This is a genomic window from Brevibacterium sp. 50QC2O2, assembly GCF_024580675.1.
In the GTDB taxonomy this organism is placed as follows: Bacteria; Actinomycetota; Actinomycetes; order Actinomycetales; family Brevibacteriaceae; genus Brevibacterium; species Brevibacterium moorei.
Map to the genome: position 1 here is coordinate 56,167 of NZ_JANIJZ010000010.1, position 55,674 is coordinate 111,840.

The 55,674-nt window shown below is 68.4% G+C and carries 60 protein-coding genes (2 of these 60 cut by a window edge); 24 read left to right on the forward strand and 36 right to left on the reverse strand.

What is annotated here, in order from left to right; all coding sequences use genetic code 11:
- From NQ038_RS09525 to NQ038_RS09545, 5 genes are all read right to left on the reverse strand, one after another.
- Nucleotides 1–415 carry the start of an AlkA N-terminal domain-containing protein gene (locus tag NQ038_RS09525; RefSeq protein WP_257046676.1) on the reverse strand. 1,142 nt of this gene lie to the left of the window's left edge, so the window shows 415 of its 1,557 coding nt (coding positions 1–415); it begins with the start codon at nt 413–415; its stop codon lies beyond the left edge, outside the window.
- A gap of 85 nt (nt 416–500) precedes the next feature.
- The gene (locus NQ038_RS09530) at nt 501–1,961 is read right to left on the reverse strand and encodes an oligopeptide:H+ symporter (protein ID WP_257046677.1); all 1,461 of its coding nucleotides are present in this window, start codon (nt 1,959–1,961) and stop codon (nt 501–503) included.
- Between the two features lie 30 nt (nt 1,962–1,991).
- Nucleotides 1,992–5,312: an error-prone DNA polymerase gene (locus NQ038_RS09535; protein WP_257046678.1), complete on the reverse strand. Its 3,321-nt coding sequence runs from the start codon at nt 5,310–5,312 to the stop codon at nt 1,992–1,994.
- Nucleotides 5,309–6,928 (reverse strand): DNA polymerase Y family protein, encoded by a 1,620-nt coding sequence (locus NQ038_RS09540; RefSeq protein ID WP_257046679.1) that lies wholly within the window; start codon nt 6,926–6,928, stop codon nt 5,309–5,311. The genes NQ038_RS09535 and NQ038_RS09540 overlap by 4 nt, the downstream gene beginning before the upstream one ends.
- A complete protein-coding gene (locus NQ038_RS09545) occupies nt 6,918–7,637 on the reverse strand; it encodes a hypothetical protein (RefSeq protein ID WP_257046680.1) in 720 nt (239 codons plus the stop codon). The genes NQ038_RS09540 and NQ038_RS09545 overlap by 11 nt, the downstream gene beginning before the upstream one ends.
- A gap of 111 nt (nt 7,638–7,748) precedes the next feature.
- Between NQ038_RS09545 and NQ038_RS09550 the strand changes: the two genes are divergently transcribed.
- From NQ038_RS09550 to NQ038_RS09560, 3 genes are read left to right on the forward strand one after another with little or no spacing between them, the layout of a single operon-like run.
- Nucleotides 7,749–8,216 carry a tRNA (cytidine(34)-2'-O)-methyltransferase gene (locus NQ038_RS09550; protein WP_257046681.1) on the forward strand — a complete coding sequence of 156 codons (468 nt, stop codon included), beginning with the start codon at nt 7,749–7,751 and terminating at the stop codon, nt 8,214–8,216.
- 21 nt (nt 8,217–8,237) lie between these two features.
- The gene (locus NQ038_RS09555) at nt 8,238–9,089 is read left to right on the forward strand and encodes a hydroxymethylpyrimidine/phosphomethylpyrimidine kinase (protein ID WP_257046682.1); all 852 of its coding nucleotides are present in this window, start codon (nt 8,238–8,240) and stop codon (nt 9,087–9,089) included.
- Between the two features lie 22 nt (nt 9,090–9,111).
- A complete protein-coding gene (locus NQ038_RS09560; RefSeq protein ID WP_257046683.1) occupies nt 9,112–9,972 on the forward strand; it encodes a PhzF family phenazine biosynthesis protein in 861 nt (286 codons plus the stop codon).
- Nucleotides 9,973–9,998: 26 nt separating this feature from the next.
- Here the strand turns inward: NQ038_RS09560 and NQ038_RS09565 are convergent, their stop codons facing one another.
- Nucleotides 9,999–10,517, reverse strand: coding sequence for a GNAT family N-acetyltransferase (locus NQ038_RS09565; RefSeq protein ID WP_257046684.1), 519 nt, complete (start codon nt 10,515–10,517; stop codon nt 9,999–10,001).
- Nucleotides 10,518–10,698: 181 nt separating this feature from the next.
- Between NQ038_RS09565 and NQ038_RS09570 the strand changes: the two genes are divergently transcribed.
- From NQ038_RS09570 to NQ038_RS09585, 4 genes are all read left to right on the forward strand, one after another.
- On the forward strand, nt 10,699–11,340 hold the full coding sequence (locus NQ038_RS09570; protein ID WP_257046686.1) for a hypothetical protein: 642 nt from the start codon (nt 10,699–10,701) through the stop codon (nt 11,338–11,340).
- The gene (locus NQ038_RS09575) at nt 11,337–12,089 is read left to right on the forward strand and encodes an RES family NAD+ phosphorylase (protein ID WP_257046687.1); all 753 of its coding nucleotides are present in this window, start codon (nt 11,337–11,339) and stop codon (nt 12,087–12,089) included. Before NQ038_RS09570 ends, NQ038_RS09575 begins: the two co-directional genes overlap by 4 nt.
- Before the next feature lie 123 nt (nt 12,090–12,212).
- Nucleotides 12,213–12,428 (forward strand): helix-turn-helix transcriptional regulator, encoded by a 216-nt coding sequence (locus NQ038_RS09580; RefSeq protein WP_257046688.1) that lies wholly within the window; start codon nt 12,213–12,215, stop codon nt 12,426–12,428.
- Complete coding sequence (locus NQ038_RS09585) at nt 12,425–12,994, forward strand: hypothetical protein (protein WP_257046689.1); 570 nt, start codon at nt 12,425–12,427, stop codon at nt 12,992–12,994. The genes NQ038_RS09580 and NQ038_RS09585 overlap by 4 nt, the downstream gene beginning before the upstream one ends.
- Nucleotides 12,995–13,066: 72 nt before the next feature.
- On the opposite strand, the gene NQ038_RS09590 is transcribed toward NQ038_RS09585, so the two are convergent.
- Nucleotides 13,067–13,324, reverse strand: coding sequence for a type B 50S ribosomal protein L31 (locus NQ038_RS09590; RefSeq protein ID WP_257046690.1), 258 nt, complete (start codon nt 13,322–13,324; stop codon nt 13,067–13,069).
- A 178-nt stretch (nt 13,325–13,502) separates the two neighbouring features.
- On the opposite strand from NQ038_RS09590, the gene NQ038_RS09595 reads away from it, so the two are divergent.
- Entirely contained in the window at nt 13,503–14,060 is a 558-nt protein-coding gene (locus tag NQ038_RS09595; protein ID WP_257046691.1) for a YbaK/EbsC family protein, read from the forward strand.
- Nucleotides 14,061–14,081: 21 nt separating this feature from the next.
- Here the strand turns inward: NQ038_RS09595 and NQ038_RS09600 are convergent, their stop codons facing one another.
- The 14 genes from NQ038_RS09600 to NQ038_RS09665 form a co-directional block, all read right to left on the reverse strand.
- Nucleotides 14,082–14,510 carry a hypothetical protein gene (locus NQ038_RS09600; protein ID WP_257046692.1) on the reverse strand — a complete coding sequence of 143 codons (429 nt, stop codon included), beginning with the start codon at nt 14,508–14,510 and terminating at the stop codon, nt 14,082–14,084.
- 67 nt (nt 14,511–14,577) lie between these two features.
- On the reverse strand, nt 14,578–15,477 hold the full coding sequence (locus NQ038_RS09605) for a phosphotransferase family protein (RefSeq protein WP_257046693.1): 900 nt from the start codon (nt 15,475–15,477) through the stop codon (nt 14,578–14,580).
- On the reverse strand, nt 15,474–16,682 hold the full coding sequence (locus NQ038_RS09610; protein ID WP_257062499.1) for a phosphotransferase family protein: 1,209 nt from the start codon (nt 16,680–16,682) through the stop codon (nt 15,474–15,476). The genes NQ038_RS09605 and NQ038_RS09610 overlap by 4 nt, the downstream gene beginning before the upstream one ends.
- Nucleotides 16,679–18,499 carry an ABC transporter ATP-binding protein gene (locus NQ038_RS09615; protein WP_257062500.1) on the reverse strand — a complete coding sequence of 607 codons (1,821 nt, stop codon included), beginning with the start codon at nt 18,497–18,499 and terminating at the stop codon, nt 16,679–16,681. The genes NQ038_RS09610 and NQ038_RS09615 overlap by 4 nt, the downstream gene beginning before the upstream one ends.
- Nucleotides 18,496–19,662 (reverse strand): glycosyltransferase family 4 protein, encoded by a 1,167-nt coding sequence (locus NQ038_RS09620; RefSeq protein ID WP_257062501.1) that lies wholly within the window; start codon nt 19,660–19,662, stop codon nt 18,496–18,498. The genes NQ038_RS09615 and NQ038_RS09620 overlap by 4 nt, the downstream gene beginning before the upstream one ends.
- On the reverse strand, nt 19,659–20,921 hold the full coding sequence (locus NQ038_RS09625; protein WP_257062502.1) for a glycosyltransferase family 4 protein: 1,263 nt from the start codon (nt 20,919–20,921) through the stop codon (nt 19,659–19,661). Before NQ038_RS09625 ends, NQ038_RS09620 begins: the two co-directional genes overlap by 4 nt.
- On the reverse strand, nt 20,911–22,113 hold the full coding sequence (locus NQ038_RS09630) for a glycosyltransferase family protein (RefSeq protein ID WP_257062504.1): 1,203 nt from the start codon (nt 22,111–22,113) through the stop codon (nt 20,911–20,913). Before NQ038_RS09630 ends, NQ038_RS09625 begins: the two co-directional genes overlap by 11 nt.
- A 141-nt stretch (nt 22,114–22,254) precedes the next feature.
- Complete coding sequence (locus NQ038_RS09635; RefSeq protein ID WP_257046699.1) at nt 22,255–22,917, reverse strand: response regulator transcription factor; 663 nt, start codon at nt 22,915–22,917, stop codon at nt 22,255–22,257.
- Between the two features lie 17 nt (nt 22,918–22,934).
- A complete protein-coding gene (locus NQ038_RS09640) occupies nt 22,935–24,374 on the reverse strand; it encodes an ATP-binding protein (protein WP_257046700.1) in 1,440 nt (479 codons plus the stop codon).
- Nucleotides 24,374–24,781 carry a hypothetical protein gene (locus tag NQ038_RS09645; protein WP_257046701.1) on the reverse strand — a complete coding sequence of 136 codons (408 nt, stop codon included), beginning with the start codon at nt 24,779–24,781 and terminating at the stop codon, nt 24,374–24,376. The genes NQ038_RS09640 and NQ038_RS09645 overlap by 1 nt, the downstream gene beginning before the upstream one ends.
- An 85-nt stretch (nt 24,782–24,866) precedes the next feature.
- Nucleotides 24,867–25,625, reverse strand: coding sequence for a phosphatase (locus NQ038_RS09650; protein ID WP_257046702.1), 759 nt, complete (start codon nt 25,623–25,625; stop codon nt 24,867–24,869).
- Between the two features lie 3 nt (nt 25,626–25,628).
- A complete protein-coding gene (locus NQ038_RS09655) occupies nt 25,629–26,507 on the reverse strand; it encodes an RNA methyltransferase (protein ID WP_257046703.1) in 879 nt (292 codons plus the stop codon).
- Nucleotides 26,504–27,313, reverse strand: coding sequence for a sulfite exporter TauE/SafE family protein (locus tag NQ038_RS09660; protein WP_257046704.1), 810 nt, complete (start codon nt 27,311–27,313; stop codon nt 26,504–26,506). The genes NQ038_RS09655 and NQ038_RS09660 overlap by 4 nt, the downstream gene beginning before the upstream one ends.
- 3 nt (nt 27,314–27,316) lie before the next feature.
- Complete coding sequence (locus tag NQ038_RS09665) at nt 27,317–28,102, reverse strand: ABC transporter ATP-binding protein (RefSeq protein ID WP_257046705.1); 786 nt, start codon at nt 28,100–28,102, stop codon at nt 27,317–27,319.
- Between the two features lie 86 nt (nt 28,103–28,188).
- Here NQ038_RS09665 and NQ038_RS09670 point away from each other — a divergent pair, with 86 nt between their 5' ends.
- Together NQ038_RS09670 and serB are read left to right on the forward strand one after the other, a co-directional pair.
- On the forward strand, nt 28,189–28,947 hold the full coding sequence (locus tag NQ038_RS09670; RefSeq protein WP_257046706.1) for a hypothetical protein: 759 nt from the start codon (nt 28,189–28,191) through the stop codon (nt 28,945–28,947).
- 10 nt (nt 28,948–28,957) lie between these two features.
- Nucleotides 28,958–29,734 carry a phosphoserine phosphatase SerB gene (serB, locus tag NQ038_RS09675; protein ID WP_257046707.1) on the forward strand — a complete coding sequence of 259 codons (777 nt, stop codon included), beginning with the start codon at nt 28,958–28,960 and terminating at the stop codon, nt 29,732–29,734.
- Here the strand turns inward: serB and NQ038_RS09680 are convergent.
- Genes NQ038_RS09680 through fabG form a run of 3 tightly spaced genes read right to left on the reverse strand, consistent with a single transcriptional unit; the run spans nt 29,731 to nt 31,746 of the window.
- The gene (locus NQ038_RS09680; RefSeq protein ID WP_257062505.1) at nt 29,731–30,210 is read right to left on the reverse strand and encodes a histidine phosphatase family protein; all 480 of its coding nucleotides are present in this window, start codon (nt 30,208–30,210) and stop codon (nt 29,731–29,733) included. The genes serB and NQ038_RS09680 overlap by 4 nt on opposite strands.
- Nucleotides 30,211–30,236: 26 nt before the next feature.
- A complete protein-coding gene (fabI, locus tag NQ038_RS09685) occupies nt 30,237–30,995 on the reverse strand; it encodes an enoyl-ACP reductase FabI (RefSeq protein ID WP_257046709.1) in 759 nt (252 codons plus the stop codon).
- 40 nt (nt 30,996–31,035) lie between these two features.
- Entirely contained in the window at nt 31,036–31,746 is a 711-nt protein-coding gene (fabG, locus tag NQ038_RS09690) for a 3-oxoacyl-ACP reductase FabG (RefSeq protein WP_257046710.1), read from the reverse strand.
- Between the two features lie 146 nt (nt 31,747–31,892).
- Here fabG and NQ038_RS09695 point away from each other — a divergent pair, with 146 nt between their 5' ends.
- From NQ038_RS09695 to NQ038_RS09735, 9 genes are all read left to right on the forward strand, one after another.
- Complete coding sequence (locus NQ038_RS09695) at nt 31,893–32,285, forward strand: DUF3099 domain-containing protein (protein ID WP_257046711.1); 393 nt, start codon at nt 31,893–31,895, stop codon at nt 32,283–32,285.
- Nucleotides 32,282–32,506 (forward strand): hypothetical protein, encoded by a 225-nt coding sequence (locus NQ038_RS09700; RefSeq protein ID WP_257046712.1) that lies wholly within the window; start codon nt 32,282–32,284, stop codon nt 32,504–32,506. Before NQ038_RS09695 ends, NQ038_RS09700 begins: the two co-directional genes overlap by 4 nt.
- A gap of 1 nt (nt 32,507) precedes the next feature.
- Complete coding sequence (locus NQ038_RS09705; RefSeq protein ID WP_257046713.1) at nt 32,508–33,494, forward strand: SURF1 family protein; 987 nt, start codon at nt 32,508–32,510, stop codon at nt 33,492–33,494.
- A 270-nt stretch (nt 33,495–33,764) separates the two neighbouring features.
- A complete protein-coding gene (locus NQ038_RS09710; protein ID WP_257046714.1) occupies nt 33,765–34,898 on the forward strand; it encodes a sensor histidine kinase in 1,134 nt (377 codons plus the stop codon).
- Nucleotides 34,895–35,566 (forward strand): response regulator transcription factor, encoded by a 672-nt coding sequence (locus NQ038_RS09715; RefSeq protein WP_257046715.1) that lies wholly within the window; start codon nt 34,895–34,897, stop codon nt 35,564–35,566. Before NQ038_RS09710 ends, NQ038_RS09715 begins: the two co-directional genes overlap by 4 nt.
- 124 nt (nt 35,567–35,690) lie before the next feature.
- Complete coding sequence (locus NQ038_RS09720) at nt 35,691–36,599, forward strand: ABC transporter ATP-binding protein (RefSeq protein WP_257046716.1); 909 nt, start codon at nt 35,691–35,693, stop codon at nt 36,597–36,599.
- Nucleotides 36,596–37,345, forward strand: a complete 750-nt coding sequence (locus NQ038_RS09725; protein WP_257062506.1) for an ABC transporter permease — start codon at nt 36,596–36,598, stop codon at nt 37,343–37,345. The genes NQ038_RS09720 and NQ038_RS09725 overlap by 4 nt, the downstream gene beginning before the upstream one ends.
- A 1-nt stretch (nt 37,346) precedes the next feature.
- The gene (locus NQ038_RS09730; RefSeq protein WP_257046718.1) at nt 37,347–38,096 is read left to right on the forward strand and encodes an ABC transporter permease; all 750 of its coding nucleotides are present in this window, start codon (nt 37,347–37,349) and stop codon (nt 38,094–38,096) included.
- Between the two features lie 23 nt (nt 38,097–38,119).
- Nucleotides 38,120–38,530, forward strand: a complete 411-nt coding sequence (locus tag NQ038_RS09735) for a hypothetical protein (protein ID WP_257046719.1) — start codon at nt 38,120–38,122, stop codon at nt 38,528–38,530.
- An 81-nt stretch (nt 38,531–38,611) separates the two neighbouring features.
- On the opposite strand, the gene abc-f is transcribed toward NQ038_RS09735, so the two are convergent.
- The 10 genes from abc-f to NQ038_RS09785 all read right to left on the reverse strand — a co-directional run bounded on the left by abc-f (nt 38,612) and on the right by NQ038_RS09785 (nt 47,569).
- Nucleotides 38,612–40,210 carry a ribosomal protection-like ABC-F family protein gene (gene abc-f, locus NQ038_RS09740; RefSeq protein ID WP_257046720.1) on the reverse strand — a complete coding sequence of 533 codons (1,599 nt, stop codon included), beginning with the start codon at nt 40,208–40,210 and terminating at the stop codon, nt 38,612–38,614.
- Complete coding sequence (locus NQ038_RS09745; RefSeq protein WP_257056827.1) at nt 40,207–40,872, reverse strand: ribonuclease H; 666 nt, start codon at nt 40,870–40,872, stop codon at nt 40,207–40,209. The genes abc-f and NQ038_RS09745 overlap by 4 nt, the downstream gene beginning before the upstream one ends.
- Nucleotides 40,873–40,994: 122 nt before the next feature.
- Nucleotides 40,995–41,330 carry a metal-sulfur cluster assembly factor gene (locus tag NQ038_RS09750; RefSeq protein WP_257046722.1) on the reverse strand — a complete coding sequence of 112 codons (336 nt, stop codon included), beginning with the start codon at nt 41,328–41,330 and terminating at the stop codon, nt 40,995–40,997.
- A 1-nt stretch (nt 41,331) separates the two neighbouring features.
- Entirely contained in the window at nt 41,332–41,805 is a 474-nt protein-coding gene (gene sufU / locus NQ038_RS09755; protein ID WP_257046723.1) for a Fe-S cluster assembly sulfur transfer protein SufU, read from the reverse strand.
- Entirely contained in the window at nt 41,802–43,076 is a 1,275-nt protein-coding gene (locus tag NQ038_RS09760) for a cysteine desulfurase (protein WP_257046724.1), read from the reverse strand. The genes sufU and NQ038_RS09760 overlap by 4 nt, the downstream gene beginning before the upstream one ends.
- Nucleotides 43,076–43,831 carry a Fe-S cluster assembly ATPase SufC gene (gene sufC, locus NQ038_RS09765; RefSeq protein WP_257046725.1) on the reverse strand — a complete coding sequence of 252 codons (756 nt, stop codon included), beginning with the start codon at nt 43,829–43,831 and terminating at the stop codon, nt 43,076–43,078. The genes NQ038_RS09760 and sufC overlap by 1 nt, the downstream gene beginning before the upstream one ends.
- Nucleotides 43,832–43,846: 15 nt before the next feature.
- The gene (locus tag NQ038_RS09770) at nt 43,847–44,179 is read right to left on the reverse strand and encodes a non-heme iron oxygenase ferredoxin subunit (RefSeq protein ID WP_257046726.1); all 333 of its coding nucleotides are present in this window, start codon (nt 44,177–44,179) and stop codon (nt 43,847–43,849) included.
- Nucleotides 44,176–45,324, reverse strand: coding sequence for a Fe-S cluster assembly protein SufD (sufD, locus tag NQ038_RS09775; protein ID WP_257046727.1), 1,149 nt, complete (start codon nt 45,322–45,324; stop codon nt 44,176–44,178). The genes NQ038_RS09770 and sufD overlap by 4 nt, the downstream gene beginning before the upstream one ends.
- 49 nt (nt 45,325–45,373) lie before the next feature.
- Nucleotides 45,374–46,816, reverse strand: coding sequence for a Fe-S cluster assembly protein SufB (gene sufB, locus NQ038_RS09780; protein ID WP_257056825.1), 1,443 nt, complete (start codon nt 46,814–46,816; stop codon nt 45,374–45,376).
- Nucleotides 46,817–46,870: 54 nt separating this feature from the next.
- The gene (locus tag NQ038_RS09785; protein ID WP_373456807.1) at nt 46,871–47,569 is read right to left on the reverse strand and encodes a helix-turn-helix transcriptional regulator; all 699 of its coding nucleotides are present in this window, start codon (nt 47,567–47,569) and stop codon (nt 46,871–46,873) included.
- A 241-nt stretch (nt 47,570–47,810) separates the two neighbouring features.
- On the opposite strand from NQ038_RS09785, the gene NQ038_RS09790 reads away from it, so the two are divergent.
- The 5 genes from NQ038_RS09790 to NQ038_RS09810 all read left to right on the forward strand — a co-directional run bounded on the left by NQ038_RS09790 (nt 47,811) and on the right by NQ038_RS09810 (nt 54,229).
- Entirely contained in the window at nt 47,811–48,725 is a 915-nt protein-coding gene (locus tag NQ038_RS09790) for an ABC transporter ATP-binding protein (protein WP_257046729.1), read from the forward strand.
- Nucleotides 48,722–49,510 (forward strand): ABC transporter permease, encoded by a 789-nt coding sequence (locus NQ038_RS09795; protein ID WP_257046730.1) that lies wholly within the window; start codon nt 48,722–48,724, stop codon nt 49,508–49,510. The genes NQ038_RS09790 and NQ038_RS09795 overlap by 4 nt, the downstream gene beginning before the upstream one ends.
- A gap of 81 nt (nt 49,511–49,591) precedes the next feature.
- A complete protein-coding gene (locus NQ038_RS09800) occupies nt 49,592–50,536 on the forward strand; it encodes a heme A synthase (protein WP_257046731.1) in 945 nt (314 codons plus the stop codon).
- A 76-nt stretch (nt 50,537–50,612) separates the two neighbouring features.
- Entirely contained in the window at nt 50,613–52,340 is a 1,728-nt protein-coding gene (locus tag NQ038_RS09805; protein ID WP_257046732.1) for an ABC transporter ATP-binding protein, read from the forward strand.
- On the forward strand, nt 52,337–54,229 hold the full coding sequence (locus NQ038_RS09810) for an ABC transporter ATP-binding protein (protein ID WP_257046733.1): 1,893 nt from the start codon (nt 52,337–52,339) through the stop codon (nt 54,227–54,229). The genes NQ038_RS09805 and NQ038_RS09810 overlap by 4 nt, the downstream gene beginning before the upstream one ends.
- Before the next feature lie 89 nt (nt 54,230–54,318).
- Here the strand turns inward: NQ038_RS09810 and NQ038_RS09815 are convergent, their stop codons facing one another.
- On the reverse strand, nt 54,319–55,179 hold the full coding sequence (locus NQ038_RS09815; protein WP_257046734.1) for a 3-hydroxybutyryl-CoA dehydrogenase: 861 nt from the start codon (nt 55,177–55,179) through the stop codon (nt 54,319–54,321).
- Nucleotides 55,180–55,200: 21 nt separating this feature from the next.
- Nucleotides 55,201–55,674: the 3' portion of a peptide deformylase gene (locus NQ038_RS09820; protein WP_257046735.1), read on the reverse strand. Its footprint extends 36 nt past the window's final position; only the last 474 of its 510 coding nucleotides appear in the window; its start codon lies off the right edge, out of view; it ends in the stop codon at nt 55,201–55,203.

The following is a 55,674-nucleotide window of genomic DNA, read 5'->3' on the forward strand; positions in this document are numbered from 1 at the left end:
GGGCGCGCCGGACACGGGCCAGGTCCAGAGCCGAGGCCCCGTATGCGGTTTCGAGGATCCGGCCCAGGTGGCGGGGAGTGTAGCCGAGTTCCGCCGCCAGCCGGGGCACGGAGTGGCGGTCGACGTAGCCGTCGTCGATCAGCCGCAGGGCCCGGCCCGCCACCTGTGCGGGGTCCGTGGGCGGGCCGGGGACGGTCTCGGGCAGGCAGCGGCGGCAGGCCCGGAACCCCGCCCTGCTCGCAGCCGCCGCGCTGGCGAAGTAGCGGATGTTCTGCCGGGCCGGGGTCCGGGCGGGGCAGGAGGGACGGCAGAAGATCCCCGTGCTCGTCACGGCGAAGAAGAACTGCCCGTCGAACCGGGCATCGCGGCTGGACACGGCTCGGTAGCGCCTGTCCGCGTCCTGCTCCCCTGTCATGTCCATGCCCTTATCCAAACGCGTCGGACGGGTCCTGTCTAGCGGGAATCGGACATGGCAGCGGGACTTCGGTGAGAATCCGGGCTCAGAGTCGGGCCCGCAGCCCCGCGTAGAGCCGACGGCGCAACGGCCTGTCCCCGGTGAGCAGCAGGGCGCAGGCCGCTGCTGCGACGGCGCCGATGATGGGGAAGAACACGGTGGCGGGCACGGCCGTGTAGAGCAGCGCGAACAGGGCGGAGAGGGTGGAGCCCGCGCCCAGGCACAGGATCTTCAGGGCGACCAGCTGGGTGGCGAACCTGGCCGGGGCGACCTCGGCGACGACGGAGAAGCCGATCGGGCCGACGAAGGCCTCGGAGACGCCCGCGACGATCAGGCACAGCAGGATCCACCACACGGACACCGCGTGGTCGCCGGCCCCGGCGGCCGGCCACATCATGAGGTAGGCGACGCCGATGAGCGCGAAGCCGATCGTGAACTTGTGCGCCGGCCCCAGTGCTCCCAACCGGCCGGAGCGCCAGCGGGCGCCGGCCAGCAGAGGGATGACCAGGACGAGTGCGACCTCGCCGACCACGGAGAACCAGGCCACGGGGAAGTCCCAGCCGCCCACGGACAGGTCGACGTGTTCGCTGACGATCAGCGGGACGGTGGTGAACAGCTGCAGCCACAGGCCGTAATACAGTGTCTCCCCCAGCCACAGTGGCAGGTAGCCGGCCACCCGGGTGCGTTCGGCCCCGTCGATGTCCGGCGAGCGCAGCATCAGGGTGAAGTAGCCGGTGACGCACAGGGCGATGACGGCGCCGACTGCCCAGTTGAGGTTGTTGGCGTCGATGATGCCGGAGGCGATGGCGGCGATGATGAGGCAGACGGCAATGGCGGTGATGCCGGCGCGGCGCAGGAGGGCGTGGGCGTCGATGGGGTTGGGGATGGTGTCGGCTGTGGCTGGGAGGGTGTGCATGCGGATGCAGTATTGGGTCAGGGCGATGGTCATGCCGATGGCGGCGAGTCCGAAGGCGTAGTGGAAGCCGAGGCTGCTTTGGAGCCAGCCGGTGAGGAGGGGGCCTGCGATGGCTCCGATGTTCATGGCGAGGTAGTAGTAGGAGAATCCTGCGTCGCGGTGGGTGCGGTTCCAGCCGGTGAAGAGGACGCCGATGAGGGATGTGATGTTGGTTTTGAGGAGTCCGGTGCCGATGGCGATGCAGGTCAGGCCGGTGATGAGGCCGGTGATGCCGGGGATGAGGGCCAGGCAGAGGTGTCCGCTGGTGATGATGATGGCGCCGGTTAGGACGAGGTGGCGGGCGGTGATGAGGCGGTCGGCGAGCCAGGCGCCGAGGAGCTGGGCGAGGTAGAGGCTGCCGCCGTAGGCGCCGACGATGCTGACGGCGGTGGTGTTGGTCAGGCCGAGTCCGCCGTCGGTGGTGTTGTAGAGGAGGTAGTAGGTGAGGACACCTTGGAGGCCGTAGTAGCTGAAGCGTTCCCAGGCTTCTGTGAAGGAGAGGTTCCAGAAGTTGCGGGGTTGGGATTGCCGGTTTCGGTTCGGGGTGTCCACCGGGTCCATTTTAGTGGATGCCGGGGTGGGTTATTGGAAGTCGCGGGATTCGGTGGGCAGGGTCAGTGTGGTGTTGTCGAGGTGGAGGGGTTGCAGGGAGTGGGCGTAGAGGCTGACGACGGTGTCTGCGCGTTGGATGAGTCCGGTGATGGTCAGGGCGTTGTGGTTCAGGGCGATGGGACCGTAGCGGTGGAGGAATCCTTGGGTGCACACGATGTTGAGCATTCCGTATTCGTCTTCGAGGTTCATGAAGGTGATGCCGGAGGCTGTGGCGGGGCGTTGGCGGTGGGTGATGAGGCCTGCGACGGTGATGCGGGTGTGGTCGGGTGTGTGGTGGGCGTCTGCGGTGGAGGCGTAGCCGGCGGCGGTGAGGGCGGTGCGGAGTTGTTCTGTGGGGTAGGCCTCGGTGGTGATGCCGGTGGTGGTCAGTTGGGCGAGGGTGGTTTCGAAGTGGCTGAGGGTGGGCAGGGTGGGTGTGTGGTAGATGGGTGAGGTGCCGGGCAGGGTGTCGGGGCCGATGCCGGTCAGGGAGCCTGTGATCCAGAGGGCTTGGCGGCGGTCGAGGCCGAGGGTGTCGAGGGTTCCCGCTGTGGCGAGGGCGGCGAGCGCGCCTGTGTCGAGGCCGGTGCGTTCGGCGAGGTTTTCGGGGCTGGTGTAGGGGTGGGTGCCGCGGGTGGTGGTGATGTGTTCTGCGGTGCTGGTGGTGATGCCGCGGATTTGGTCGAGGCCGAGGCGGATGGCGGGTGCGGTGGGGTTTGCCGGTGTGGGTTCTATGTCGGTGCGGGCGGTGGAGGCGTTGATGTCGGCAGGTTGGATGGTGACGCCGTGGCGGCGGGCGTCGGCGATGAGTGATTGGGGTGAGTAGAAGCCCATGGGTTGGCTGCGCAGGAGGCCGGCGGTGAAGGCGGCTGGGTGGTGGTGTTTGAGCCAGGCGGAGTCGTAGACGAGGCCGGCGAAGCTGATGGCGTGGCTTTCGGGGAAGCCGTAGTCGGCGAAGGCGGCGATTTTCTCGAAGATGGTCTGGGCGGTGGCGGGGTCGATGCCGCGGGTGGCGGCGCCGGTGTGGAAGTCGTGGCGCAGGGCTTCCATGCGGGTGTGGGAGCGGCGGGAGCCCATGGCGCGGCGCAGTTCGTCGGCTTGGGCTCCGGTGAAGCCTGCGGTGTCGATGGCCATGCGCATGAGTTGTTCTTGGAACAGGGGGATGCCCAGGGTTTTCTCCAGGGCGCCGCGCAGGCTGGGGTGGAGGTAGGTGATGTCTTCGGTGCCCTGGCGGCGGCGGAGGTAGGGGTGGACGGAGCCGCCTTGGATGGGGCCGGGGCGGATGAGGGCGACTTGGATGGCGAGGTCGTAGAGGGTGCGGGGTTTCAGGCGGGGCAGGGTGGCCAGTTGGGCGCGGGATTCGACTTGGAAGACGCCGATGGCGTCGCCGGCGCACAGCATGTCGTAGACCTCTGGGGCTTCTTTGGGGATGTCGGTGCGGGTGAAGTCGGTGGGGACGAGTCGGTGGGTGCGCAGCAGGTCGATCGTCTGGTGGAGGGCGCCGAGCATGCCCAGGCCCAGCAGGTCGAATTTGACCAGGTTCATGGCGGCGGCGTCGTCTTTGTCCCATTGGATGACGGTGCGGTTTTCCATGGTGGCGGGTTCGACGGGGACGGTGTGGGCGATGGGGCGGTCGGCCAGGATCATGCCGCCGGAGTGGATGCCCAGGTGGCGGGGTGTGTCCAGAAGGTTCTCGGCGAGGGTCAGGACGGGTGCGGGGATGGGGGTCTGGCCTGGTGCCGGGAGGCTGCGGTGGTGGGTCAGGGCGCGGGTGAAGGCGTCCCCGGCGCCGGGGTCGTGGCCCAGGGCGGCTGCGGCGTCGCGGATGGCCGATTTGGCGCGGTAGGTGATGACGTTGGCGACTTGGGCGGCGTGGTCGCGGCCGTAGAGGCGGTAGACGTATTGGATGACTTCTTCGCGGCGGTCGGATTCGATGTCGAGGTCGATGTCGGGGTAGCCGGCGCGTTCGGGGCTTAAGAAGCGGTCGAAGAGCAGTCCGAAGCGCACGGCGTCGACTGCGGTGATGCCCAGGACGTAGCAGACGGCCGAGTTCGCCGCCGAGCCCCTGCCCTGGCAGTAGATGTCGTTGTCGCGGCAGAATCGGGCGATGTCCTCGACGATGAGGAAGTAGCCGGGGAAGCCCATGGTTTCGATGACGGCGAGTTCCCGGTCCAGTTGTGCCCAGGCGTCGGGGCGGTGGCTGCGGGGGCCGTAGTGGCGGTGGGCGCCGGCTGTCACCAGGGCGCGCAGGCGTTCGGGTTCGGTGGTGCCGGCGGGGATGGGGGCGTGTGGGAGGCCGGCGCGGGCGGCGGAGAGTTCGAAGGCGCATTCGCGGGCCAGGGTGACGGTGTGGGCCACCGGTGCGGGGCCGAAGAGGTGGCGCATCCGGGCGCCGTCGCGCAGGCGGGCCGAGGCGTTCGGTGGCAGGTGGCCGGCCAGTTCGCTTAGGGGTCTGCGGGCGCGGATCGCGGCGCGGGCCTGGGCGTCGTGGAAGCGGGCGCGGGTGGCGTAGTGCACGGCGTTCGTCGCCACCGTCGGCAGGTCGAAGGCCTGGGCCAGGGCGGTCAGCCGGGCGATGTGCTCATCGTCTGTGGGCAGGCCGGCGCGGGTCAGTTCGACGACGACGCGCTCGCCGAAGCGTTCCACGAGTTCGGCCAGGGCCCGTCCGGCCGGGTCTGTGCGTCCCGGTGCCGCTCCGGGGTGGGCCGCGAGCGCTTGGCCCAGGTGGCCTTTGCGGCAGCCGGTGAGTATGTACCAGTCTCCGGCGGCTGCGGTCAGGGCGTCGAGGTCGTAGACGGGGTGGTTCTTCTCTCCGGCCAGCAGGGCGGTGGAGAGCTGGGTGGACAGGTTGCGGTAGCCGGTGACGCCGCGGGCCAGGACGAGGAGGTGGGTGGCCTGGGGGTCGGCTTGGCCTGGGATCTTCTGTTTCAGGTCCAGGGAGAGTTCTGCGCCGAAGATGGTGGGCAGGTGCAGGGGTTTGGCCGCTTGGGCCAGTCGGACGGCGCCGTAGAGGCCGTTGTGGTCGGTCAGGGCGAGTCCGTGCAGGCCCAGGGCGTGGGCGGTGTGTGCCAGTTCTTCGGGGTCGGAGGCGCCATCGAGGAAGCTGAACTGGGAGTGGGCGTGCAGTTCGGCGTAGGGCACGGTGTCCGCCGGCGGGCGGGCGGGTGTCGGTTCCCGGATGGGTTGGGTGTGTCTGTCGGGGCGGGCGAAGGTGGGTGCGTCTGAGCCGGTGGCTTCGGGGTCGGGGGTGGTGCGGGAGAGTCGGCGTTCGAATTCGCGCCAGGGTATGTCGGGGTTGGTGAAGCGGCTCATGTCCAGCTCCCGGTGATGTGCCAGGTGCCGGCCGTGCAGGTCAGGAGTAGGGCTTCGCCGGTGTCCAGGAGCACTTGGAGTCGGACGTGGTAGAGCGGGGCGGGTTCCCACCAGCGGGCTTCGACGGGCCAGGGGGCCGAGTGGGCTGCGATGGCGTGGCGGCCGGTGGTCGTGTGCAGCCAGGCGGGTGCGGTGTCCAGGCCGTCGGGGCGGGCGGTGACGGGGGTGCCGGTGGCATCGGTCAGGTGGACGGGGGTGGTGCCGACCATGAGTGGTGTGGGGGTGGGCAGGTGGCCGGGCCAGGGCGCGGTGGCCGAGCGGTGGCCGGCGGGTGTCTGTTGCCAGGGCGTCCACAGGTTGGTCTCCGCTGCGTCCAGGCCACCTTGGATTCCGGGGGTGCGCACGGCGTCGGTGCCGAAGAGTCCCTGGATGCGTTCGAGGGTGCTGGAGACGTGGCCGGTGCTGGTGTCGAACAGGCTGGTCTGGGTTTCCAGGGGCGCGCACAGTTCGACGGCCGTCAGTTCGATGGTGGTGATGCCATCGGCGTCCTCGGGTGCGGGGTCGGTGGTTCCCACATCGGTGAGGAGGGATTGGGATTGCCAGCGGATGCGGTCGGCGATGGTGTTCTCGTCCATCGTCTCCAACCGCCAGGTCCGCTGTTGGAGTGCTCCGGTGACGGTGTGCAGGCCGATGCCGATCTGGGTGCAGACGTGGCCGGTTGCGCGGATGTCGGTCAGGAAGTCCGTGGCCAGGGTGCGGGCGGTGAAGGAGAGCACGTCCGTGTTCGCGCTCGGCGGTTCCAGGTGGGTGCCGACGTGGTGTTCTCTGGTGCGGGCGTGGTCGATCGGCAGCCGGTCCTCATGGCCGGCGGCCAGGTGCCAGGCGCGCAGGCCGGCGGCGGCGAAGCGTTCGAAGACCTGGGCTGCGGGGAGTTCGGCGAGTGCGCCCAGGGTGTGCAGGCCCAGGGCGTGGAGGGTGTCGGTGAGGGTCGGCGGGGTCGTCTCCAGGCGGGCCAGTTCGTCGATGGGCTGGCCGGCGAGGAAGTCCGCGGTGTGCCCGGGTGGGACGAGCTGTGAGGTTTCGGCTGCCAGGAGGGCGGCGAAGGTGGAGTCGGCCACGCCGGCGAAGACCTCCCAGCCGGTTCGATCGGTCAGCGCGATCAGGAGGTGTTCGACCCAGCCGGCCTCCCCCGTGCCCGGGTGTGCGTCCGGGTATGCGTCCGGTTCCGAGTGGTGGTGGGGCAGGGCGTGCAGGGGGACGGTGATGGTGCCGGGGCGCAGCAGGGTGAAGCGTGCCACGAGGTCTTCGAGCACGGTCACGGCGGTGGCGAAGGTCCGGTGTTCGGCCTCGGTGTCCCTGGGGTGGATCGTCAGGTGCGGCAGGCGGGCACGGGCGGCGCGTTTCGTCATGCCGGGCAGGACGCCCGCAGTGCGTGCCGGGGCGTTCGCCGTGTGGATCCGGCCGGCGGCCAGCACCGCGATGGGGGCCGTCGGGGGCAGGCCGTGGGTCAGGCCGGCGGCCAGGGCCGGCCAGTCGGGGACGGTCAGGACGAGGGTGCGGCGGGTCGGCGCGGAGCCGGCCTGGGCGGGTGCCTGCGTTGCCGGGTCAGTCGACACTGTGCAGCCTCCGCTCCGGCTGTGGCGTCTCCGGTGCATGGGTGGCGCCCGCCCGGCCGTGGTGGTCGGGCAGGAGGAGTGAGTGCCGGCCCGTTGTGGGATTGTCCACCGTGATTCGGGCCTCGCGCAGGCGGCCGCAGCCCTGCCCCAGACCCGTCCAGTGGCAGCCGGAGACCGTCAGGGAATCCCGGTCGGCCGGCCTGCCGCCCTGGCGGGCCGGCCGGTGCGGGCCGGCGTGGGTTCCGGGCGCCGGTGTCAGGAGGACCAGGCCGGCGCTGCGCTCGCGGACCCGGGCGGCCAGGCGCTGTTCCTCTCCCCCAGTCAGGTGGAAAGGGACGCGGGTGATGAGGATGTCGATGGACTCCAGGAGGATCGAGGTGGCGCGCAGCCAGTCGCCCGGCGGCACCTGCACGTCGACGAAGTGGTCCGAGTCGATGCCCAGGTCCAGGATCGTCCGGGTGGAGGTCGAGCCGATGTTGAGGGTGGCGCACCAGGTGCCCTGTGCCGTGGCCCCTGCGGCGGTGGCCAGGGCCAGCAGCAGGGCGTGCGGGCCCGAGATGGTGAGGATGCCGCCGCGCGGCAGGCCGCCGTGGGCGAAGAGGCGCTGCAGGACTCCGGTGACGGGGAAGGTCGGCCGGGTCAGTGTTGCGGCGTAGCCGATGCCGGGCAGGCTGCTCAGTGCTCTCAGCTGTGCGGATTGTGCTGCCATGGGATTATTATCGAACTCCTGTTCTAATGAATCAACATGATTCGAATATGTGTTCTACTCTGTTCCCGACTCTAGGACGGGGCACGGACACGGCCCGTCTAGACTTGATCCGTGACTTTGCAGATCGTCTTCCACACCCCGGAAATCCCCGGCAACACCGGCAACGCCATCCGCCTGGCGGCCGTCACCGGCGCCCACCTCCACTTAGTCGAGCCCCTGGGCTTCGACCTGACCGATGCGAAACTGCGGCGCGCCGGCCTGGACTACCACGACCTGGCCCACGTCACCGTGCATCCGGACCTCGAACACCTGTGGGCCGAACTCGGCCACCGGCGCGTCATCGCCTTCACCGGACACGTCGCCGAGCACTTCCAGGACGTGAGCTACGACGGCGACGATGTGCTCATGTTCGGCCGCGAGTCCACCGGCCTGCCAGAAGAGGTGCTGGCCGATGAGCATGTGGACCTGCGTGTGCGTATCCCGATGCTGCCGGCCCGCCGGTCACTCAACCTGGCCAATTCCGCGGCCATCGGCATCTACGAGGCCTGGCGGCAGCTGGGATATCCCGGCGGGCTCTGAGCCCGGCGTAGAATCGCACCCATGGCCAGAAAAGCACTCACCGTTGCAGGAAACGACGTCACCGGCGGCGCCGGACAGGCAGCCGATCTGAAGATGTTCGAGGAGTACGGGGTCTTCGGCGCGACCGTCCTGACCTGCATCGTCACCTTCCACGGGGAAGAGGGCTTCGCCAAGGACTTCCGGCATGCGATCGAGTTCCTCGACACGGACCTGATCGCCCGCCAGCTCGATTCGGCCCTGTCCGTCCACGATTTCGACGTCATCAAGTCCGGGATGCTGGGCTCGGCGGAATCGGCCCTGCTGCTGGCCGAGCGACTGCGCGATCGGCGCGGGCGGGCGGGCTCCCTGCCCTTCGTGTTCGACCCCGTGCTGGTCAGCAAGGGCACCGGCACCATGGTGGATCTGGGCGACCTGTTCGTTAAACACCTGGTGCCGCTTGCCACCGTCATCACCCCGAACCTGGACGAGGCCGCGGCCCTGACCGGCGCCGATGCGCTGCACACCCCGCAGGAGATGGCCGAGGCGGCACGGGCCATCCACGCGATGGGCGCGGCCAACGTCGTGGTCAAGGGCGGCGCCCGCCTGGACGGGGCAGAGGCCCTCGACGTCTTCTACGACGGGCACGAGGCCACTGTGCTGGCCTCGACGAAAGTCAACAACGACCTGGTCAACGGCGCAGGCTGCTCCTTCGCCTCCGCGATCGCCGCGGGTGTGGCCACCGGATTGCCGGTGGACCGTGCCGTGTTCACCGCCAAGGAGAAGGTCGCCCACGGAATCGCCAGGGCGCTGGACAACGCCACCGGCGTCCGCTCCCTCTACCAGGCCGCCGGCCGCTGCGAGCCCGATGAGCGGATCAGCGTCCGCCGACTGTGAGGCCGAACATAGACTGGCGTCCATGAGCACTCATCGTTTCTCCCAGGTCGACGTCTTCGCCTCCGGTCCGATCAGCGGCAATCCCGTGGCGGTCGTCCACGATGCGGATGATCTCAGCGAGGCGCAGATGGCAGCCTTCGCCAGGTGGACCAACCTCTCGGAGACGACCTTCCTGTCGCGCGCCGGCGATCCGCGGGCGGACTACCGGCTGCGGATCTTCACCCCGGGTGGGGAACTGCCCTTCGCCGGACACCCCACCCTGGGCTCGGCGCACGCCTGGCTGGCCGCGAACGCCGCGGGCACACGGCAGGGGCTTATCCAGGAGTGCGGCCTGGGGCTGATCGAGCTGCGCATCGCCGCAGACGGCTCCCTGGCCTTCGCGGCTCCCGGGTTCGTGCGCACGGGCTCCCCGAATGGGACCGAGTTGGCGCATGCGCTCGACGTCCTGGGTATCGCCGATGAGGACGTCCTGGACGCCCAGTGGATCGACAATGGTCCGGGCTGGTTGGGCCTGTGGCTGCGCGATGCCGCCACCGTGCTGGATGTGGAGCCGGACTTCGCGCGCTTCGCCGGCAGCGCACTGGGCGTGCTGGGCGCCTATCCCCCGGTAGCCGAAACCGGTGCCGGTCAGCCCGTGGCCGATGTGGAGGTCCGCGCATTCCTCCCCGACGGCGGGGTTCCCGAGGACCCTGTCACCGGGAGCCTGTGCGCGGGGTTCGCCCGGTGGCTGGTTCCGTCGGGCAGGCTACCGGAGCACTATACGGTCTCGCAGGGCACCCGCCTGGGGCGAGCGGGCAGGGTGACGATCGACCGGGATGCCGATGGGACGATCTGGGTGGGCGGCCGAGCGGTGACGACCGTGTCCGGGACCGTCGAACTCTAGGCAGGACGGGCCGACGGTGGAGGAGATCAGCGCCGGACCATGCGGATCTCCACGAGGCCCTTGAGGTCAGGATCGCTCTTCTCCTCGCCGTCCGGATGGAAACCGTTCTTCTCGTAGAACCTCCTGGCGCGGGGATTGTCCTTGGCGACCCACAGCATCGCCGGCCGCCCGTCCAGCGCACCGTCGAGCAGCGCCTGCCCGATCCCGGTGCCGTAGACCTCGGACAGGACGTAGATCGCTGCGAGCTCTTCCGGAACGGGTGAGTCCTCGTCCCGCGTCGGGGTGCGCAGGGCGAACCCCACGATCTCCCCATCGAGCTCGGCGACCAGGGTTCGGGCGACGTACTCGGGAAGTGCGGTGCCCCGACTCCACAGGGCGCGGCGCTGAACCATGGCCTGGGTGCCGTAGAAATGCTCGGGCAGGAGGTCACCATAGGCCTCGCGCCAACCGGTGACATGGACGAGGGCCAGCCCGTCGGCGTCGGCCGGCGTCGGATGCCGGATCGTCCATGCGACTTCTTCGTGTGCAGACGTTTCCTCGGTCATGCCCCATACCCTAGCCCGTCTCTGTGCGAATCCAGTACTTTCCCTGGTCAATCTCCTTGCCACATTGCATGATGGAGCTCATATGGAACCCGCCCCAGACGGTACCGAACAGATGTAGCATCTTGAATACGGACGCTACATTGCTACACTCGATACCAAGAGGCGAACAGGGGTGATGGGCATGAACACCACGCAGGTACCGGAGAACGTCGGCGTCCACGCCGGGGATGACCATATCGAGGTCACCGGGCTGAGCGAGGACGAGGTCAGGCAGGCCATTGCACTGTTCCAGGCCACGGGGCGCGAACAGCTGCGGGCCCGCTCCGCACTCTATGCCCACGTCAATCGCGCCATGGTGGATGCGGCGATCCCCCTGATTCCGGAGGCGACCGCACGGCAGGCGCAGCGGCTGGCAGCCAATCGGGAGGCCCTGCTGCTCGAACACGACCATGAGACCTACCGGTCCCTGGCCCAGAAGCGCCAATCGCGGGAGAGCTCCGCGCGCACCTGGGTCGCCCGGATGCGGGAGCGCGGCGACCTGTTCACGCTCAAGGTCGCCGGGCAGACGATCATCCCGGCCCTGCAACTGACCGCGGATGGGACCCTCGAAGCATCCATGACCCCGCTGGTGCGCACCCTGCTGGCCGCCGGGATGAACGGCTGGTCCCTATGGGCCTGGCTGACCAGCCCGTCCGGCCTACTCAGCGGTGGGATCCCCGCGGAAGTCGTTGGCGACAATCCCCGGCGGGCACTGCGGGCCGCGACCCGGATGGCAGCGGAACTGGAGTTGACGCAGCGGCCGGTCAGCGCCGAGGTCGCGTGAGGAACTCGTTTCCGGAGCAGGACCTGGACTGCCCGGATCCGGAGGGCTGCCCCGTCGCAGTGACTCGGCTGGTGGACTGTGCGAGGGCGGGGCGGATGCCGGTGGCCCAGTTCCCTGCCGGGCGGGAATGGTACCGCGTCTATGATGCGCAGGACGGGTATTTCCAGGCCAACCCCGGCTATGGCGATACTCGCTTCGCGCCCTTCGACGCCGTGCGCACCGGGGCGCGCGTGCCCACGCTCTACCTCGCCGAGGACCTGGAGTCAGCTCTTTTGGAGACCAGTCTGCACAATGTCGCGCAGGCCCATCCGCGCATCGTGGACGAAAGGACCCTGTTGGGCAAACTCCATGCCCGTATCCGGACTCCGCATCAGCTGCGGCTGGCCGATCTGCGCGATCAGCGTCTGGTGGAGTTGGGGGTGAAGCGCTCCGGCATCGCCTCCAGTGATCCGGAACACTATCCCTGTACCCGCACAGTGGCGCGGGAGATCCATACCCAGGGTCAGGGTGGAACCGCACTCCAGGGGATCGTCTGGCATTCCCGGCAGGCCGAACTGGCAGGCACCCCCGCCCGGGAGGTCGTCGTGCTCTTCGCCGACCGGATCGCGATGGGCCGCGGGGTCTGGGATCTGGCCGCCAGCCGCAGTGCTTCCGGTGCCCTACTCGAGGGCACCGGCCGGCTCCTGCTCGATCGCCTGGCCGATGCCCTGTCCGTCGACATCGAGACCTCCGAGGAACTCGACCAGTAGGGGGCGTGCAACGGCCGGCCGAATGGAACCTCGTGTGAATGTCAAAAACTCTTGACATCATATGTCAATGATGCTTTACTTTTTTGTGTAAAGCATCATTGACATTGACGAAAGAGAGGTGCCATGGTCGAAGCCCGGACGCCGGTCCCCACACTCAAGGGGCGGCGCAAAACCTCAGGGCTGACCCAAGCCCAGTTGGCGGGAACCGTCGGAGTCTCCCGTCAGACCATCATCTCGATCGAACGTGGCGACTACGCCCCCAGCGTCTACCTGGCCCTGCGCATCGCAGGCACCCTGGACGCGACCGTCGAAGACCTGTTCCCCTTGGAGGAATCATGACCGATAGCACACGACGCACCAATGAGTTCGCCGACCGTCTGGCGGGGCTGAATGACCCGTCGATGGGCGATGAACGCGAACGCGACATCATCCTGCGGGCCTATGCACTGACCGCGACGGTCGGAACATATGTGAGCATCTGCGTGGGGATCCTCTTTGCGCTGATCGGGGCCGGCTTGTGGTCGCTCCTGCCCGTCTTGGCCAACGGGCTCACGGGTGTAGTGGCCGCCGGCTACTGCAAACGCGAAGGGGTCGACCTCAACCGGGCAACCCTGCGCACCACCGGACGCCGCTTCGCAGTCACAATGACGATTGGGGCCGTGCTCGCCCTGTTCCTCGTCGCCGTTCTGGCCTATCACATGCAAACCGGTCAGCCGGTGATCGATGTGGGCCTGGGCGGCTGGCCCACCGGCACCACCGGCTCATCGACCGCGACCGGCGGGGTGATCGGCGGTATTATCGGCGGGGCCGCCGTCATCGTCTTCATGGCCATCCGGCGCAGGCGCCAGCAGGTCCTAGACCTGCGCGATCGCGAAAGCGCCTGGGACGCGCCCGATGAGAACTGATCGCCCCGCACCAAAAAACACTGTGGCCCGCATCCTGTTACGGATGCGGGCCACAGTGCAGTGGAAAGAAGCTCAGTGCTTCTTGCCGAAGCCCTTGTAGCGGTCCTTGAACTTCTCAACGCGGCCGGCGGAGTCCATGATGCGCTGCTTGCCCGTGTAGAACGGGTGCGAGGCGGACGAGATTTCAACGTCGACCAGCGGGTAGGTGTTGCCGTCTTCCCATTCGATGGTCTTCTCGGTCTTGACCGTCGAGCGGGTCAGGAATTTGGTGCCCGAAGCCAGGTCGTTGAAGACGACCGGGTGGTAATCCGGGTGGATGTCCTTCTGCATGAGTATCCTCTTTCGAATTCTGTGAGCCCTGGTGCCGGGCCCTGAAGGGCGCACATGGCCTGCCAGTGCTCAAATTCTTCTTCGATCCGGGTTCGGACCAAAAGACAACTATACCGTATGTGATCCACCCGGACACAGCTCACGGCAACCGGGACGCATGGCCGATAGAGTGATTCCCATGACATGGAACAGTATTCCCGACTCGGTCGAAACCGTCCCCGCCACCACCCGAACCGATCTCCTGGCCCCTGCCACCGCCCAAGCGCTGGCCGGTCCGGGTGCAGATGCTGGCCCGATCGACGTGTTCGCGATCGACCCCGACTTGGCCGACACCGCGGCTCTGACCGCGGCATACGACCTGGCGCCCGAGGCCTCGGCCAACTGTGTGCTGGTCGCCGGCACCCGCGGCGATGACGAACGCATCGCCGCCTGCGTGGTCCTGGCCCATACCAAGGCCGACGTCAACAAGCGGGTGCGCAAACTCATCGACGTGCGCAAGGCATCGTTCCTGCCGATGGAGCGCGCAGTGGCCGAATCCGGGATGGAATACGGCGGGATCGGGCCGATCGGCCTGCCGGAGAACTACCGGGTGCTCATCGATACCCGCGTCGCCGAGGCACCGGAGATCATCCTGGGCTCGGGCATCCGCGGCTCCAAGCTCATCCTCTCCGGTGCCACCCTGGCCGCCGTCCCCGGCGTCGAGGTGATCGAGGACCTGGGCATCGAAGTCGGCTGAGTGCCCTGCCGGCCGACCGCACTATCCGCGTTCGGGCCCGTCCGGGGAGAATAGGCCGAGGAAGCCGAAGACCCATGTTTGGGCGATCGTGCCGACCTCTCCGGGCAGGCCCACCCAAGTCACTCCCAACAGACCACCATCGCCACGCCCCGTGCTCTCCAGGATTCCCGCCACTATCCAGAGGAGCACGAACAATCCGGCTATGCTCAGGCCGGTCCCCACCACGGTCCGCGTGTTCCGCCGCCGCGGCGTCGCCCCGCCGTACCCGGATAGCGCTGAGCACAACCAGACGATGCAGGTATTGACCCCCACCAGGCACAGGCTGTAGAGCCAAAACACTCCGGATGTCAAATCCAGGCCGGGGAAGGCGAACACGGATGCGATGACGACGACGCAGACGTTCACCCCCAGAAATCCCGCGGTGGCCCGCAGTCCCGGTATGGAAGTCACCGCTTCGCCTCCTCACCCACGCTCCTCCACTCAGGTTGACCTATCCTGGTCAAGGACCCGAATACTCCTATACTCCACCGGCGACCAGGTCCCGGCGCAGCTTCGCGGCGGTTTCCCGCCAGCCCGGGCGCGCGGCGTACAGGCAGCCCAGGCGCAGCCAGGTGGCCCGTTCGTACAGGTCGAGGGCCGCCGGATCCACGCCCGCCTGCGCCGTCGCCTCGTCCACGGCATCCACTGCCGCCTGGGCGCGCGATGCGCTCCAGATCCCCTGCCGGGCCCGCCATCTCAGGTGGGCGCGCAGATTGGCCGGGTCCAGGGCGATATCGGCGATGCAGGCGGTGTCCACGTCGAGCAAACCGGGCGTGGTGGAGCCGTCGAACAACAGCTGTTTGTCATGGAGGTCGCGGTGACAGGGTGCGGGAACGATGTCCCGGTCCTCCAGCAGATTCGCTGTCTCATCCAGCAGGGCGGCGAAGGCCGGATCGATCCGCTCCACCCCACCGGCCCGGGCCAGGTTGTCGGTGAGGATCAGGGCCTCCGCCCGGCCCGTGTGCACCGGGGTGTCCCCCGGCAGGTCCTCCGTTCCGACCCCGACGGACCGCCGCCATGACTGGGCACAGGCCCTCCAGGCCCGCTCCCATGCGGCCTCGGTGAACGCCCCTGCATCGTGTAGGCCGACTCCGGCCAGGGCGGCGAAGGTCACGGTGTCCTGCGTGGACGTCAGTATCCGGGGTGTTGCGAAGGGACCGGCGAAGGGCCTGGCCCGTTCCACTCCTGCCAGGATCTTCGCGGCCTTCCCCGGCCTCACGACCTTGGTGTACCGGGTTCCGTCCGGACTGCGCACCACTGCGCGCTTGCCCGGCTTGTGGCTGACCAGAGTGCCAGCCAAATGAGCCAGTGCAGGCAGTCGCGGATCGTCCGGGAGGGATTGCCCTGCCACCTGGGGACCCGCCGGTACCGGGCTCATCGCAGCGGTCCTTGTACCGTGGAGGCGGCGAGCGCCAGGGCGACCAGGCGGGCGCGTCTATCCTGCCAATCCGGGCGCAGGGCGCGCAGGGGTTCGTCCAGGCGGGAGCGCAGGGCCGTCGACTGGCTGCGCCGCACCTCTGCGGTGAAGGCGGTGTCGTCGAGGTCCCTGGTGGCGCCGTAGCCGGTGAGGAAGTCTGTGGCCAGCCGGGTTCCCTCTCCAGGTCGGTCCAGGTCGATCACCTCGCAGGCGGCCAGCCAGGATCCCACATCGCGTGCCGCCGGGCCCCGCGTCGCCCGGTCCAAGTCGATGATGCGGATGGCGGGCTTCTGGCCGGTGGGCTCTTCCGGGTCCGCCACCAGGATCTGGTCCGGGGATGCGTCGCCGTGGAGCAGCACGGTCTCCTGGCCCGTGGTGGCGCCCGCCCTGGAGTGCGCGTGCAGCGCGCCCAGGGCGTGCCCCGCAGCACAGGCTGTGGCCGGGTCGGGGTGCGAGTGCAGGTCGCCGGCGCCCCAGAGCGGGCTGGCGCTGGTGGTGCCGCGCCGTCCGACGGACATGCTGGGCAGGACGGGGGCGCCCAGGCTGCGCCACAGTGCGGTGGCGCGCACCAGCGGTAGGGCGGGTCCCGTACCGATGCGCAGGACGATGGGTTCTCCCGTGCGGTCGTCGTGGGTTGCCACGATGAGTCTGCGCCGGGGGTTGTATTTCAGTACCGTCCAGGTCTCCGGTGTGCCATAGCGGCGTGTCCTCACGACGGCGTGGACCTCGTGGGCCAGGGCAGGGTCGGCGCTCGCTGGGCCGGTCAGCAGGACCCGGCCGGCCCCCAGTTCGTGTGTTTCGATACGGGATCCGGCCTTGGCGACCCGCCGCAGCGCCCCTGTGATCTTGGCAGGGTCGGTGAAGATCGCGCAGAAGCCGTGGCGGCACTCCGCTGTGGATCGTTCGCCGAGGCCTCGGCCCGCATCCTCCGCCGGTTCCGGCACGGCACTGCGCCAGGCCACGATGAGGGACTCCCCCGGTTTGATCCGCACGTATGTGGGTTCCGCCTCTTCTCCCAGGAGCTCGGCGAGCACCGCGGGATCGGCCAGCCGGGGAGTCGCGGGCAGGGCCGCGAGCGCGTGCACGGCCGCGGCGGGATCCTGCGGCAGGTCCGTGCTGCGATCCGCCGGGTCCGATGGCGCTCCCGGGTGCGCGGGCGCCCTCATGCCCGCCCCTGGGTTTGCAGGCCGGCCCATCTAGCCACCCTGCCGCCGGGTCGGGTGAGCAGTTCGGCGGGTGCGCCGTCCTCGACGATCCGCCCACCCTCGAGCCAGATGAGCCGGTCGAGGCCGCGCAGCATCGCGACATCGTGGGTGATGGCCAGGGTGGTCCGTCCGGTTGTCAGCTCGTCCAGACTGCCCACGATCGCCTCGCGGGATTCGGGGTCCAAGCCGGTCGTCGCCTCGTCGAGGATCACGATGGGCGCCTGGCGGACCATTGCCCTGGCCAGGGCGATGCGCTGGCGCTGTCCGCCTGAGAGGGTGTCGCCGCGGCCGCCGAGCACGGTGTCGTAGCCTTCGGGCAGGCTTTCGATGAAGTCGTGGATGCCGGCCCGCCGGCAGGCGTAGGCGATCTGTCCGGCGCTGGCGTCGAGCCTGCCGTAGCGGATGTTCTCCCGGATGCTCACGGCGAACAGCACGGATTCCTGGAGCAGGATGGAGACATTGGCGCGCAGCCCGGCGCGGGTGACCTCGCGGGTGTCGAGGCCGTCGACGAGCACCTGTCCGGTTTCGGGGTCGGACAGGCGCAGCAGGTAGCCGGCCAGGGTCGACTTGCCCGCTCCCGATGGTCCCAGCAGTCCGACCCGTTGGCCGGCCGGGATGTGCAGGTTCAGGTCCGTGAACAGGCTGCGGCCGTATCCGTCGCGGCTGCCCAGGCCAACGAAGTCCAGGTCGCCCTGCGCCCGGCCCATCGTGATGGCCCCGGGGGCGTCGGCGATGTCGATGGGTTCGTCGAGCAGTTCGGCGATCCGTTCCCCCGAGGCGGTGGCGCGGGCGATCCGGCCGGTGTACTTGGCCATATCGCGCAGGGGTTTCATCGCGATCTTGAGATACATGATGAACAGGACCATGTCGCCGGGCGTCATCGCCCCTGACAGTACCCGCCAGCCGCCCAGGGCAAGGACCAGGGCCGAGGCCACGCCGACCAGCAGGTCCGTGGAGCGTTCGAGGGCTGCGGCCAACCGCTTGGAGCGGACCCCGGCCTTGAGCGCGCGGGCGTTGCCGTCGGCGAAGTCCGCGGCGACGGTCTGTTCCAGTCCGTAGGCCTGGACAACGCGCATAGCGCCCAGTGCCTCCGCAGCGGAGTGGACCAGCTTGCCCTCGCCCTTGCGGGTGGTACGGGCAGCCCCTGTGATCTTCGGGCCGGAAAAACGGCTGATGACCAGGAATGCGGCGGCGGCCACGACGACCACCGCGGACAGCAGGGGGTCGAGGATCACTACGACGACCAGGAGGACGAGCAGTGTGATGACGTTGCCCAGCAGGGGCAGGCCCGCGGTCACAGCGACTTCCTGGAGCCGACCCACATCGCCGACCAGGCGCTGCGAGGTGTCGCCCACGGAGGCCCTGGAGTGGTACTTCAGGCTCAGCTGCTGAATGTGGTTGAAGACCCGGGAGCGCAGCAGGGTGGCCACGCGGGAACCGGCCAGGGCGAAGCACACGGTCGCCGCGTAGTTGCACAGCGCGCGGGCACCCACGATGATCGCCAGGGCCAGTGCCAGGGAACCCAGGGCGATGGCGGAGTTCCGGCCCAGGTCGATGCCGAAGATCTGGGCACCGTCCGCTAGGCGGGCGCCCAGACTCGAGGAGACGAGGTCGATCGCGTACTTCATGGGCCAGGGCTCGAGCACGCGGAAGGCCACATCGCCCAGCAGCGCGATCAGGCCGCCCAGGGCGATCCACTTCTGGCCGCCCGCATGCGGGCGGATGATTTCCAGCGTGCGGCGCACCGCGGAGGCGCGGATCTTGTCCTTCTTGCTCATACGAGCTCCAGCCAGGTGCCGCAGCGCCGGTCCCAGGAGTGTCGGTTGACTGCCGAGTCCCGTGCGGCGGCGCCCAGCGCGGCCCGCCGCACCGGGTCGTGGGCCAGGGAAACGAGTGCCGCGGCGAGTTCGGCGACGTCGCCGGGCGGCACCAGGACGCCAACGTCCGAGCCCAGCAGACCAGGGATTTCGCCGATCTCGCTGGCGACCACGGGCAGGCCGGCGGCCAGGTACTCGTAGACCTTCAAGGGCGAGAAGTAGTGGTCGCCTGCGGCGGGGTAGGGTGCGGTCGCCACGTCGAAGCCGTGGAGGATTTCGGGCACCTGTGCCGGTGCCACAGCGCCGCGGAACAGCGTGCGCCCACCGATCCCGAGGTCGGTGGCCAGAGCGCGCAGGGACTCCAGTTCCGGGCCCTTGCCACAGATGTCGAGGCGCCAGTCGACCCGAGGTCCGCCCGGCAGAGCGGCCTCAGCTGTGACGGCGCGGGCGAATGCCTCGAGCAGCAGGTGGGTGCCGTGCCAGGGTTTGAGTGTGCCGACGAACCCGACGGTGAAGGTCCGCGTGTCGGCAGCCGGCCCGCCCGCAGTCGGCGCGGCGGGCGTGATCCGGTGGGCGTCGACCCCGTTGGGAACCACCAGGGTCCGGGCCCCCGGGCACTGCTGGAGGACCCAGTCCGCCACGCCGGCGCTCACACAGGTCGCCACCCGTGCCGCTTCCAGCTGAGCCACGGTGGCGACCAAAGCGCCCGCCCGGTCGTGCAGTTCCCGGTATCTGGCCTGCTCGTCGATCAGCGGCGCATTGACTTCGAGGACGAAGGGCACGCCGAGGGCCGCGGCGGCCCGGGAGCCAGCGGTGGAGAACAGCGAATAGCGTTCGTAGACCAGGTCGGCTCCGGCCACCGTCACCGCACGCGCCAGGGAGTCGGCGGCCGCGGCGATGGCGCGCTCGCGGGCGGCGGTGTCCGCAGTCCGGGCCACCGGCAGTTCGACCACCGGCAGATCGGCCAGGTCAGCGGGCACTGTGTCGTCGCTGCGGACCGCGTAGACGGTGACGCTGTGGCCCAGGCGGCGCAGGGCCCGGATGACCTCCTGGACGTGGACGGATGCGCCCTTCGTTCCGAACACCCCGATGCCGGGGTCTGCCAGCAGATAGGCGATCCTCATGCGCGCACCCCCGCCGGCTGTTCGTTCACGACCACCGGTGGCAGGGGTGCGGTGTCGGGGCCCGGCGTCTGCAGTTCGGCCAGGCGGGCCGCCTGCCTGCGGGAGTCGAAGCGGGTCTCGATGAGCGCCCTGGCGGCATCCAGCCGGGCCAGGCCCTCGGCGCCCTCGGCGATGGCCGAGGCCAGGGCGTCGGTGAGGGCCGCGACGTCGCCGGTGGGCACGAGCCGGCCGGTGCGCCCGTCGACGATCACCTCGGAGACCGCTGTGACGTCGCCGGCCACACAGCGGATGCCCGATGCCATGGCCTCGAGCAGCACGGTGGGCAAGCCGTCGGCGTTGCCGTCGGAACCGATGACGAAGGGGGCGGCGAACACATCGTGTTCGGCCAGCATCGTGCGGACCTCCGCCTGGGTGCGGGGCCCGAGCAGTCTGACGGTGTTCTCGAGGCCTGCGGCGGTGATCTGGGCGGCCAGTTCGGCGGCCAGCGGGCCGTCGCCCACGATGTCCACGCTCACCGGTGTGCCGCGCTCGCGCAGCCGGGCCGCGGCCCCGATCAGCAGTCCGAAGCCCTTCTTCTCCACCAGGCGGCCCACGGCCAGGATCCGCGTCCCGGATTCCCGGTGCGGCCGGTAGGGGAAGCGATCCAGTTCGAGTCCGTTGTGGACCAAGTGCAGGCGGGTTCCGGGGAAGCGGCGGCGCAGATCGGCCAGGTTGTACTGGCTGATCGTCACGACGTGGTGGGCATCGGCGAATTTCCGGGCCAGGTCGGCCTCGTCGACGGAGATGTGGAAGATGTCCTTGGCATGGGCGGTGCACGAATACGGCAGCTCGGCGATCCGCCCGGCCAGGCGGGCCACGGTGGTGGCGACCGAGGCGAAGTGGGCGTGTAAGTGCGTCACCCCGTGTTCGCGGGCCAGGCGGGCCAGGGCGACGGCCTGGCCGGCATCGTCGTGGCCGGCTTCCAGCAATTCGGGCAGGGCGCGCTGCAGACCGCCGGCCAGGTTCTCACACTGCGCGGTCCGCTGCCATTGGTCCCACCAGCGGTGGGGGCTCGCGGCCCTGGGCACGTGGATCACTTCGGCGGCGACGCGGGCCAGTTCGGGATGGAACCGGGCGTCGGTGGTCGGCCGCAGGGCGAAGATGACGATCTTCTCCCCACGGGCCTCCCTGGCCAGGATCTCCGAGACGACGAAGGTCTCGGAGAAGCGCGGGTACATTTTGAGCACATAGCCGGTGACGGGACGCGTCTCAGGCGACAAAACAGGACTCCTGCATCTGCTGGTGGTTCATGGTCTCGGTGGTGCTGGGATAGCCCAGCAGTTCGGCGGCCAGCGAGCCGATGCGGCTCAGGCCCTCCAGGTCGACCCCGGTGCGCTGGATCCTGGGCCCCGAATGGGCGCGTCGGAACCAGGCACCCACCGTCTGGGGCGTGCACGCCTCCTGCGACAGTGAGTCGACCAGGCCCAGGCCGGCCAGGGCCGCCGCCCGCCGTGGCTGTTCGGCTCTGCGGGCCGTGCGCGGGACGACCAGTGCCGGGGTGTCGGTGGCCAGCACCTCGGTCAGGGAGTTGTAGCCGGCCATGCATACCACTGCGCGCGCACCCCTGATGAGTTCCGGCACGTTCGCCGCGGAGTTCAGCACGAGGGTCTGCTCGCCGGCGGCGGCGCGCACGGCAGCGACCTCGGCCGGTGGCATCTGCGGGCCCGTCACGACGAGGTGCTCGCACCCGGCGGGCACCTCGGCGGCTGCAGCGGCGCGCGCCACCGGTCCGCCGTCGGAACCTCCGCCGAGCACGGTGAGCAGGTAGGGGCCGGCCGGTGCGGTGCCGGCGTCGGCCGGGCGGCCGTGTGACAGATACCCGGTGGCCCGGGCGCGGGCGGCCAGTCCCGCCGGCAACTCCCCCGTGGTGCGGGGATCGTAGACGTCCGGGTCCCCGTAGACCCAGACCGCGTCATAGGCCTCGCAAATCTGTTCCTGGCCGCCTGCACGGTCCCATTCGGCGGTCATCACCCCGGGGGTGTCGAGGACCTCGCGCAGGCCCAGGACCGTGCGGGTCGGATGCCAGGCGCGCAGCCGGGCCAGGGGCGTGCGCAGTTCCCCGCCGACGCCGAAGGGGTGGCGGTCGGCGATGAACAGATCGGGCGCCAGGGCGTCGAGCACGGAGGACAGGGCCGCGGTGCGCACTCCGGCCAGGCGCTTCGAGCCGACCTGCAGGCGGCGCGGTGCATAGCCGGAGCCGGTACGGGCGAAACCGGGCAGGACCAGCCAGTCCCAGCCGGCCGGCAGCGAGTCCCTGGGCGCGTCGGGGTGGCCGGCGATGAGCACCCCGCAGACGTCCTGGCCGGTCAGGCGCGGCAGATCCGCGGCCAGTGCATGGGCGATCGCCCGATTGCGCCGGGAGTGCCCCAGTCCCACGGAATCGTGGGAGTACATCGCGACCGTCACCGTCATCTGCCGGCCCCCTGCTCGTCCTCGCCTGCCTGTCCGTGCGGTCCTGTGTCCATGCCTCCCAGTCAACACGGTGGGTATAAGGCGCAGATGAGGCGTCGATGAGAGGGCTCTTATACGTGTGGTGCCGGCCGCAGTCGCAGCTCAGTCCACGCGATAGCCCAGCCCGCGCACGGTCGTGACGAAGTCCGCGCCCAGTTTTCTGCGCAGGTAGCCCACGTAGACGTCGACGACGTTGGACCCCGGGTCGAAGTCGTAGCCCCACACGTGGCTGAGCAGCTGTTCGCGGGAGAGCACCTGGCCGCGGTGCTCCATCAGCACGGCGGCCAGGGTCAGTTCGCGTGATGACAGGTCCACATCGGTGCCGGCGACCGAGGCGCGGCGTTTGAGCAGGTCGATGCGGACGTCGCCGGCGACGATCTCCGTGGGCGTCTCCGGAACGGGTTGGGCCTGGGACAGGCGCAACCGGATGCGGGCGACCAGTTCGGCGAAGTTGAAGGGCTTGACCATGTAGTCCACCGCCCCGCCCTCCAGGGCCGCCACCGTATCGGATCCCGCGTCCCGGGCGGTGAGCATGATGACGGGCAGTTCGGGCCGCGAGGTGCGCAGTTCGTCGAGGACTTCGAATCCGTCGAGGCCAGGCAGGTTGATGTCGAGGACCATGAGGTCGAACTCCCCGGACAGGGCGTAGGACAGCCCGGCGATTCCGTCGCCCGCCGTGGTCGGGGTGAAGCCGGCGGCCTTGAGGCCCTTGGCGATGAATGCGGAGATCCGCGGTTCGTCTTCGACGATGAGGATACGGCTCATGGGCCTCGTACTTTCGGTCAGTCGCTGGATGGGGTGGGGTCGATTGGCAGGCTCAGGCGGAACACCGCTCCGCTGCGGGCCGGATCGGGGGGATCGAGCGAGGCCCGGCCGCCGTGGGCGGCGGCGATCGCCTGCACGATCGCCAGGCCGAGGCCTGCGCCCAATTCGTTCGTGTCGCCGCGGGAGAAGCGGTGGAAGATCTCCGCGCGGATCTCCTCGGGCACGCCGGGTCCGTCGTCGGCGACCCACAGGTCGACGGTTCCGTCCTGGGCGTGGACCTGGGCGCCGAAGGAGATGGTGCTCCCGGGTTCCGTGTGGCGCACCGCATTGTCGGCCAGTTGGAGGAGGGCCTGGGTCAGGCGCTGGGGATCGGCTGTGATGACAGTGCGTGGTGGTGGTTCGAGGTGCCAGTGGCGGGGGGCCAGGCCGCTGGCCTTGGCGACTACCTCGGGCAGCAGGACCGCCGGGTCGACCGGTTCGGCGCGCACGAAGTCGTGGCGGCGGGCCTTGGCCAGGACCAGCAGGTCGTCGACCAGCCGCGACATCCGCATGATCTCGTCGAGCAGCAGTTCCCTGGTCTGTTCGACGTCGTCCACATCGGCGACGTCGAGCACTTCGAGGTGCCCGCGCAGGATCGTCAGGGGCGTGCGCAGTTCGTGCCCGGCGTCGTCGAGGAACTTCCGCTGGGTTTCGAAGGCCTGCTCGAGCCGGTCGAGCATGGCGTTGAATGTATTGCCCAGTTCCGCCAGGTCGTCGTGCCCGGTGACCTCCAGGCGCTTGTCCAGGGCGCCCGAGGAGATCGACTGGGCCGTCGCGCGCAGGCTGGCCACCGGTTCGAGCAGGCGGCGGGACAGATAGCCGGAGAGGAACCCCACGACGATGACGGTGAACACCGCGACGATCGCATAGGTGCGCATGAACTCGGTGAGTTCGCCGCGGGAGGTGGTGACATTGTGGACGACGACGAAGGCCCCCGCTTGGCCCGGCTGGCTGACCGGCAGCACGCTCATCCGGTAGAGGGACCCGCCGATCCTGACCTCGGTCAGGCCGCCGGCGTCCTGGATGGCGGTGACACGGGACCGGAATTCCTCCTTCTGCCGCAGCACCCCGTCGTCGATCCCCTGGTAGATGACGGTGCCGTCGGTTTTGAAGGCGAACAGGGTCTCCGCGGACTCCGGTTCGTTGCGCGCGAGGAAGACGCTGAGCATCCGGTCGACACTGCTGAAGTGCTCACCCGTGTCCGGGTCGATGCCGCTGGCGGCCAGATCGCGGAATTCGGTGATCTCCTGGGTCATCGACCTGTCGATCCTGGTCTGCAGAGCGGCGGACTGGGCGATGTAGAGCACGACTCCGACGGCCAGCAGCGCCAGGGCGACGATGACGGTCACCCCAGCGGTCAGACGGAAACCGACGCTGGCCGGGCGGCGGGCCTCAGCGCGCCGGCGTACGACTCCCATCAGTCGTCATCCTCATCGTCATCGTCATCGTCCTCATCGTCATCTTCGTCGTCATCCTCCTGGTCCTCGTCGTCATCGTCTTCGAGGTGTTTGGGCCGATTGGGGGCCTTCTGGAAGTCCGGCGCCGAGGTCCGCGGTGCAGATTCGTCCCGCCCAGCCCCGCCGGAGTCAGCAGCGGGAGTCCGGGCCCGCCGCTGTGCTGAGGGGCTCGGCGCCGGGGTGGCGGCGGAGGCGCTCGGGGTCTGCGTGGCACGCGCGGAGGCAGTGGGCGTCGCCGTGACCCGGATGGGGGTGAGATCGGGTTCCTCGGCGCTCCCGCCGGACAACGAGTGCACCAACACGGCGCACCCGAGCAGGGTCACGAGGGTCACGACCAGGGTCACCCCCAGACCGGTCAGGCGTTTCATGTTCCAAGCGTGCCCCGAGTCCGCCCCCGGTGTCGAACGCCCAGATGAGAACCGGCTTAGGAATCCGGCCGGCTCCGGGGGCCGGTCAAGGGCGGGTCAGGTACTCCGTCATCGGCGCATAGAGCTCGGGGTAGACCCCGTCGTCCAGGCCGATCGTCAGCTCCAACTGTCCCTGGGCCGCGGCGACGAACAGGGCGGGGTCGTTGCAGTCGGCGAATCCGACGGTCCGCAATCCCCTGCTACCGGCGGTGCCGGCCCACCCGTGATCGGCCACGACCAGGTCCGGCAATTCCTGGCCCAGGGCGGGCAGGGCGTCGAGCAGGGCTGCCATCGGTTCGGGATAGTGGGTGTGAGGCTGACCGGCCAGGTGATGCCACAGCCACACCCGGTTCATGTGGATGAGCCACCCGCCGCGGCCCGGCACGGGGGTGCCGGAGCCCGGCAGCACGATGTCGGCGCCCAGGCTCTGCGCCCAGGCGGCCAGGCCGGCGTGCACTGGGAACAAACCGCCCGGGTGCCCGGTTGCGAAGAGGATCCGGCCCCCGTCGGATGCGACCTCGGCGACGATCTGGCGCAGCCGGTCCAGCCCGGCGATGCAGTTGGCCGTGGAGATCGTGTCCACGCCCTCGGTGAAGGCGGGGTCGGGGCGCAGGCCGCATTCGGCGACCATCAGCGCGAATACCGAATCGAAGTCCCAGTCGCGGGTCAGTTCGACGCCGAAGTCGAAGTTCTCCTCCTGCGCGAGGAACCTGCGGATGTGGGAGAGGTTGTTCTCCCTGGGCGTTGCGACCTCACCGGTGATGCGGGCGGTCTCGAGGTAGTCGGCGAGTTCGGTCGGCGACACGGATCAGTCCTCCTGAAGTGCGAAACAGGCGACGGCGGTTGCCGCCGCGACATTGAGCGAGTCGACGCCACCGGACATCGGGATGAGCACGGTGGAGTCGCAGCCGGCGATCGTTCTGTGGCGCAGCCCGTCACCCTCGGTGCCCATCACCAGGGCGATGCGCTCGTGACCGGCCGCGGCGAATTCTCGCAGGGTCAGGGAATCCTCCGTCAGCGCCAGGGCCGCGGTGTGGAATCCCATGTCGTGCAGCGTTCCCAGGGCGTCGGGCCATGGTTCGATCCGGGTCCAGGGCACCTGGAAGACGGTTCCCATGGACACGCGGATGGACCGGCGGTACAGCGGATCGGCGCACCGCGGGGTCACCAGCACCGCGTCGACGCCGAGGGCCGCGGCGGACCGGAAGATCGCGCCCACGTTCGTATGGTCGACCACGTCCTCGACGATGACGACGCGCCTGGCGCCGTCGAGCACCTCGGCCAGGGGGCGGTCGGCGGGCCTGACCATCGCCGCGAGTGCCCCGCGGTGCAGGTGGAACCCGGTCAGCGAACTGACCGCGGCCTCGGAGCCGATGAAGACGGGGGCGGTGCTCGCCGCCACCACATCGGCGAGGTCGGCGAACCAGCGGGCGGACATGAGGAAGGAGCGCGGCGTCATGCCGGCGGCGATGGCCCGGTGGATGATCTTGTCCGATTCCGCGATGAACAGGCCCTCGGCCGGTTCCCGCACCCGCCGCAGGGCCACATCGGTCAAGTCCGTGTAGTCGTGCAGTTCCGGTGCGTCCGGGGTGGTGAAGAAGTGCAGCCGGGCGGGGTCGATTCCGGCGCCCGCCGCCACCTCGAGCACCTGTTCCCTGCTCGGTTCGGGCTTCTTGCGCGTGTTCATCGGCCCATCCCCAGGATCCGGACCAGTGCGACGAGGCCGAGGACGACGATGATGCCGCGCAGCAGCGTCGGGTTGATCTTGCGTGCGATCCGGGCACCGAAGTACCCGCCGAAGAGTGAGCCGATCGCTACGAGCAGCACCGCCATCCAGTTGATCCGCTCGAAGCCGACGACCACGTAACAGGCCGCGGCCACGGTGTTCACCGCCAGGACCAGGACGTTCTTGATCCCGTTGAGCCGTTGCAGTGGCTCATCGGTCAGCAGGCCCAGCAGGCCGATCAGGATGATCCCCTGGGCGGCCGCGAAGTAGCCACCGTAGACCGCGGTGGCGGCGATCGCCAACCAGACGATGACGGCGCGGCCCGTGGAGGGACCGACCTCGCCCATGTCGCCTGCGAGCTGCCCGGCTGCCGCCTTGCGCTTCTTGAGGTGACGCTGCAGGGCGGGCTGGACGACGACCATGATGAGTGCGAGCACGATCAGCACGGGAACAATCGCCTCGAAGGCGGTCTCCGGGAGGTGCAGCAGCAGGAACGCGCCCAGCAGTGCGCCCAGCACGGAGGCCGGCAGCCAGCTCAGCAGTCTGCGGCCCTGGCCGCGGATCTCCTCCCGGTAGCCGATCGAGGAGGCGATATTGCCCGGGATCAGCCCCAGCGCGTTGCTCATCGTCGCGACCTGCGGTGGGACGCCGAAGGCCACCAGGGCTGGGAAGGTGATGAGGGTGCCGGAGCCGACGGCCGCGTTGATAGCGCCGGCCCCCACCCCGGCCAGCAGGATGAGGACGATCTGGAGCGCGTCGAATTCCATGGACTACAGGCGGGCGCGGGCCGAGTAGCGGCCGGCCTCGCGGCTGAGCACCACATTCAAGCCGAAGGTCTCGTGCAGGTTGTCCTCCGTGAGCACCTGGTCGATCGGACCGGCGGCCACTGCCCGTCCGTCCTTGAGCAGCAGGGCGTGAGTGACGCCCACGGGGATCTCCTCGACGTGGTGGGTGACCATCAGGGTGGTGGGCGCGTACTTGTCGACCAGGATCTCCGAGAGTGCCATCAGCAGTTCCTCGCGTCCGCCCAGGTCCAGTCCGGAGGCGCATTCGTCGAGCAGCAGCAGTTCAGGGTCGGTCATCAGCGCGCGGGCGATCTGGACGCGCTTCTTCTCGCCCTCGGACAGGGTGCCGAAGGCGCGCTCGGCGAATTCGGCCATATTGAACGCGCCCAGCAGATCGCGGGCCCGGTCCAGGTCCATCTCGTCGTATTCCTCGACCCACCGGCCCAACACGCCGTAGGAGGCCGTGACCACGGCGTTGATGACCGTCTCCGAACCGGGGATGCGCCCGGCCAGGGCGGCCGAGGCGTAGCCGATGCGCGGACGCAGTTCGAACACGTCGACGCGGCCCATCTGCTCTTCGAGGATGTGCACGGTGCCCGAGGTCGGGTGCATCCGGCCGGCGGCCAGTTCCAGCAGGGTCGTCTTGCCCGCGCCATTTGGTCCCAGGATCACCCAGTTCTGGCCTTCGGAGACAGCCAGGTCGATCCCGTCGAGCAGCATATTGTCACCGCGGCGCACGCGGACATCGTCAAACTTCAGCACTTCCGTCATGGTGCCTACGATATCGCACGCCGACCCGACGCCCGGCGGGCCCCGCGGGTGCCATCGGCTGGTGCCGCGGGGTAGTCTGAACGGCTGTGGAAACCGTGCTCGCAACCCTGCTGACGACCCTGTCGGTCAATGCCCTGTTGGACGGTCGAACCTCTCCCGATTCCGTCGTCGAGACGTTCCTGGCCGATGAGGCCCCCGTGCCCTTCGTCGTCGAGGACGCGCTCGGCGGAGGACCCGCCGGGCTGCTCCTGTGGGTCGGGCAGGCGCGCAGATCCGGTATCGCCGCCCTGCGCTTCGTTCCCGTGCACCCGAGCCTGCCGTATACCGTGCCGGCGGTCGACCCTGCGCACGCCCGCGTGATCGCCGCGGCGCGCGCCGTCGCCGTGGCACATGGGCCCGGGGACTTCGGCGGTTACGGCCCGGCCAGGGCGGTGCTGGTACTCGGCGCCGACGCCGAGGTGCGCGTCCTCGACTGCGCCCGTGTTCCCTTCGCGGGGCTGGGCGTGGTGACCGCGGCAGAGGCGTGCCGCCGGCTACGCGAGACCGTGATGGCAGGGCTGCGCATCGTCGAGTCCACCCCCGACATTCCCGAGGCCATCGCCAATGCAGCTTGGCGGGACTGGCAGGCCGATATGAGTTCGTCCATTCGCGATGGGATCGCGGCCCTGCTGCCGGCTCCGCGCTATGTCGGCGCGGTGCACGCGGCCCTGGACATCCACGAATCGATGTCGCCAATCCTGGCGCCGCTGAGCATCGCCCCGGCTCAGGTGGGCGCACTGCTGTCCCAGCTGCACCGCGCGGCGGCCGATGTGCTGACCACGGTGCCGCAGGCGACCGGCCGGTAGACTGACCGGCATGTACCGAGTCTCCCGCATCATCCCCACCACCTCCCCCACCGGCACCTCTTTCACCGTGGAGTCCGAACTCAGCGCAGCACCCGCCGCATCCGGCGACGCCGCCGTCTGGACGATCCCGCCGGCCCTGGCCCAGCAGCCCCCGCAGCTGGTCATCATGGACGTCGATTCGACGTTCATCAATGAAGAGGTGATCGACCTGCTGGCCGATCAGGCCGGGGTGGGCGAGCAGGTCGCCAGGGTCACGGAGGCCGCGATGCGCGGAGAGCTCGACTTCGCCGAGTCCCTGCACGCGCGGGTGCAGACGCTGGCGGGTCTGGACGAATCCGTGCTCGCCGCGACCGCCGAGCGGGTCACCTACACCCCCGGGGTACCGGAGTTCGTGGCGCGGGTGCAGGCCGCCGGTGGCCGGGTCGCCCTGGTCTCCGGGGGTTTCACCCCGATCGTGCGCGCCCTGGCCGAGCCCCTGGGCATCACCGATGTGCTGGCCAACCATCTTCAGGTCGAGGCCGGAAAGCTGACGGGCCGGGTGACCGGGCAGATCGTCGACAAGCACGTCAAGGTCGCAACCCTGGCCCGGCTCGTGGAGGCATACGGCTTGGACGCCGCGCGGACCGTGGCGATCGGCGACGGCTCGAACGATGCGCTGATGATCGGTCAGGCCGCCCTGGGCGTGGCCTTCTGCGCCAAACCCGCCCTGCGCGAGGTGGCCGATGTGGCCCTGGACGTCCGCGATATGCGCGCCGTGTGGTCGGCCGTGACCGGGCTGGCCTGCTAGCAGAAGTCCACGATGTGCGGCACCGGGTAGTCCCCCGGTGCCAGGTCCCAACCGGGCAGTTCGAAGACTGCCAAGGTGCTGGGCCGAAACGCCGTGAGCGCCGTGGCCGGCGCCAGGGTGAGCACGGTGGCCGCCACGGTGGGCTGATGGCCCACCAGATAGGCGCACCGGCTCTCAGCCGGAGTCGTGGAGATGACCTCGAGCCAGGCCGGGACGGCTGCTTCGTACAGGCCGGTATCGGCTACCAGCTCCAGGCCGGGGACACCGGCCTGCTCGACCACGGCCCCGCCGGTCTGCAGGGTCCGCAGCGCCGCCGAGGCCACCGCGTAGTCGACCGGTGCGGCGGCTTCAGCGGCCAGGAAAGCGGCGGCCCGCCGCGCCTCGGCCAGCCCCGCCCCGGTCAGCGGCCGATCGAAATCGGTTGTGCCAGGGCTGTGGGCTGCGTGGGCGTGACGGGCCAGGATGAGAGTCGGCATGCAGCGACTCTACCGCGCCGGTGGGCTCAGGCGCCGGTGGCGTGCAGGCCGCCGTCGACGTGGACCATCTCCCCGGTGGTCGCGGGGAACCAGTCGGAGAGCAGCGCGACGATCGCCTTGCCCGCAGGTTCGGTGTTCGTCTGATCCCAGCCCAGGGGCGCGCGGGTTCCCCACACGTCCTCGAAGGCCTCGAAGCCGGGGATCGACTTCGCCGCGGTCGTCTTCAACGGGCCGGCGGAGACCAGGTTGACGCGGATGCCGTCGGCGCCCAGGTACTTCGCCAGATAGCGCGAGGTGGATTCGAGCGCGGCCTTGGCCACGCCCATCCAGTCGTAGGCCGGCCAGGCGACGGTCGCGTCGAAGGTCAGGCCGACGATCGCGGCACCGGGATTGAGCACCGGTTTGGCCGCCACGGCGATCGCCTTGAGCGAGTACGAGGACACGTGCACAGCGTTCGACACCGACTCGAACGGGGTGTCGAGGAACACCCCGCCCAGGGCGTCCTTGGGGGCGAAGGCGATCGCGTGGACGATGCCGTCGATGTTCCCGCCGAGGCGTTCGGGCAGTGCCGCCAGATCGTCTTCATTCGTCGCGTCGAGCTCGATGACGGTGGCAGGGTGCGGCAGGCGCTCGGCGATGATCGTGGTGATCTTCATCTGTCGGCCGAAGGACGACAGGATCACTTCTGCGCCCTGTTCCTGCGCCAGCCGGGCGGCGGCGAAGGCGATGGACGATTCGGTCAGCACACCGGTGACGAGGATGCGCTTGCCATCCAGGATTCCCATAGCAGTTTCTCCTTTGATTCTGTACGTGGTTGATCGGGGTTCAGTGGCCCATGCCCAGGCCGCCGTCGACCGGGATCACGGCGCCGGAGATGTAGGCGGCCTCGTCCGAGGAGATCCAGCGGACGACCTTGGCGACCTCTTCGGGTTCGGCGAAACGGCCGGCGGGCACATTGGCCAGGTATTCCTTCTGCTTCTTCTCCGGCAGCTCATCGGTCATCTCCGTGCGGATGAACCCGGGGGCCACAACATTGGCGGTGATGCCGCGTGCGCCCAGTTCACGGGTGATCGACCGGGCCATGCCGACCAGGCCGGCCTTGGCCGAGGAGTAGTTCGCCTGTCCGGGCACACCGTAGAGGCCGGAGACCGAGGAGATCAGCACGATCCGGCCCCACCGGCCCCGGATCATATTGGTGATGCCGCGGCGCACGGTCCGGAAGACTCCGGTCAGGTTCGTGTCGACGACCCGTTCGAAGTCCTCTTCGCTCATGCGCATGAGCAGGTTATCGGCGGTGATGCCGGCGTTGGCCACCACGATCTGCACATTGCCCAGTTCCTCTTCGACGCGGGTGAACGCCGCGTCCAGGGAGGCCGAGTCCGTGACATCGGCGGCGACGGCCAGTGCGCCGGCCGGCGCCTCCCCATTGCGCGAGGTGACGGCGACTTTGTCCCCGGCGGCCAGGAACTCCTCTGCGATCTTCCGGCCGATGCCCCGGTTGCCTCCGGTGACGAGCACGACGCGCGGTTCACTCACGTGATGGTTCCTTCCCTAGAAAAACGATCGAGAGCCGTGACACGGCTTCGCACACAAACCTAACCCAGGTTGGCCCCGAATCGGTATCCCGACCCCATAGTGGAAGAGTATGCTGGCAGGCGAACCGTACCCGAGCCGAAGACGACGTGAATAAGCGCAGCCCGATCAACATCACAGACGCGGCGGAGTCCCATGAGAAGGACATCAGCACGCGTGAGACGCGATACCTCATCGCGATGGGGGCCCGCATCGTCTGCTTCATCCTGGCGGTCTTCCTGTTCCATGGCTGGTTGCGCTGGGTTGCGGCGATTCTGGCGATCATCCTGCCCTGGATCGCGGTGCTGATCGCGAACAACCGGGCCGAGGCCAAACGCCTGCGCTCCGATGCCTTCACCACCTCCGGTGATGCCCCCGAGCTGCCCCAGCAGCCAGTCGATTCGGCCCCGCACAGCAGGGACGACGGCCGGCCGGAGGACGATGTGGTCTACGGTGAAATCGTCAATCCCCTCCCGCCCGGAACCCCGGAGGACCGCCGATGAGCGCCGCCGACGACGCACCGCTGCACTGTTCGGCCAAGGGCTGTGGGGAACCAGCCGAGTGGGCACTGCTGTGGAACAATCCCGGGTTGCACACCCCCGAACGCCGCAAGGTCTGGCTGGCGTGCCCGGCCCACCTGAATCACCTGTCCCAGTTCCTCGACCTGCGCGGATTCCTGCGCGATACGGTCGCGGTCACGGAAATCCCGGAAGGAGCCGGCTGAGTTGTCGGTCAAGCACGATTACCGGTTCGTCTTCAGCGCCCGGTGGATTCGATACGCCGCATTCGCGCTGGTGCTCGTCGTCGTCTGCCTGCTGTTGTCGAACTGGCAGAACCACCGCAGGCAGTCCAGAGACGCGCAGATCGCCAATATCGAGGCCCACTACGGTGCCGCCCCCGGCGAGCTGTCCGCGGTCCTGCCCGGCTCCGACTCCCCGCTGGACCCGACGGCTGAATGGTCGCATATCCGGGTCACTGGAACCTACGACACCGCACACACCGTCGTGGCGCGCAACCGCAGCCAGGACGGCTCCCCCGGCTTCTACGTCGTCACCCCGCTGCGCCTCGATGGCGCGCAGACCGGGCACACCCTGCTGGTGGTCCGCGGCTTCCTGCCCACGAAGAACACCGGCGGCCTGCCCCAGGCCTCCGAGCTGCCCCAGCCGGCCCCGGGACGCATCACCGTGACCGGCTGGTTGCGCCCCACGCAGGACGGGACGAAGGACGACAATCCCCCCGGCACGCTCAAGGCGATCGACCCCCGGAGGCTCCCGGGCCTGTCCGACCCCTACTGGCACGCCTATGCGCAGCTCGACCGGGAGGATCCGGCTGCCGATTCGGCGCTGTCACCCCTGGCCAAACCGGATACCGACCCCGGCTCACACCTGTCCTATCAGCTGCAGTGGATCGCCTTCGGCGTGATGATCGTCATCGCCCTGATCTATATGGCGGTGCGGGAGCGAAAGAACCGCGAGGAGGCGGTCAGACTCTCCCGCCATTACGGTGCCGACGCCCCGGACGCGCAGACAGGCGCGGCCGGCGGACTGCAGGTGATCGACAAGGACGCGCTGGTCTCCGGCGCCCGGATCACCCAGTCAGGTGGCCGCTACGGCGAGGCCGTGCTCGGCGGGTCCTCGGAGACCCGTCTGCACCGGCGCAAGCGCAGCGCCGATGAAGAGGCCGAGGACGCCTGGTACGACAGCCGTCCCTGAGATTCGCCCGGAGATGAGCCGTCACAGCGAGCGAAGACTCCCGCTGTCGAGTGCAGGGGGCCCGATTCCATCTGAGAACGAATCGGACGTGCTGGCTGTCGTAGCAGCGAGAACGCTCCAGCACGGGGTATCCGTGCTTTGCTTTTCTGTCAGCTTGCAGCGGTAGCGTTGGAAAGCATGGATGGCCCGACACCCGTAAGCACACCCAGTGCCTCTGTCGCCCCCGGTGCGGCGCTGCGGCCGGGTTCGTGGCTGGGCTCTCGGGCGTGGTTGCTGGATCTGCTCGTCATGGTGGGTGTGTTTCTCTATAACCTGCCGATCATCCCGATCTACGTCGACGACGTTATCGCGGCTATTGGACTGGTGGTCGTGTCTGTGGTGTTATGCGGCCCATATCTGCTGCGTCGTCGCTACCCAATTGCCGTGCTCGGGGTCATACTGGCAGCCGCATGCGTCCAGCTGATGCTCGGAGCGCCGATCCTCGCGGCGGACGCGATGCTGCTGTTCGCGGTTTACAACGTGGCGACGCGCTATCTCTGGTGGGTCTCACTCGCCGGAACCGTGGTGACGCTGGCATGGTTGCTGGTCGCCGTCGTTCCGCGCCTCGGCGCAGACTTCATCGACGTGGGGCAGCTCGGCGTGCTGATTGTGGTGACGCTGTGGGTATGGACTTGGGGCACACTGGTGCGCATCCGCCGCCAATACATCGCTGGCCTGCGGGAACGGGCAGAGCAAGCGGAGCGGGAGCGAGAGACGAACGCCAGGATCGCGGTCGCCGACGAGCGGGAGCGGATCGCGCGGGAGATCCACGACATCGTCTCGCACAGCCTGAGCGTGGTGGTGGTGATGTCCGACGGGGCGGCTGCGAAGGTCTACACGGAGCCGGATCGGGCGAAGACGGCGATCCTCGGGGTGCGGGACACGGGCCGGACAGCGCTTGCGGAGATGCGGCGCATGCTCGGGGTACTCCGCGATGACGAGCCGGGATCGCGGGCACCGCAGCCAGGCGTCGCCCAGCTCGGCGATCTGGTCGCCCAGTCCCGCACGGCCGGCATGCCGGTTACCTTCACTCTGGACGGGGAGACTGTACCGCTCCCGCAGGGCGTGGAGCTGGCGGTGTACCGGGTAGTGCAGGAGGCGCTCACAAACGCGCGCAAGCACGCCGGCCCTGGCCTCACCCGCGTCGACGTGGCCCTGACATACCGGCCGGACAAGGTCGAGGTGCGCGTCTGCGACGACGGCCGCGGCCCGACGGCTGGAGTACAGCCGGACTCGGGCGGGCATGGCCTGGTCGGGATGCGCGAGCGGGTCGCCGCGCACGAGGGCACTCTGACGGCAGGACCCGGCACGGGCGGGGGCTTCGAGGTGGTCGCGGTGCTGCCGCGGGAAGTGGAGGGGGTATGACGGTGCGGGTGATGTTGGTCGATGACCAGGAGATGATTCGGATGGGGATGCGGATGGTGCTTGAGTCCCAGCCCGGCATCGAGATCGTGGGCGAGGCCGACGACGGCGACACCGCCCTGGACCTGTTGGGCCGTGTCGAGGCGGATGTGGTGCTGATGGATGTGCGGATGCCGCGGATGAGCGGGGTCGAGGCGACCCGCCGCCTGCGCGAGCGGCCGGACGCCCCGGGCGTGCTGATCTTGACGACCTTCGACCTGGATGAGTACGCCTATGACGGGCTCCGCGCCGGTGCCTCCGGGTTCTTGCTGAAAGACACCCCGGTCGAGGAAGTCACGGCCGCGATCCACCACGTGCACGCCGGAGACGCGGTCGTCGCGCCCAGCACGACCCGGCGCCTGCTCGACCACTTCACCCGCTCCCGCCCCGACCGACCCGAGTCACACGAGACGGGTGTGCGGCTGGATAAGCTCACGCCGCGGGAGCATGAGGTGCTGCGGCTGGTCGCACGCGGCTTGTCGAACGCGGAGATCGCCGCCGAGCTCGTGCTAGCGGAAGGCACGGTGAAGGTGCACGTGGGCCGCATCCTCACCAAGCTCGGCCTGCGCGACCGGGTGCAGGCGGTCGTTCTGGCCTACGAGACCGGTCTGGTCGAAGCTGGCGAACGCTGACCCCATAAGGCCTGCTCTATATGACTTTGGGCATATGCGGCGGCTGGCGTATGCCTCAAGTGGTACGTAGAAGATATGCCTGTGGCGAGACGATTCAGGCGCGTGATTTCGGGATCGTTGAGGCATGTCTTCCACGATCCTCGCCACCGCTGATCTGACCAAGCGCTACGGGCAGCGCACCGTCGTCGAGAACCTGAACCTGTCCGTCCCGGCCGGGAGCGTGTACGGGTTCCTCGGCCCGAACGGGGCCGGGAAGTCCACGACGATGAAGATGTTGCTGAACCTCGTCCAGCCCACCAGTGGGCAGGTGCAGATCATGGGGCAGCCCATGACCCGAGCCACTCGCCGCGACTTGCTGGGCAGGATCGGTTCTCTCATTGAGGCCCCGCCCGGCTATGCGCATCTGACTGGGGCGGAGAACATGCGTCTGGTGCAGCGGATGCTCGGCCTGAACCGGCAGCAGATCGACTACGCGGTCCGTGCCGTCCGGCTGCAGGACCAGATGGACAAGAAGGTCCGCAACTACTCCCTCGGCATGAAGCAGCGCCTCGGTATCGCGATGGCGCTCGCCCGGCAGCCGAGGTTGCTCATTCTTGATGAGCCAACGAACGGCTTGGACCCAGCCGGAATCGAGGAGATGCGCACCCTGCTGCGCCGCCTCGCCGACGACGGAGTGACCGTCATGGTGTCGTCGCACCTGCTCGGCGAGATCGACAAGACCGCCACGATGCTCGGCATCCTCTCCGGCGGGCGGATGATCTTCCAGGGCTCCCGCGACCAGCTGCTGGTCGCCTCCAACCCGGACGTGATCATCACCTGCTCGAACCCGCACGCCGCCACCGTGACCCTGCAATCGTTCAGCGCACGCCTCACCGAGACCGGAGAGGTCGCCGTACCCGGCCTGGACGACCGGCAGACCGCCGGCGTCGTCGCCGCCCTCGTCGGCGAGAAGGTTGGTATTTACGGCGTACGTCGCCAAGAACAGACCCTCGAAGACGTGTTCATGAGCCTGACCGCAGGCGGTGGACTGTGACCGGGCGGGCCGTGGCGAACGAGTTCGCCAAAATGCGGCATCTGAAAGTCGGGCTCGTCGCGACGATCATGGTCATCGGTGTACTGGCCCTGTCGCTGTTCGCGGTCGTGTCCAGCCCGGACTTCGACCCCGACACGCCGGGGGCGTGGAATGCGCTGCTGGCGGGCATGTCACTCGGCATTCCTCTCATCTCCCCGTTGCTGCTGGCGGTGCTCGCGTCCCGGCAGACCGACATCGAGCACCAGGGCAACGGCTGGCTACTACAATCCACCTCTGGCATCACCCCCGGTGGGCTGTGCCGAGCCAAGCTCGTGGCTCTAGGGCTCATCGTCGCCGCGGTGACGATCGGCTCCAGCCTCATCGTTCTCGCCTTCGGGAAAGTGTTTGCCGGCATCCTGCCCCCGGCGCCGCTTGCACACTGGGCCGGATTCACGCTCTGCATGCTCGTCGTCAACCTTGCGGTCCTGGCCCTGCACATCCTGCTGTCGGCGAAGGTGGAGAACCAGCTCGTTGCCCTCGGCATAGGCGTGCTTGGTTGCATACTCGCCGTGTTCTCCCAAGGCTTGCCGGCCGTCGCCGCGCATCTCACCCCGTGGGGCTACTACGCCCTCGCCCGGGCCGCCGGCTACCAGGGCGAGATGATCCAGGCACTGCCAATTTCCTACCCGAGCATCATCGCCCTCACCGTGATCGTGGGAGGCCTTTTCGCTGCCCTCACCTTCCGCTTCGACCGTCAGGAGGCCTGACATGAGCGCCCTGTCCGCCGAACTGATCAAGCTTAAGCGTTCCCTGGCTTGGCCGATCGTCGTGTTCCTTCCCATCGTCCTCGTCCTCGCCGGGGCCGCCACCCAGCTCGCCGCCGGCCGCACCCCGGAGAACGGGTGGCACACCGTCTGGTTGCAGTCCGTCGGCTTCTACGGACTGTTCCCGATCGCGATCGGCATCGCGATCCTCGGCTCCCTTGTCTGGCGGCCCGAACATCGCGGCAGCAACTGGAACGCACTCATGTCAGGCCCCGTCTCGTCCGTGCATATCATCACCGCGAAAGCCATCATCGTCGCCGCGCTCACCGCGATCATGCAGGTCATCCTGTTGGCCGCCGTGATCGTGATCGGCAAGGCCGCGTTCGGGCTGCCCGGCATGCTCCCCGCCGAATACCTCGCCGTGACCGGACTGCTGATCGTCGCGACGATCCCTGCCGCGGCGCTGCAATCGGCGCTGTCGATGTTCCTGCGCTCCTTCGCCGCCCCGATCGCCATCGCCCTGGTCGCCTCCGGGATCTCCACCGCAGCACTGATGGCTCTCGGCAACGCGGCCCTAGTCTCGCCCTACGGCGTCGCGACGAGGACCGCACTGTTGGGGACCGGGTCGTTCGTCGACACCGGCGCCGCCACTGGCGGCGACATCACCGCGATCCTCGCCGCCACCGTCATCCTTACCGGCCTGATCCTCGCGCTCACGACCGTCATCCTCGAACGCCGCGACACCCGCATCTGACCCGCCTCGAAAGGAATCTCATCATGACCAGTCCCTACCCTCCGCAGGGCAGCCTTCCCGTGCACGTGTACCAGAACAACACCTCAGTGGCCGGGGCACCGCAGAAATCCGCCACGGGCAGCGGCATCATCTCCCTGGTGCTCGCCGCCAGCGGGATGCTCACCGCCCCGCTGTTGCTGCTCATCCCGTATGTCGGGTTCGTCCCCGCGCTCATCGCCGGCGCCGGGATCATCGTCGCCTGGACCGGGCTGCGCGGCGCGACCAGCGGCACAGGCCTTGCCGTCACGGGGATCATCGCCTCCGTCATCGTCTTCGCGACCCTCGCCGGCATCGCAACCGTGTGGAACCTCGTCATCGCTGGCCCCGCCGTCAACGACTACGACGAACTCCACGACGTCATCGACTACATCACGAGCCTTATCTTCGGCTCCTGACCCGGGAGCGTCCTTCGGTAAGGTGCGTCCGTGAAGCCACACGCCCCCGGCTCGATCCTGATCAAACTGACTGACTCGGCCTCAGGTCAGGGTGACCAGTTCCAAGTAGTCGGGGCTCCACATGTCCTCGTCGGCGTCGGGGAGCAGCAGGACCCGGTCCGGGTTGAGCGCCTCCACTGCGCCCTCGTCGTGGGTCACCAGGACGATCGCGCCCTCATAGCGGTGGATGGCCGAGAGGATCTCCTCACGGCTGGCCGGGTCCAGGTTGTTCGTCGGCTCGTCCAGCAACAGCACATTGGCACTCGAGACGACCAGCGTGGCCAGGGCCAGGCGCGTCTTCTCACCGCCGGAGAGCACCCGGGTGGGTTTGGAGACGTCGTCGCCGGAGAACAGGAAAGAGCCCAGCACGGTCCGCACGCCCGTATCGTCCAGGTCGGGCGCGGCCGAGCGCATGTTCTCCAGGATCGTCCGGTCCATGTCGAGGGTCTCGTGTTCCTGCGCGTAATAGCCCAGTTTGAGTCCATGGCCGGGCACCACGGTGCCGGAATCGGGCTCGTCGAGGCCCGCCAGGATCCGCAGCAGAGTGGTCTTGCCAGCGCCGTTGTAGCCCAGGATGACCACGCGCGAACCCCGGTCGATCGCCAGGTCCACCCCGGTGAAGACCTCGGTGGAGCCGTAGGCCTTGGACAGGCCATCGGCCGTCAACGGCACCTTGCCGCACGCGGCCGGCGCGGGGAAGCGCAGATTGGCGACCTTGTCCTGCTGCCGCTCGTCCTCCAGCCCGGCCATCATCTTCTCGGCCCGGTGGACCATCTGATGGGCGGCTGCGGCCTTCGTGGCCTTGGCGCCGAGCTTCGCAGCCTGCTTGAGCAGCGCATCGGCCTTCTTCTCGGCATTGGCGCGCTCGCGGCGGCGCCGCCGCTCATCGTCCTCGCGCTGCTTGAGGTACTGCCGGTAGTTCATCTGATAGATGTCGATGACCTGCCGGTTGGCGTCGAGGAAGAAGACCTTGTTCACGACCTCCTCGATCAGGTCCAGATCGTGGGAGATGATGACGAGCGCGCCCGAGTAGGTCTTCAGGTAGTCGCGCAGCCACAGCACCGATTCCGCATCCAAGTGGTTCGTCGGCTCGTCGAGGATCATCGTGTCGGGACCGGCGAAGAGGATCCGGGCCAGTTCCACCCTGCGGCGCTGACCGCCGGACAGGGCCTGCAGTTCGCGGGCGAGCAGTTCCTCGTCGATGCCCAGATTGGCCGCGATCGCACTGGCCTCGGAGTCGGCCGCATAGCCGCCGGCGGAGACGAACTCGGCTTCGACCCTGGGGTACTTCTCGATCGCCTTGGCCATCACATCCGGGTCGGGGCTGGCCATCTGCTCTTCGACGCGGCGCATCCGCTTGGCCAGGACGTCGAGGTCCCTGGCGCCCAGGATGCGTTCCTTCGCGGTCTCGGTCGGCTTGCCCGAGCGGGGGTCCTGGGGCAGGTAGCCGATGGTCCCGGACTTGTCCACGTGCCCGTTGCTGGGCATGTAGTCGTCCATCAGTACCCGGGTCAAGGTGGTCTTGCCAGCGCCGTTGCGGCCCACCAGGCCCACCCGGTCGCCCTTGTCGACACGGAAGCTGACGCCCGACATGAGGGTGCGCGAGCCGACGACGACTTCGAGGTCGGAGACTGAGATCACAGAGAATACCTTCGTTCCATGCCGAGCTCGATGAGTTCGGCCAATTCTTCTTGGGGGTTGACTCCGGCGGCCCGGGCCCGCCGGATCACCTCGTCGGCGCGCTCCCGGGGCAATCGGCAGGACACGATGACGGAGTCGTCCACCGGGTCCGGTCGCGCCTCGGCCGGGCGCGGCCGCCCAGCCTGTGCCCCGGCCAGACCGGGGCCGGCGTCAGGGGCGCGCTTGTTCCGATACGCCTCTGCCGCTCCCCTGGCGGCGTCGTCCGCCGCCTCATTCAATGGGTGGCCGGCATGGCCCTTGACCCATTCGAAGTCGACCGTGCGACCGGCGGACTTGGCTGCGGACATGAGTTCGTCGATCCGAACCATCTGGTCCTTGTTCACGACCTCCTGGCCGTCGCGTTTCTTCCAGCCCTTGCGCTTCCACCCGGCCATCCACTTCGTGACCGAATTGATGACGTACTGGCTGTCGGCCATCAGGTGCAGGTCCTCACCGGTGTCGGCGGTCGCCTCGAGGACCTCGATGACGGCCTGCAGCTCACCGCGGTTGTTCGTGGCCTTGGGCCATCCTCCGGCGGCCCAATTGTCCGCATCGATGTACCAGGCCCAGCCGGCCGGTCCCGGATTGCCCAGGGCCGATCCATCGACGGCAACTGTGAGCACGGGGTCTCCTTGTTCGGGTGTGGGGAGTGGACAACTCTCCTATGGTACGCCGTCCACCTGGAACAGCGCGGGCTGCCCCGGGCGCATCGCGTGGAATGCGCTCGGGGCGGCCTGATTCGGACTCAGAGGTTGAACCCCAGGGCGCGCATCTGCTCGCGCCCGTCCTCCGTGATGCGTTCTGGACCCCACGGCGGCATCCACACCCAGTTCACCCGCACTGCCGGCACGATCCCGTCCAGGGCAGCGGCGATCTGGTCTTCGAGGACGTCGGTCAGCGGGCAGGCCGCCGAGGTCAGGGTCATCGAGATCACGGCTGTGTTGTCCTCTTCCACCGCGACGTCGTAGACCAGCCCCAGGTCGACGATATTGACTCCGAGTTCCGGGTCGATGACGTCGAACAGGGCCTCTTTGACCTCGTCCGGGTCGGCATTGGCCGGTGCGTCGATGATCTCCGGCATGTCACTTCCTTTCTTCGGGTGTCAGGCTGTGAGCCTGGAGCAACGCGTCCTTGAACGCGACCCAGGACAGCAGTGCGCACTTGACGCGGGCGGGGAACTTGGATACTCCGACAAAGGCCGCCGCATCCCCGAGGAGTTCCTCATCGGCTTCCCCCTTGCCGCGCGAGTGCATGAGCTCGTAGAAGGCAGCCTCGATCCGGACCAGTTCCTCCGGTGCGGATTCCTCGACCAGTTCGCTCAGCACGGAGGCCGAGGCCATGGAGATCGAACAACCATCGCCGTCCCAGCGCACCGAGTGGCTGCCGTCTGCGCCGATGTGGACCTCCAGGGTGATCTCATCGCCGCACACGGGGTTGAGCTGGTGGGAGGACCCGAAGGACTCCCCAGGGGCGCCCCCGGTCAACGGCAGATTGCCGGTGCGCTGCCGCGAGTGGTCCAGGATCACCTGCTGGTAGAGCTGTTCGAGCCCGTTCATCGCGGTACTCCGAAGAAACCGCGGACCTCGGCCAGGCCGGCGGTGAACCGATCGACCTCATCCGGGGTGGTGTACAGATAGGCGCTGGCCCTGGTGGTCGCCGTCACCCCGTAGCGGTGGTGCAGCGGCTGAGCACAGTGGTGTCCCACCCGCACCGCCACTCCCTGCGCATCGAGGTACTGGCCGACGTCGTGGGCGTGCACACCGTCGACGACCACGGACACCGTGGCCAGGCGATCCGCTGTGTCGGTGGGCCCGATCACCCGGACGCCCGGAATGCCAGCGACCCCGTCGAGCAGGCGGGCGGCCAGCTCGGATTCGTGCGCGTGGATCGCGTCGATCCCGGTCTCCGTGAGGTAGTCGATCGCCGCGGCCAGGCCGACGGCCTGGGCGACGGGTTGGGTGCCGGCCTCAAAGCGCTGCGGGGCCGGCATGAACTGCGTGTCCTCCATGGTCACGGTGGTGATCATTGATCCCCCCGTGAGCACCGGGGGCAGGGCGTTCAACAGTTCCGCCCGCCCGTAGAGCACGCCGATCCCGGTCGGCGCCAGCAGCTTGTGTCCGGAGAACGCGGCGAAGTCGACGCCCAGGGCGTGGAAGTCCAGGGCGAAGTGCGGTGCGGACTGACAGGCGTCGAGCACCGTATAGGCGCCGACCGCCTTGGCCCGCTCCACCAGCCGGGCCACGGGGTTGATCGTGCCCAGCACGTTCGAGGCGTGGGTGAAGGCCAGGATCTTCGTCGAGGAATCGACGATCGTCTCCAGCCCGTCCAGGTCCAGCCGACCGTCGTCTGCCAGGGGCAGATAGCGCAGTCCGGCGCCGGTGCGCCGGGCCAGCTGCTGCCAGGGCACCAGGTTCGCGTGGTGCTCCATCTCGGTGACGACGATCGTGTCGCCCGGTCCCAAGACGAAGCGTTCGGCCTCGGGCCCGCCCAGCCCTGCGGTGGCGTTGGCGAAGCCGTACGCCACGACATTGAGTGCCTCGGTCGCGTTCTTCGTCCAGGCGATCTCGTCGACGGCGGCGCCGACGAACCGGGCGACCGTGGCCCTGGCCGCCTCATAGGCGTCGGTCGCCTCGACCGCGAGGGTGTGCGCACCGCGGTGGACCGCGGCGTTGCGCATCGAGTAGAACTCCTGTTCGGCGTCGATGACGCAGACGGGTTTCTGACTCGTCGCCCCCGAATCCAGGTACGCCACCGGCAGCCCGCCGACTTCCCGATCGAGGATCGGGAAGTCGTTGCGGATCTGCGTGAGCTGGGTGGGCGAGAACATCAGGCGTCCGCGAAGAAGCGGTCGTAGCCCTCGTTCTCGAGGCGGTCGGCCAGTTCGGGGCCACCCTCTTCTGCGACGCGGCCGTTGACCAGCACGTGCACGTGATCGGGCTTGATGTAGCGCAGGATGCGCGTGTAGTGGGTGATGAGCATGATGCCGATGTCGGTGCGCTCCTTGGCGCGGTTGACGCCCTCGGAGACGATGCGCAGCGCGTCGACGTCGAGGCCGGAGTCGGTCTCGTCGAGGATCGCGAAGTGCGGCTTGAGCAGTTCGAGCTGCAGGATCTCCTGGCGCTTCTTCTCACCACCGGAGAAGCCCTCGTTGACATTGCGGCTGGCGAACTCCGGATCGATCCGCAGGTCCTTCATGGACTGGCTCAGTTCCTTCGTCCAGGTGCGCAGCTTGGGGGCTTCGCCCGAAACCGCGGTCTTGGCAGCGCGCAGGAAGTTCGTCACGGTCACGCCGGGCACCTCGACGGGGTACTGCATGGCCAGGAACAGGCCGGCGCGGGCGCGTTCGTCGGCGGTCATCTTGACCAGGTCGACGCCGTCAAGCGTCGCGCTGCCGGAGGTGATGGTGTAGGAGGGGTGGCCGGCCAGGGCGTAGCCCAGGGTCGACTTGCCCGCGCCGTTGGGGCCCATGATCGCATGGGTCTCACGTGAGTTGATGTCGAGATTCACCCCGCGCAGGATCTCCTTGGGACCCGCTTCGGTTTCGACGCTGACGTGCAGGTCGCGGATGGAAAAGGTGGACATGAGACTCCTCGGATGTCAGTGATCCGTCGCCGGGCTGGGCTCGGGATCGATGTAGATGTCGCCGTCTTGTTCGACGCAGTCGAAGACGGGTATGGGTTCGAATGCCGGCGGGGTGAGCGCCTGGCCGGTGCGCAGGTCGAAGGCGGAACCGTGGAGCCAGCACTCGACGGTGCAGCCCTCCACATCGCCCTCCGACAGGGATACCTCACCGTGGGTGCACAGATCGCCGACCGCGTGCACGCGGCCGTCCTCATCGCGGGCCAGGCAGATCGGCACATCCCCGAAGGTGATGCGCACCGCCTCGCCGGCCGCGAGTTCGTCCGCAGCACAGACACGGGTCAGGCTCACATCATGCTCCTGGACAGCTCGTCCTCGATCTTGGCCGTGAGCAGCTCTTCGATCGCCGGGACCTTGATCTGCTGGATGACCTCGTTGAAGAAGCCGCGCACCACCAGGCGGCGGGCGACCGTTTCCGGAATGCCGCGGCTCATGAGGTAGAACAGGTGTTCCTCGTCGAACCGGCCGGTCGACGATGCGTGGCCGGCGCCCTCGATGTCACCGGTCTCGATCTCCAGGTTCGGCACCGAGTCCGCCCTGGCGCCCTCGGAGAGCACCAGGTTGCGGTTCATCTCATAGGTGTCGATGCCCAGGGCCTCCGGGCGGATCAGCACATCGCCGATCCACACGCTGTGGGCGTCCTGGCCCTGCAGCGCGCCCTTGTAGAGCACGTCGGAGACGGCCTTGGGGGTGTTGTGGTCGACGTAGGTGCGGTGTTCCAGGTGCTGGCCCGCATCGGCGAAGTACAGACCCAGCATCTTCGCCTCGCCGCCGGGACCGGAGTACCGGACGTTCGAGTTCAACCGGACCACGTCACCGCCGAGGGTGATGAGGATGTGCTTGTAGTACGCGTCCTTGCCGATGATCGTGTCGTTCTGGCCCAGGTGCACGGCCTTGTCGCCCCACAGCTGCAGGCCGACGTAGGTCACCCGCGCGCCGTCGCCGATCACGGTGGACACGAGCTCTGAGTACTCGGCCTCGCCCTCGTGCTGGACGATGATGGTCGCCGTGGAGTTCTCCCCCACGGTCAGCAGCACGTGGCCGTGCACAGTCTCGCCCTGGCCGTCGGCGTGGACGATGAGCGGCTCGGTCAATTCGGTGTTCGCCGGCACGTGGTAGTGCAGGACGCCGCCGGCGTGGGCCGCCGCGATCGCGGCCGGCCGGTCCTCCGGCTCCATGATGCCCAGCTCACGGGCCTGGTCCAGGGTGATGGTCTCCTTCGTCACGCCCTCGGGCAGTGACTCGGTGAACTTCAGGTGGCCGCCGGTCGGGGCGTCGGCGAACAGCCCGGCCAGTTTGCGCACCGGGGTGAAGCGCCATTCCTCCTCCCGGCCCGTGATCTCGGGGAAGTCCGCGACTGCGAAGCTGCGGGTTCTGGCGTCGCGGCGAGCGGCAGGTACCTGGACCTCCGCCGCTGCCTGCAGGGTTTCTGTCATTGAAAATGTCTCCTTCAGTGGTTGCCGTTCGGGTTATCTGTCAACCCGATCAGCCCACGGCGCCTTCCATCTGCAGTTCGATCAGGCGGTTGAGTTCCAGGGCGTATTCCATCGGCAGCTCGCGCGCGATGGGCTCGACGAAGCCGCGCACGATCATCGCCATCGCCTCGGTCTCCGGCAGACCGCGGCTCATCAGGTAGAACAGCTGATCGGCCGACACCTTCGACACGGTGGCCTCGTGGCCCAGGGACACATCGTCCTCGCGGATGTCGATATAGGGGTAGGTGTCCGAACGCGACACATTGTCCACCAGCAGGGCGTCGCACAACACGTTGTTCGACGAGCCCTTGGCACCGGGGTGCACATGGACCAGGCCGCGGTAGCCGGCTCGGCCGCCCGCGCGCGCCACGGACTTCGAAACGATCGAGGAGTGCGTGTTGGGCGCGGCGTGGACCATCTTGGCGCCGGTGTCCTGGTGCTGGTTCTCACCGGCGAAGGCGACCGACAGCGTTTCGCCGCGGGCATGCTCACCGGTCAGCCAGATCGCCGGGTACTTCATGGTGACCTTGGAGCCGATGTTGCCGTCAACCCATTCCATGGTGGCGCCGGCTTCGGCGATCGCGCGCTTGGTCACCAGGTTGTACACATTGTTCGACCAGTTCTGGATCGTCGTGTAGCGGACGCGGGCGTCCTTCTTCACGATGATCTCGACGACGGCCGAGTGCAGCGAGTCCGACTTGTAGATCGGCGCCGTGCAACCCTCGACGTAGTTCACATAGGAGCCCTCGTCGGCGATGATGAGCGTGCGCTCGAACTGGCCCATGTTCTCCGTGTTGATGCGGAAGTAGGCCTGCAGCGGGATGTCGACGTGGACGCCCTTGGGCACGTAGATGAACGAGCCGCCGGACCACACCGCGGTGTTCAGCGCGGCGAACTTGTTGTCCCCGGCGGGAATCGCGGAGCCGAAGTACTCCTCGAAGATCTCCGGGTATTCGCGCAGACCGGTGTCCGTATCGAGGAAGATGACGCCCTGGCGTTCGAGCTCCTCGTTGATCTTGTGGTAGACGACCTCGGACTCGTACTGGGCGGCGACGCCCGCGACCAGGCGCTGCTTCTCCGCCTCCGGGATGCCCAGGCGGTCGTAGGTGTTCTTGATGTCGTCGGGCAGATCCTCCCAGGAATCCGCCTGGCCCTCGGTGGAGCGCACGAAGTACTTGATGTCGTCGAAGTCGATGCCGGTGAGGTCCGCGCCCCAGTTGGGCATGGGCTTCTTCTCGAAGAGTTTGAGGGCCTTGAGGCGGCGCTTGAGCATCCACTCCGGTTCGTTCTTCATACCGGAGATGTTGCGCACGACCTGTTCGCTCAGGCCGCGGGTCGCATTGGCACCGGCATCGTGTTCGTCATGCCAGCCGTATGCGTACTTGCCGATGTCCTTGAGCTCCGGATTGAGCTCGATGATGCGATTGGATTCGGTGGTTTCGGTCACCAGCATCCTCCTTGGGTGTTGTGAAATCGAGCGGTGTGCTTGGGGTGGGGCGCTGACGCGCTAGTCGAGCAGGGGCCGATTCGTCAGCGAGGTCGGGATATGGGTCGTGCACACGTGTCCACCGCTGGCCAGGGTGGACAGGCGGCGCACGTCGACGCCGAGCATGTCAGAGAGCATCTCGAGTTCGGCCTCGCAGAACTCCGGGTACTTCCCCGCCACGTTCTGGATCGGGCAGTGGCCCTGGCACAGCTGCATGGCCTCGAGCGGAGTGCCGACGGCCACGGGAGAGGCCGAGGCCGCATACCCTTCTGCCGTCAGGGCCTTCGCCAGCGCCCTGGAGCGGGCGGCGACGGTCTCCGTGCGCCCCGAGTGCCGCTGGTCGAGGCGGGCGGTCAGGGCCCGGCGGAGCCGTTCGGTGCGCTCTGCTGCGAACTTCCGCACGCCCTCATCGCCGACCTCGCGGGAGACGAAGTCGAGGACTTCGACGGCCAGGTCGTCGTAGGTGTTGCTGATCTCGCTGTGCCCACGTTCCGTGAGCACATAGTGTCGGGCGGGTCTGCCCCGTCCGGCCTTGGTGCCGGTCAGTCGCCTGACCTCCACATAGCCGTCGGCCTCGAGCGCGTCCAGGTGCCGTCTGATCGCCGCGGCGGTCAACTCCAGCATCCGTGCGACCTCCGATGCGGTCACCGGACCGTGATCGAGGACCGCGGCCAGGACCTTCTGCCGCGTGCGTTCGTCCTGTTTCTCCTTGTTCACCACGGCCGTCACCGCCTCCACTTTCCGTCTTCCACGGGCACATGACCCGATGAGCACTGACGTTTTCAAGAAGAAGTTTGTAACGTAATTTATTCCCTGTAAACCCAGGACCGCCTTACAGAACCTGCCGAAATCATCGGCGGGAACCCGTATTCCACCGACGCCGCGGGGCTTCCGGCCAGCGCCGACGCGCTTGCCGGACGCGCGCGGGGAGCGCTGGGCGCGCGACGTAGAATGGACTCCCGTGACCGAAACAGCTGCGCTGACCGTGACCGACCTGGGTTATTCCTACGGCCGGACCGAAGCCGTCCACGACGTGTCCTACTGCGTCGAACCCGGCCGCGTCCACGCCCTGCTGGGACCCAACGGAGCGGGCAAGTCCACGACCATCGCCCTGTCGGTCGGACTCTACCGTCCGACCCGTGGGCGGGTCCGCGCCTTCGGCCTCGACCCCCACGCCCAGCACACGCGGACCGCCGGCCTGGTGTCCGTCATGCTGCAGGACGGCGGATTGCCGATGGCCTCCAAACCACTCGAGGCGCTCAGCCACATCGCGCGGATGTATGCGAACCCGCTCGATGTGCAGGCCCTGGCCGAGCGCCTGGGCATCACCTCGTTTGCCGACCGGGCGATCCGGCACCTCTCCGGCGGTCAGCGCCAGCGGGTCAATCTGGCGGCCGCCCTGGTGGGCAGGCCCCGGCTGGTCTTCCTCGACGAACCGACCGCCGGCCTCGATCCGCAGGCGCAGATCGCGGTGTACACCGTGATCGACCAATTGCGAGCCGAGGGCGTTGCCGTGGTATTGACCACACACGATATGGACGAGGCCGAACGCCTGGCAGATGAGGTGACCATCGTCGATCACGGCAGAGTGATCGCCCAGGGCGCACCCGCCGCACTCATCGCCGAACGCTCACGGGTCCTGCGCATCCGCCTGCGCGGCGTCCCCGCGGTCGACGTGTTGACCGATCTGGCCGTCCTCGCCGAAGTCGAGGCGACCGGTCCGGCCATCACCCTGTCCGGCGAGCTCGACACCGAACGGCTCCATGCGATCACCGGGGTGCTCGCACACCACCGCGCCGTAATCGACGACTTCCAGCTCACGGGCAGGTCCCTGGGCGATGTCTTCCTCGACCTCACGGGAAGGAACCTGCGTTGAGCACCGTCCCCTCATCGGATGCGCCCGTCGGCGACCGCAGCGGCAATGCGGCGCCGGCCGCCCGCCGGATCCTGGCACAGGCGCTGTTCGAAATGCGCGCCATCATGCGCAATGGAGAGCAGCTCCTGCTGTCCATCCTGTTGCCGGTCGGCGCACTCGTGGCACTGGCCACCACTCAGCTCTACGACGCCCTGGGCGCGGGTTCGGACGATCATCTGTCCGAGGCGACCGCCGCGGCCCTGCCCCTGGCGATCTCGGCCACTTCGTTCGCCGGTCAGGCGATCGCCACCGGCTTCGACCGGCGCTACGGTGTGCTGCGCCAACTCTCCACCACCCCGCTGGGGGCCTGGGGGCTGGTGGTGGCGAAGATCATCGCCGTCTACGCGGTGGTGCTCACCCAGTTCCTCGTCCTCTTCGTCATCGCCGCCACCCTGGGCTTCCACCGCCACGTCTCCGTCCTCGGCATCGTACTGGCCGCCATCCTGGGCACCGCGGCACTGGTCTCCCTGGCCCTGCTGCTGGCCGGCACCCTGCGCGCCGAGGCCACCCTGGCCCTGGCCAATATCGTCTGGGTGGTGATGGCCGCGGCCGGCGGCGTGGTCTTCGACCCGCCGGGACTGTGGGGCGACCTGGTCGCCTTCCTGCCCTTCGGGGCCCTGGGCGAGGCCATGCGCTCGGCGGTGCTCGACGCCACCCCGGACTGGACGAGCCTGGCCGTTCTGGCGGTCTGGGCGATCATCGGAGTCACCGCGTGCAAGCGCTGGTTCTCCTTCGACGCGAAGTGACCATCCACGCCCACGGACGGCCGTCTGTGGGCCGTACCACCGAATTCGACCTGAGGTAGAAAAGAGGGGAGGATAGGCACCATGGCACAATCCACCGTTCCCGCCGGCCCTGCGGCCGGGGCCACCCTGCGCGATCGCCTACAGCCCACCGAGGTCAACGCCACCGTACGGGCGACCGCCTGGCTTCTGCTCATCGCCAACTCCGCAATCATCGTCACCGGCGCCCTGGTGCGCCTGACCGGTTCCGGCCTGGGCTGCGACAACTGGCCGACCTGCAACGGCGTGACGATCGCGCCGGCGGCCGACGCCGGGATCCACGGGGCGATCGAGTTCGGCAACCGCCTGCTGGGCGTTGTGTTGTTCATCATCTGCCTGGTGGCGATCACCGCGGTGTGGCGGCTGCGCAGAACCCGGAAGGATCTGTTCTGGCTGCCCATCGTGCTGACCCTGGTCGTGCCGGTGCAAGCCGTGATCGGCGGCATCAGCGTCCATATGGAGCTCAACCCCTGGATCGTCGCCGCGCACTTCGTGCCATCGGCCGTCTGTGTGGCCCTGTCCGCCTACCTGGTGCTCCGCACCCACGACGCCGGCGGCCCGACGGAGCCGGTGGGCACGGCCCTGCTGCGCGGCTTGCAGTGGGCCATCGGCATCCTCACCGCGCTCACGGTCGTCCTGGGCGTACTGGTCACAGGTGCGGGCCCCCACGCCGGTGATGCGATCAGCGCCCGCAACGGACTGCCGATGGTCATCATCGCCAGGATGCACGCCTTCCCCGTCTGGCTGTTGGTCATCGCCACGGTCTGGGGTCTGGTTCTGAGTACCCGCCTGGGGCTGGTCGCCGTGCGCCGCGCCCTGTGGGTGATGCTCGCCGCCGAAGTCGTCCAGGGCCTCATCGGGTATCTGCAGTACTTCCTGGGCGTGCCGGTCGCACTGGTCGCCCTGCACATAGTCGGCCTGTGCTTCGTCATCGCCGCCGCCACCGCGGTGACGGACTCCGCCTACCGCAGGGCTCCGCTGCCCCGCTGACTCAGGTGGGCCGACACCCAGGTTTTCGAACGGGTGTGCGTATTCGCCGATGGCCCGAGCGACTAGAATCGGTGGAATGCTCATCCGCCTGTTCCGGCATTATCTGCGCCCGTACGTTCCAGCCGTCATCGTCCTCCTGCTCTTCCAACTCCTCCAGGTGCTCGGCACCCTGTACCTGCCCACGCTCAACGCCGGCATCGTCGACCGCGGCATCACCGCAGGCGACACCGCGACCGTCTGGCGCTACGGCGGCCTGATGCTCGCCGTAGCGGCCGGACAGGTGGTGGCGAACATCGTCGCGATCGTCGCAGGCGCCCATGTCGCGATGCGCGCCGCCGCAGACATCCGCCGGGATTTCTTCACCGCGGTCATGGGCTTCGGCGCCAGGGAGACCGGTCACTTCGGGACCTCCAGCCTGGTCACCCGTTCAACCAACGATGTCCGCCAGGTCCAGCAGTTCCTCGTCATGGGCATGTCGCTGATGATCATGGCGCCGATCATGGCGCTGGGCGGACTGGCGATGGCACTGGCACAGGACCTGCGGCTGTCCTGGGTCATCCTGGTGACCGTCGTCGTCCTGCTGGTGATCATGCTGCAGGTGGTGCGCAAGATGGTCCCGAGCTTCCGCGCCATGCAGGAGCGCCTCGACTCACTTGGCTCCGTACTCTCCCAACAGCTGGGCGGACTGCGGGTGATCCGCGCCTTCGGCAAGCAGAGCACCGAACGCGACCGCTTCCAAGCCGCCAATGAGGCGCTCACCGGCACCAACCTGTACGTCGGCAAACTCTTCGTCGTGCTCTTCCCCGCCGTGATGACCATCGTCAACGCGGGAGCGGCCGCCGTGGTGTGGTTCGGTGCCCGCCAGGTACAGGACGGAACCACCCAGGTGGGCGTCGTGATGGCGTTCATCCAGTACCTCATGCTCATCCTGATGGGCGTGATGATGGTGACGTTCCTGGCGATGATGATCCCCCGCGCCGAGGTCGCGGCCGGGCGCCTGGTCGACGTCCTGGAGACGACCCCGCAGATGGACCGCGACTCCGGCACCGTCGAAAGCCTGCCGGATCCCGGAGCGATCGAATTCTCCCATGTCACATTCCGCTATCCCGGCGCCCAGTCCCCCGTGCTCACCGATGTGTCCTTCACGGTGGACCCGGGTACCACCACCGCGGTGATCGGCGCCACCGGATCGGGCAAGTCCACCCTGGTCCAACTCCTGGTCCGGCTGGCCGATCCGGATTCCGGTCGGGTCGCGATCGGCGGCGTCGACGTGGCCGCAATCGCCCCGCAGACGCTGGGCCGCCAATTCGGCTACGTCCCCCAGCAACCCCACGTCTTCGGGGCCAGCGTGCGAGACAATCTGCGCACCGGCGCACCCGATGCACCAGAGTCCGACCTCGCCTGGGCCCTGGCGGTCTCCCGCGCCGACGAGTTCGTCTCCACCTTCCCCGACGGGCTGGACCACCCGATCAACCAGGGCGGGACGAACCTGTCCGGTGGACAGCGGCAGCGCCTGGCCATCGCCATGGCCCTGGTGCGCCGCTGCCCGATCCTGGTCTTCGACGATTCGTTCTCGGCCCTGGACGCCGCCACCGACGCCGCGGTCAGATCCGCCCTGGACCACGAGGTCGAGGCGACTAAGGTCATCGTGACCCAGCGCGTGGCAGCGGCCATCGACGCCGACCAGGTGGTGGTCCTCGACGACGGCCACGTCGTGGGGCTGGGCACCCATGACCAGCTCATGGACTCCTGTGGGGTCTACCAGGAGATCGTCTCCAGCCAGCTGAACGAGGAGGCACGATGAGTGAGCAGATCGCACCGGGGCAGAAGGCCGGCGATGTGCGCGGAACCCTGCGCAGACTCGGCGGGGTGTTCCGCCCGTACGCCTGGCGGGCCGGCCTGTCGGCCCTAACACTCGTGCTGGGCACCGTGCTGACGATCGCAGCGCCCTATGTGCTGGGCCGGGCGACCGATCTCGTATTCTCCGGATTCGTCTCCCTGACCATGCGCCCGGGCCAGACCCAGGCCGAGGTCGTGGCAGAACTGCGCGCCCAGGGGGCGGGTGAACGGGCCGATATGGTCGCGGCGATGCACTTGACCCCCGGTCTGGGCGTCGACTTCCCCGCCCTGGCCCGGCTGCTGTGCCTGGTGGTCCTCATCCACATCGTGTCCGGCCTGCTCAACTGGTGGGGCGGGTACATCGCCAACTCCATCATCCAGCGCGTCATGTCCTCCCTGCGCGCCGATATCGAGGACAAGATCCAGCGCCTGCCGCTGTCGGTCGTCGATTCGAAGGCCAAGGGCGATCTGCTGTCGCGGCTGAACAACGACATCGACAATCTCAACCAGACCCTCAACCAGTCCGCGCAGGACATCGTCTCCGCCCTCGTCATGTTCTTGGGCGTGCTGGGCATCATGTTCGTCCTGTCCTGGCAGTTGGCACTGGTCGCCGTCGCCACGATTCCGCTGACGGTCGTCGTCATCGCGCTCCTGGGCACCAGATCCCAGCGCCAGTTCCGCACCCAGTGGAAGTCCACGGGCGAGTTGAACACCCAGGTCGAGGAGTCGATCACGGGTGCCGCCCTGCTGCAGGTCTACGGAGCTCTCGAGCGGACCCAGGAGGCCTTCGCCGTCAAGAACGCGGAGGTCTACCGCGCCTCGTTCAGGGCCCAGGCCCTCTCGGGGGCGATGATGCCGGCGATGAGTTTCGTCTCCAACCTGGTCTTCGTGGGCATCGCCCTACTGGGCGCCCTGCAAGTCGCCTCCGGGCAGCTGACACTGGGCACGGTCCAGGCCTTCATCCAATACGCCAGGCAGTTCGCCCAGCCCCTGCAGCAACTCGGCGGTATGGCCTCCCAGCTGCAGTCCGCCCTGGCCAGCGCCGAGCGCGTCTTCGCACTGCTCGACGAGGCCGACGAACCGGCCCCGCCCAGTGCGCATCCGGACTTCGCCGTGACCCGCGGACGAGTCGCCTTCGAACACGTGGATTTCGCCTACCGTCCGGATACCCCGCTGATCGAGGATCTGAGCCTGGTGGCCGAACCGGGCCAGACCGTCGCGATCGTCGGACACACAGGGGCGGGCAAGACGACCATGGTCAACCTGCTGCTGCGCTTCTACGAGCCCACCGCCGGTCGGATCACCCTGGACGGAATCGACACCGCTCAGCTGACCCGCGACCAGGTCAGGGCGCCGATCGGCATGGTGCTCCAGGACACCTGGTTGTTCGAGGGCACGATCTACGACAACATCGCCTACGGACTCGCGGGCGCCACCCGTGAGCAGGTCATGACAGCGGCAAAGGAGGCATACGTCGATCAGTTCGTCGCCCACCTGCCAGACGGCTACGACACCGTCATCACGGAGACGGCGGACAATATCTCAGCCGGTCAGCGCCAGCTCATCACGATCGCCAGAGCGTTCGTGTCCCAGCCGCAGATCCTGGTGCTCGACGAGGCCACCTCCTCGGTCGACACGCGCACCGAGGTGCTGGTGCAGAAGGCCATGAACCGGCTGCGCAGCGGGCGGACCAGTTTCGTCATCGCACACCGTCTCTCGACCATTCAGGGCGCTGATCTCATCATCGTGATGGATGCGGGCCATATCGTCGAACAGGGTACGCACGCCCAGCTGATGGCCGCCGGCGGCGTCTACGCCGGCCTGCAGGCCGCGCAGGCCGGTGGTATGCGATAGCCGGCTGGGCACACAGCTGCAGGGTCCGTCCCCGATCGCTCGGGGACGGACCCTGCAGTGTATCTCACCGGCATGCGCCGGTCGGCGGCTCAGCGACTGTAATCGTAGAAACCGCGGCCGCTCTTGACGCCCAGCAGCCCGGCGTCGACCATCCGCGACAGCAACACCGGCGGCTTGGCCGCAGCGTCGCCGGTCTCGGCGAAGATCGACTGGCCCACGAACAGGCAGGTGTCCAGCCCGACGCGGTCGGCCAGGGCGATGGGGCCCATCGGATGGGCACAGCCATTGACCATGCCCGCGTCGATCTGCTCCTTCGTCGCATGTCCGGCCTCCAGCATCCTGATCGCGGAGAACAGGAAGGGGATGAGCAGGGCGTTGACGATGAAACCGGGCCGATCCTCCGAATGGATCGGGGCCTTGCCCAGCACATCGGTGACGAAGTCCTCGACCTCGGCCGCCACGACGGGAGCGGTCAGCACGGAGGACACGATCTCCACCAGCGGCTGCACGGGCGCAGGATTGAAGAAGTGAATGCCCAGGACCCGTTCGGGCCGCGCGGTCTGCTGGGCGAACCGGATGATCGGCATCGAGGAGGTGTTCGAGGCCAGGATCGCGCGTTCGTCTGTGACGATCGCATCGAGTTCGGCGAAGATCGACTTCTTGATCTCCTCGTTCTCGCTGGCCGCCTCGATCACCAGCTGGCGATCGGCCATAGCGGACAGGTCGGTGGTGAAGACCAGCCGGTCCAGCGCGGCAGTAGCCTCCGCGGCCGGTAGCTTGCCGCGCTCGACCGCGCGGCCCAGCGACTTCTCGATCCGTCCGCGGCCGGCGGCCACGGCGGCGTCGTTGATATCGCGGACGACGACGTGCAGTCCGGACCGGGCCAGCACCTCGGCGATGCCGGATCCCATGAGACCGGAGCCGATTACTCCAGCGCGTTCAATGCTCACACTCTTCTCCTTCGATGTGCGTCAGTTCTGACTGCCGGCCAGGAACCACGGCGCGGTGCGGATGCTGCGCATCGCCTCCCGCCGGCGCCCCCGGGGCAGGGTTTGGACGTAGACGATCCCCTTGAGATGGTCCGTCTCGTGTTGGAGCATCTGCGCGAAGACGCCCTCTCCGTCGATGTCCACCGGCTCACCGGTGGCATCGAGGCCGGTCACCCGCGCGTACTCCCACCGGGGAGTGGGGAACCATAGTTCGGGCACCGACAGGCAGCCCTCGTCGATGTCCCTGAGCTCTCCCCCGGTTTCGACGACCACGGGGTTGAATACAGCGCCGCGGCGCCCGTCGACGTCGTAGCCAAAGGCCTGCAGCGGCACCCCGATCTGGGGTGCCGCGACCGCCGCGCGCCCGGCCGGCAGGGAGGTCTCTATGAGATCCTCCGCCAGCCGGCGCGCGGCTTCGTCGAATTCGACGACGGGTTCGCAGATCTGTCTGAGAAC

Bases quoted from the DNA above. Each gene is read 5' to 3' on its own strand.
- NQ038_RS09535 (WP_257046678.1), bottom strand. From the start codon at position 5,312: ATGAGCCGCTTCACCAACCCCGACATACCCTGGCGCGAATTCGAACGC.
- NQ038_RS09545 (WP_257046680.1), bottom strand. From the start codon at position 7,637: ATGGCAGCACAATCCGCACAGCTGAGAGCACTGAGCAGCCTGCCCGGC.
- NQ038_RS09555 (WP_257046682.1), top strand. From the start codon at position 8,238: ATGGCCAGAAAAGCACTCACCGTTGCAGGAAACGACGTCACCGGCGGC.
- NQ038_RS09560 (WP_257046683.1), top strand. From the start codon at position 9,112: ATGAGCACTCATCGTTTCTCCCAGGTCGACGTCTTCGCCTCCGGTCCG.
- NQ038_RS09565 (WP_257046684.1), bottom strand. From the start codon at position 10,517: ATGACCGAGGAAACGTCTGCACACGAAGAAGTCGCATGGACGATCCGG.
- NQ038_RS09570 (WP_257046686.1), top strand. From the start codon at position 10,699: ATGAACACCACGCAGGTACCGGAGAACGTCGGCGTCCACGCCGGGGAT.
- NQ038_RS09580 (WP_257046688.1), top strand. From the start codon at position 12,213: ATGGTCGAAGCCCGGACGCCGGTCCCCACACTCAAGGGGCGGCGCAAA.
- NQ038_RS09585 (WP_257046689.1), top strand. From the start codon at position 12,425: ATGACCGATAGCACACGACGCACCAATGAGTTCGCCGACCGTCTGGCG.
- NQ038_RS09590 (WP_257046690.1), bottom strand. From the start codon at position 13,324: ATGCAGAAGGACATCCACCCGGATTACCACCCGGTCGTCTTCAACGAC.
- NQ038_RS09595 (WP_257046691.1), top strand. From the start codon at position 13,503: ATGACATGGAACAGTATTCCCGACTCGGTCGAAACCGTCCCCGCCACC.
- NQ038_RS09605 (WP_257046693.1), bottom strand. From the start codon at position 15,477: ATGAGCCCGGTACCGGCGGGTCCCCAGGTGGCAGGGCAATCCCTCCCG.
- NQ038_RS09610 (WP_257062499.1), bottom strand. From the start codon at position 16,682: ATGAGGGCGCCCGCGCACCCGGGAGCGCCATCGGACCCGGCGGATCGC.
- NQ038_RS09615 (WP_257062500.1), bottom strand. From the start codon at position 18,499: ATGAGCAAGAAGGACAAGATCCGCGCCTCCGCGGTGCGCCGCACGCTG.
- NQ038_RS09620 (WP_257062501.1), bottom strand. From the start codon at position 19,662: ATGAGGATCGCCTATCTGCTGGCAGACCCCGGCATCGGGGTGTTCGGA.
- NQ038_RS09630 (WP_257062504.1), bottom strand. From the start codon at position 22,113: ATGACGGTGACGGTCGCGATGTACTCCCACGATTCCGTGGGACTGGGG.
- NQ038_RS09635 (WP_257046699.1), bottom strand. From the start codon at position 22,917: ATGAGCCGTATCCTCATCGTCGAAGACGAACCGCGGATCTCCGCATTC.
- NQ038_RS09640 (WP_257046700.1), bottom strand. From the start codon at position 24,374: ATGGGAGTCGTACGCCGGCGCGCTGAGGCCCGCCGCCCGGCCAGCGTC.
- NQ038_RS09645 (WP_257046701.1), bottom strand. From the start codon at position 24,781: ATGAAACGCCTGACCGGTCTGGGGGTGACCCTGGTCGTGACCCTCGTG.
- NQ038_RS09655 (WP_257046703.1), bottom strand. From the start codon at position 26,507: ATGAACACGCGCAAGAAGCCCGAACCGAGCAGGGAACAGGTGCTCGAG.
- NQ038_RS09660 (WP_257046704.1), bottom strand. From the start codon at position 27,313: ATGGAATTCGACGCGCTCCAGATCGTCCTCATCCTGCTGGCCGGGGTG.
- NQ038_RS09665 (WP_257046705.1), bottom strand. From the start codon at position 28,102: ATGACGGAAGTGCTGAAGTTTGACGATGTCCGCGTGCGCCGCGGTGAC.
- serB (WP_257046707.1), top strand. From the start codon at position 28,958: ATGTACCGAGTCTCCCGCATCATCCCCACCACCTCCCCCACCGGCACC.
- NQ038_RS09680 (WP_257062505.1), bottom strand. From the start codon at position 30,210: ATGCCGACTCTCATCCTGGCCCGTCACGCCCACGCAGCCCACAGCCCT.
- fabI (WP_257046709.1), bottom strand. From the start codon at position 30,995: ATGGGAATCCTGGATGGCAAGCGCATCCTCGTCACCGGTGTGCTGACC.
- NQ038_RS09700 (WP_257046712.1), top strand. From the start codon at position 32,282: ATGAGCGCCGCCGACGACGCACCGCTGCACTGTTCGGCCAAGGGCTGT.
- NQ038_RS09715 (WP_257046715.1), top strand. From the start codon at position 34,895: ATGACGGTGCGGGTGATGTTGGTCGATGACCAGGAGATGATTCGGATG.
- NQ038_RS09720 (WP_257046716.1), top strand. From the start codon at position 35,691: ATGTCTTCCACGATCCTCGCCACCGCTGATCTGACCAAGCGCTACGGG.
- NQ038_RS09730 (WP_257046718.1), top strand. From the start codon at position 37,347: ATGAGCGCCCTGTCCGCCGAACTGATCAAGCTTAAGCGTTCCCTGGCT.
- NQ038_RS09735 (WP_257046719.1), top strand. From the start codon at position 38,120: ATGACCAGTCCCTACCCTCCGCAGGGCAGCCTTCCCGTGCACGTGTAC.
- NQ038_RS09750 (WP_257046722.1), bottom strand. From the start codon at position 41,330: ATGCCGGAGATCATCGACGCACCGGCCAATGCCGACCCGGACGAGGTC.
- sufU (WP_257046723.1), bottom strand. From the start codon at position 41,805: ATGAACGGGCTCGAACAGCTCTACCAGCAGGTGATCCTGGACCACTCG.
- NQ038_RS09760 (WP_257046724.1), bottom strand. From the start codon at position 43,076: ATGTTCTCGCCCACCCAGCTCACGCAGATCCGCAACGACTTCCCGATC.
- sufC (WP_257046725.1), bottom strand. From the start codon at position 43,831: ATGTCCACCTTTTCCATCCGCGACCTGCACGTCAGCGTCGAAACCGAA.
- sufD (WP_257046727.1), bottom strand. From the start codon at position 45,324: ATGACAGAAACCCTGCAGGCAGCGGCGGAGGTCCAGGTACCTGCCGCT.
- sufB (WP_257056825.1), bottom strand. From the start codon at position 46,816: ATGCTGGTGACCGAAACCACCGAATCCAATCGCATCATCGAGCTCAAT.
- NQ038_RS09800 (WP_257046731.1), top strand. From the start codon at position 49,592: ATGGCACAATCCACCGTTCCCGCCGGCCCTGCGGCCGGGGCCACCCTG.
- NQ038_RS09805 (WP_257046732.1), top strand. From the start codon at position 50,613: ATGCTCATCCGCCTGTTCCGGCATTATCTGCGCCCGTACGTTCCAGCC.
- NQ038_RS09810 (WP_257046733.1), top strand. From the start codon at position 52,337: ATGAGTGAGCAGATCGCACCGGGGCAGAAGGCCGGCGATGTGCGCGGA.